This window comes from Streptomyces sp. NPDC058240 (genome assembly GCF_042882135.1).
Taxonomy (GTDB): domain Bacteria; phylum Actinomycetota; class Actinomycetes; order Streptomycetales; family Streptomycetaceae; genus Streptomyces.
Genome location: NZ_JBHVWT010000003.1, coordinates 220,830 through 276,048, shown reverse-complemented (window position 1 = coordinate 276,048; position 55,219 = coordinate 220,830). Strand labels below are relative to the sequence as shown.

General features: G+C 67.8%; 60 protein-coding genes and 1 tRNA gene (1 of these 61 running past the window's edge). 10 read left to right on the top strand and 51 right to left on the bottom strand.

Features of this window, described 5'->3' with window-relative positions; genetic code table 11:
- Positions 1 to 1,483, bottom strand: partial view of an ABC-F family ATP-binding cassette domain-containing protein gene (locus ACFVX4_RS09120; protein WP_389974005.1) — the 5' portion only. The gene continues 146 nt to the left of window position 1, outside the view; only the first 1,483 of its 1,629 coding nucleotides appear in the window; its start codon is at positions 1,481 to 1,483; its stop codon lies off the left edge, out of view.
- Between the two features lie 58 nt (positions 1,484 to 1,541).
- Here ACFVX4_RS09120 and ACFVX4_RS09115 point away from each other — a divergent pair, with 58 nt between their 5' ends.
- Both ACFVX4_RS09115 and ACFVX4_RS09110 read left to right on the top strand, forming a co-directional pair.
- Complete coding sequence (locus tag ACFVX4_RS09115) at positions 1,542 to 2,393, top strand: hypothetical protein (RefSeq protein ID WP_389973520.1); 852 nt, start codon at positions 1,542 to 1,544, stop codon at positions 2,391 to 2,393.
- A gap of 16 nt (positions 2,394 to 2,409) precedes the next feature.
- Positions 2,410 to 4,296 (top strand): hypothetical protein, encoded by a 1,887-nt coding sequence (locus tag ACFVX4_RS09110; RefSeq protein WP_389973517.1) that lies wholly within the window; start codon positions 2,410 to 2,412, stop codon positions 4,294 to 4,296.
- A gap of 5 nt (positions 4,297 to 4,301) precedes the next feature.
- Here ACFVX4_RS09110 and truA read toward each other — a convergent pair whose 3' ends face one another.
- The 32 genes from truA to rpsJ form a co-directional block, all read right to left on the bottom strand.
- Positions 4,302 to 5,156: a tRNA pseudouridine(38-40) synthase TruA gene (gene truA, locus ACFVX4_RS09105; RefSeq protein WP_389973514.1), complete on the bottom strand. Its 855-nt coding sequence runs from the start codon at positions 5,154 to 5,156 to the stop codon at positions 4,302 to 4,304.
- 97 nt (positions 5,157 to 5,253) lie between these two features.
- The gene (rplQ, locus tag ACFVX4_RS09100) at positions 5,254 to 5,754 is read right to left on the bottom strand and encodes a 50S ribosomal protein L17 (protein WP_124716932.1); all 501 of its coding nucleotides are present in this window, start codon (positions 5,752 to 5,754) and stop codon (positions 5,254 to 5,256) included.
- A 205-nt stretch (positions 5,755 to 5,959) separates the two neighbouring features.
- The gene (locus ACFVX4_RS09095; RefSeq protein WP_003966937.1) at positions 5,960 to 6,982 is read right to left on the bottom strand and encodes a DNA-directed RNA polymerase subunit alpha; all 1,023 of its coding nucleotides are present in this window, start codon (positions 6,980 to 6,982) and stop codon (positions 5,960 to 5,962) included.
- Between the two features lie 107 nt (positions 6,983 to 7,089).
- On the bottom strand, positions 7,090 to 7,716 hold the full coding sequence (gene rpsD / locus ACFVX4_RS09090; RefSeq protein WP_389973511.1) for a 30S ribosomal protein S4: 627 nt from the start codon (positions 7,714 to 7,716) through the stop codon (positions 7,090 to 7,092).
- A gap of 31 nt (positions 7,717 to 7,747) precedes the next feature.
- Positions 7,748 to 8,152 (bottom strand): 30S ribosomal protein S11, encoded by a 405-nt coding sequence (gene rpsK / locus ACFVX4_RS09085; RefSeq protein ID WP_003956432.1) that lies wholly within the window; start codon positions 8,150 to 8,152, stop codon positions 7,748 to 7,750.
- 105 nt (positions 8,153 to 8,257) lie between these two features.
- Positions 8,258 to 8,638: a 30S ribosomal protein S13 gene (gene rpsM / locus ACFVX4_RS09080; protein ID WP_014047799.1), complete on the bottom strand. Its 381-nt coding sequence runs from the start codon at positions 8,636 to 8,638 to the stop codon at positions 8,258 to 8,260.
- A gap of 194 nt (positions 8,639 to 8,832) precedes the next feature.
- Entirely contained in the window at positions 8,833 to 8,946 is a 114-nt protein-coding gene (gene rpmJ / locus ACFVX4_RS09075) for a 50S ribosomal protein L36 (protein ID WP_003956441.1), read from the bottom strand.
- A gap of 60 nt (positions 8,947 to 9,006) precedes the next feature.
- Positions 9,007 to 9,228 carry a translation initiation factor IF-1 gene (gene infA, locus ACFVX4_RS09070; RefSeq protein ID WP_003956442.1) on the bottom strand — a complete coding sequence of 74 codons (222 nt, stop codon included), beginning with the start codon at positions 9,226 to 9,228 and terminating at the stop codon, positions 9,007 to 9,009.
- Between the two features lie 196 nt (positions 9,229 to 9,424).
- A complete protein-coding gene (gene map, locus ACFVX4_RS09065) occupies positions 9,425 to 10,261 on the bottom strand; it encodes a type I methionyl aminopeptidase (RefSeq protein WP_389973508.1) in 837 nt (278 codons plus the stop codon).
- Between the two features lie 137 nt (positions 10,262 to 10,398).
- Positions 10,399 to 11,055, bottom strand: coding sequence for an adenylate kinase (locus ACFVX4_RS09060; protein WP_389973505.1), 657 nt, complete (start codon positions 11,053 to 11,055; stop codon positions 10,399 to 10,401).
- Positions 11,055 to 12,374 carry a preprotein translocase subunit SecY gene (secY, locus tag ACFVX4_RS09055; protein ID WP_093540755.1) on the bottom strand — a complete coding sequence of 440 codons (1,320 nt, stop codon included), beginning with the start codon at positions 12,372 to 12,374 and terminating at the stop codon, positions 11,055 to 11,057. Before secY ends, ACFVX4_RS09060 begins: the two co-directional genes overlap by 1 nt.
- Positions 12,375 to 12,588: 214 nt before the next feature.
- The gene (rplO, locus tag ACFVX4_RS09050; RefSeq protein WP_018550610.1) at positions 12,589 to 13,044 is read right to left on the bottom strand and encodes a 50S ribosomal protein L15; all 456 of its coding nucleotides are present in this window, start codon (positions 13,042 to 13,044) and stop codon (positions 12,589 to 12,591) included.
- A 1-nt stretch (position 13,045) separates the two neighbouring features.
- Complete coding sequence (gene rpmD, locus ACFVX4_RS09045; RefSeq protein WP_018550611.1) at positions 13,046 to 13,228, bottom strand: 50S ribosomal protein L30; 183 nt, start codon at positions 13,226 to 13,228, stop codon at positions 13,046 to 13,048.
- Positions 13,228 to 13,833 carry a 30S ribosomal protein S5 gene (gene rpsE, locus ACFVX4_RS09040; RefSeq protein ID WP_266913326.1) on the bottom strand — a complete coding sequence of 202 codons (606 nt, stop codon included), beginning with the start codon at positions 13,831 to 13,833 and terminating at the stop codon, positions 13,228 to 13,230. The genes rpmD and rpsE overlap by 1 nt, the downstream gene beginning before the upstream one ends.
- Positions 13,834 to 13,880: 47 nt before the next feature.
- Positions 13,881 to 14,264: a 50S ribosomal protein L18 gene (gene rplR / locus ACFVX4_RS09035; protein WP_093540756.1), complete on the bottom strand. Its 384-nt coding sequence runs from the start codon at positions 14,262 to 14,264 to the stop codon at positions 13,881 to 13,883.
- 2 nt (positions 14,265 to 14,266) lie between these two features.
- Complete coding sequence (gene rplF, locus ACFVX4_RS09030) at positions 14,267 to 14,806, bottom strand: 50S ribosomal protein L6 (protein ID WP_124716935.1); 540 nt, start codon at positions 14,804 to 14,806, stop codon at positions 14,267 to 14,269.
- Positions 14,807 to 14,827: 21 nt separating this feature from the next.
- Positions 14,828 to 15,226, bottom strand: a complete 399-nt coding sequence (rpsH, locus tag ACFVX4_RS09025) for a 30S ribosomal protein S8 (protein ID WP_124716936.1) — start codon at positions 15,224 to 15,226, stop codon at positions 14,828 to 14,830.
- Positions 15,227 to 15,450: 224 nt separating this feature from the next.
- The gene (locus ACFVX4_RS09020) at positions 15,451 to 15,636 is read right to left on the bottom strand and encodes a type Z 30S ribosomal protein S14 (protein ID WP_024491590.1); all 186 of its coding nucleotides are present in this window, start codon (positions 15,634 to 15,636) and stop codon (positions 15,451 to 15,453) included.
- 2 nt (positions 15,637 to 15,638) lie between these two features.
- Positions 15,639 to 16,196: a 50S ribosomal protein L5 gene (gene rplE, locus ACFVX4_RS09015; protein ID WP_093897251.1), complete on the bottom strand. Its 558-nt coding sequence runs from the start codon at positions 16,194 to 16,196 to the stop codon at positions 15,639 to 15,641.
- Complete coding sequence (gene rplX / locus ACFVX4_RS09010) at positions 16,196 to 16,519, bottom strand: 50S ribosomal protein L24 (protein ID WP_003966949.1); 324 nt, start codon at positions 16,517 to 16,519, stop codon at positions 16,196 to 16,198. The genes rplE and rplX overlap by 1 nt, the downstream gene beginning before the upstream one ends.
- A 2-nt stretch (positions 16,520 to 16,521) precedes the next feature.
- Positions 16,522 to 16,890 carry a 50S ribosomal protein L14 gene (rplN, locus tag ACFVX4_RS09005; RefSeq protein WP_003966950.1) on the bottom strand — a complete coding sequence of 123 codons (369 nt, stop codon included), beginning with the start codon at positions 16,888 to 16,890 and terminating at the stop codon, positions 16,522 to 16,524.
- 107 nt (positions 16,891 to 16,997) lie between these two features.
- The gene (gene rpsQ / locus ACFVX4_RS09000; protein WP_030977953.1) at positions 16,998 to 17,282 is read right to left on the bottom strand and encodes a 30S ribosomal protein S17; all 285 of its coding nucleotides are present in this window, start codon (positions 17,280 to 17,282) and stop codon (positions 16,998 to 17,000) included.
- Entirely contained in the window at positions 17,282 to 17,506 is a 225-nt protein-coding gene (gene rpmC / locus ACFVX4_RS08995) for a 50S ribosomal protein L29 (RefSeq protein WP_124716937.1), read from the bottom strand. Before rpmC ends, rpsQ begins: the two co-directional genes overlap by 1 nt.
- Positions 17,506 to 17,925, bottom strand: a complete 420-nt coding sequence (rplP, locus tag ACFVX4_RS08990) for a 50S ribosomal protein L16 (RefSeq protein ID WP_014047785.1) — start codon at positions 17,923 to 17,925, stop codon at positions 17,506 to 17,508. Before rplP ends, rpmC begins: the two co-directional genes overlap by 1 nt.
- A 5-nt stretch (positions 17,926 to 17,930) precedes the next feature.
- Positions 17,931 to 18,773 carry a 30S ribosomal protein S3 gene (rpsC, locus tag ACFVX4_RS08985; protein ID WP_275536626.1) on the bottom strand — a complete coding sequence of 281 codons (843 nt, stop codon included), beginning with the start codon at positions 18,771 to 18,773 and terminating at the stop codon, positions 17,931 to 17,933.
- Positions 18,773 to 19,120: a 50S ribosomal protein L22 gene (rplV, locus tag ACFVX4_RS08980; protein WP_073733141.1), complete on the bottom strand. Its 348-nt coding sequence runs from the start codon at positions 19,118 to 19,120 to the stop codon at positions 18,773 to 18,775. The genes rpsC and rplV overlap by 1 nt, the downstream gene beginning before the upstream one ends.
- 42 nt (positions 19,121 to 19,162) lie before the next feature.
- On the bottom strand, positions 19,163 to 19,444 hold the full coding sequence (rpsS, locus tag ACFVX4_RS08975; protein WP_023539342.1) for a 30S ribosomal protein S19: 282 nt from the start codon (positions 19,442 to 19,444) through the stop codon (positions 19,163 to 19,165).
- 12 nt (positions 19,445 to 19,456) lie between these two features.
- A complete protein-coding gene (gene rplB / locus ACFVX4_RS08970) occupies positions 19,457 to 20,293 on the bottom strand; it encodes a 50S ribosomal protein L2 (RefSeq protein WP_389973499.1) in 837 nt (278 codons plus the stop codon).
- Positions 20,294 to 20,332: 39 nt separating this feature from the next.
- The gene (gene rplW, locus ACFVX4_RS08965; RefSeq protein WP_014154589.1) at positions 20,333 to 20,656 is read right to left on the bottom strand and encodes a 50S ribosomal protein L23; all 324 of its coding nucleotides are present in this window, start codon (positions 20,654 to 20,656) and stop codon (positions 20,333 to 20,335) included.
- Entirely contained in the window at positions 20,656 to 21,306 is a 651-nt protein-coding gene (gene rplD / locus ACFVX4_RS08960; RefSeq protein WP_360539307.1) for a 50S ribosomal protein L4, read from the bottom strand. The genes rplW and rplD overlap by 1 nt, the downstream gene beginning before the upstream one ends.
- A gap of 4 nt (positions 21,307 to 21,310) precedes the next feature.
- Positions 21,311 to 21,955: a 50S ribosomal protein L3 gene (gene rplC, locus ACFVX4_RS08955; protein ID WP_072485542.1), complete on the bottom strand. Its 645-nt coding sequence runs from the start codon at positions 21,953 to 21,955 to the stop codon at positions 21,311 to 21,313.
- A gap of 13 nt (positions 21,956 to 21,968) precedes the next feature.
- The gene (rpsJ, locus tag ACFVX4_RS08950; protein ID WP_003948644.1) at positions 21,969 to 22,277 is read right to left on the bottom strand and encodes a 30S ribosomal protein S10; all 309 of its coding nucleotides are present in this window, start codon (positions 22,275 to 22,277) and stop codon (positions 21,969 to 21,971) included.
- Positions 22,278 to 22,786: 509 nt separating this feature from the next.
- Between rpsJ and ACFVX4_RS08945 the strand changes: the two genes are divergently transcribed.
- The gene (locus ACFVX4_RS08945) at positions 22,787 to 24,457 is read left to right on the top strand and encodes an RNA ligase family protein (protein WP_389973496.1); all 1,671 of its coding nucleotides are present in this window, start codon (positions 22,787 to 22,789) and stop codon (positions 24,455 to 24,457) included.
- A 200-nt stretch (positions 24,458 to 24,657) separates the two neighbouring features.
- Entirely contained in the window at positions 24,658 to 26,922 is a 2,265-nt protein-coding gene (locus tag ACFVX4_RS08940) for a poly(A) polymerase (RefSeq protein ID WP_389973493.1), read from the top strand.
- A gap of 136 nt (positions 26,923 to 27,058) precedes the next feature.
- On the opposite strand, the gene ACFVX4_RS08935 is transcribed toward ACFVX4_RS08940, so the two are convergent.
- Complete coding sequence (locus ACFVX4_RS08935; RefSeq protein WP_266415483.1) at positions 27,059 to 27,268, bottom strand: DUF397 domain-containing protein; 210 nt, start codon at positions 27,266 to 27,268, stop codon at positions 27,059 to 27,061.
- Positions 27,265 to 28,143 carry a helix-turn-helix domain-containing protein gene (locus ACFVX4_RS08930; protein ID WP_389973490.1) on the bottom strand — a complete coding sequence of 293 codons (879 nt, stop codon included), beginning with the start codon at positions 28,141 to 28,143 and terminating at the stop codon, positions 27,265 to 27,267. The genes ACFVX4_RS08935 and ACFVX4_RS08930 overlap by 4 nt, the downstream gene beginning before the upstream one ends.
- 153 nt (positions 28,144 to 28,296) lie before the next feature.
- Here ACFVX4_RS08930 and ACFVX4_RS08925 point away from each other — a divergent pair, with 153 nt between their 5' ends.
- The 3 genes from ACFVX4_RS08925 to ACFVX4_RS08915 all read left to right on the top strand — a co-directional run bounded on the left by ACFVX4_RS08925 (position 28,297) and on the right by ACFVX4_RS08915 (position 30,873).
- Entirely contained in the window at positions 28,297 to 28,800 is a 504-nt protein-coding gene (locus ACFVX4_RS08925; RefSeq protein ID WP_389973487.1) for an ATP-binding protein, read from the top strand.
- 215 nt (positions 28,801 to 29,015) lie between these two features.
- Positions 29,016 to 29,993: a helix-turn-helix domain-containing protein gene (locus tag ACFVX4_RS08920; protein WP_389973484.1), complete on the top strand. Its 978-nt coding sequence runs from the start codon at positions 29,016 to 29,018 to the stop codon at positions 29,991 to 29,993.
- Positions 29,994 to 30,489: 496 nt separating this feature from the next.
- Positions 30,490 to 30,873 (top strand): hypothetical protein, encoded by a 384-nt coding sequence (locus ACFVX4_RS08915; protein ID WP_266415490.1) that lies wholly within the window; start codon positions 30,490 to 30,492, stop codon positions 30,871 to 30,873.
- 222 nt (positions 30,874 to 31,095) lie between these two features.
- Here the strand turns inward: ACFVX4_RS08915 and ACFVX4_RS08910 are convergent, their stop codons facing one another.
- Positions 31,096 to 31,557, bottom strand: coding sequence for a Panacea domain-containing protein (locus ACFVX4_RS08910; RefSeq protein WP_266415492.1), 462 nt, complete (start codon positions 31,555 to 31,557; stop codon positions 31,096 to 31,098).
- A 144-nt stretch (positions 31,558 to 31,701) separates the two neighbouring features.
- A complete protein-coding gene (locus tag ACFVX4_RS08905) occupies positions 31,702 to 32,346 on the bottom strand; it encodes a hypothetical protein (RefSeq protein WP_389973481.1) in 645 nt (214 codons plus the stop codon).
- A 267-nt stretch (positions 32,347 to 32,613) separates the two neighbouring features.
- On the opposite strand from ACFVX4_RS08905, the gene ACFVX4_RS08900 reads away from it, so the two are divergent.
- Positions 32,614 to 33,072, top strand: coding sequence for a GNAT family N-acetyltransferase (locus tag ACFVX4_RS08900; protein ID WP_389973478.1), 459 nt, complete (start codon positions 32,614 to 32,616; stop codon positions 33,070 to 33,072).
- Between the two features lie 220 nt (positions 33,073 to 33,292).
- Positions 33,293 to 35,341: a PIG-L family deacetylase gene (locus ACFVX4_RS08895; protein ID WP_389974002.1), complete on the top strand. Its 2,049-nt coding sequence runs from the start codon at positions 33,293 to 33,295 to the stop codon at positions 35,339 to 35,341.
- Positions 35,342 to 35,488: 147 nt separating this feature from the next.
- Here the strand turns inward: ACFVX4_RS08895 and tuf are convergent, their stop codons facing one another.
- From tuf to ACFVX4_RS08825, 14 genes are all read right to left on the bottom strand, one after another.
- Positions 35,489 to 36,682 (bottom strand): elongation factor Tu, encoded by a 1,194-nt coding sequence (tuf, locus tag ACFVX4_RS08890; protein WP_266415496.1) that lies wholly within the window; start codon positions 36,680 to 36,682, stop codon positions 35,489 to 35,491.
- Between the two features lie 160 nt (positions 36,683 to 36,842).
- Complete coding sequence (gene fusA / locus ACFVX4_RS08885) at positions 36,843 to 38,972, bottom strand: elongation factor G (RefSeq protein WP_317860923.1); 2,130 nt, start codon at positions 38,970 to 38,972, stop codon at positions 36,843 to 36,845.
- A gap of 38 nt (positions 38,973 to 39,010) precedes the next feature.
- Entirely contained in the window at positions 39,011 to 39,481 is a 471-nt protein-coding gene (gene rpsG, locus ACFVX4_RS08880; protein ID WP_007445917.1) for a 30S ribosomal protein S7, read from the bottom strand.
- Between the two features lie 2 nt (positions 39,482 to 39,483).
- The gene (gene rpsL / locus ACFVX4_RS08875) at positions 39,484 to 39,855 is read right to left on the bottom strand and encodes a 30S ribosomal protein S12 (protein ID WP_003948652.1); all 372 of its coding nucleotides are present in this window, start codon (positions 39,853 to 39,855) and stop codon (positions 39,484 to 39,486) included.
- 456 nt (positions 39,856 to 40,311) lie between these two features.
- On the bottom strand, positions 40,312 to 44,211 hold the full coding sequence (locus ACFVX4_RS08870; protein WP_093540768.1) for a DNA-directed RNA polymerase subunit beta': 3,900 nt from the start codon (positions 44,209 to 44,211) through the stop codon (positions 40,312 to 40,314).
- Between the two features lie 129 nt (positions 44,212 to 44,340).
- On the bottom strand, positions 44,341 to 47,826 hold the full coding sequence (gene rpoB / locus ACFVX4_RS08865) for a DNA-directed RNA polymerase subunit beta (protein WP_389973475.1): 3,486 nt from the start codon (positions 47,824 to 47,826) through the stop codon (positions 44,341 to 44,343).
- Positions 47,827 to 48,446: 620 nt separating this feature from the next.
- Positions 48,447 to 48,830: a 50S ribosomal protein L7/L12 gene (rplL, locus tag ACFVX4_RS08860; RefSeq protein ID WP_072485559.1), complete on the bottom strand. Its 384-nt coding sequence runs from the start codon at positions 48,828 to 48,830 to the stop codon at positions 48,447 to 48,449.
- A 111-nt stretch (positions 48,831 to 48,941) separates the two neighbouring features.
- Complete coding sequence (rplJ, locus tag ACFVX4_RS08855; RefSeq protein WP_266415516.1) at positions 48,942 to 49,472, bottom strand: 50S ribosomal protein L10; 531 nt, start codon at positions 49,470 to 49,472, stop codon at positions 48,942 to 48,944.
- Between the two features lie 275 nt (positions 49,473 to 49,747).
- Positions 49,748 to 50,650, bottom strand: coding sequence for a hypothetical protein (locus tag ACFVX4_RS08850; RefSeq protein WP_389973473.1), 903 nt, complete (start codon positions 50,648 to 50,650; stop codon positions 49,748 to 49,750).
- Between the two features lie 162 nt (positions 50,651 to 50,812).
- The gene (gene rplA, locus ACFVX4_RS08845) at positions 50,813 to 51,535 is read right to left on the bottom strand and encodes a 50S ribosomal protein L1 (RefSeq protein WP_266415520.1); all 723 of its coding nucleotides are present in this window, start codon (positions 51,533 to 51,535) and stop codon (positions 50,813 to 50,815) included.
- 82 nt (positions 51,536 to 51,617) lie between these two features.
- On the bottom strand, positions 51,618 to 52,052 hold the full coding sequence (gene rplK / locus ACFVX4_RS08840; protein ID WP_006126872.1) for a 50S ribosomal protein L11: 435 nt from the start codon (positions 52,050 to 52,052) through the stop codon (positions 51,618 to 51,620).
- A 176-nt stretch (positions 52,053 to 52,228) separates the two neighbouring features.
- Positions 52,229 to 53,089, bottom strand: a complete 861-nt coding sequence (gene nusG / locus ACFVX4_RS08835; RefSeq protein ID WP_389973471.1) for a transcription termination/antitermination protein NusG — start codon at positions 53,087 to 53,089, stop codon at positions 52,229 to 52,231.
- A gap of 73 nt (positions 53,090 to 53,162) precedes the next feature.
- Positions 53,163 to 53,450, bottom strand: a complete 288-nt coding sequence (gene secE / locus ACFVX4_RS08830) for a preprotein translocase subunit SecE (RefSeq protein WP_093540775.1) — start codon at positions 53,448 to 53,450, stop codon at positions 53,163 to 53,165.
- A 106-nt stretch (positions 53,451 to 53,556) separates the two neighbouring features.
- A tRNA-Trp gene (locus ACFVX4_RS08825) sits at positions 53,557 to 53,629 on the bottom strand.
- A 225-nt stretch (positions 53,630 to 53,854) separates the two neighbouring features.
- Here ACFVX4_RS08825 and ACFVX4_RS08820 point away from each other — a divergent pair.
- Complete coding sequence (locus ACFVX4_RS08820) at positions 53,855 to 55,081, top strand: pyridoxal phosphate-dependent aminotransferase (RefSeq protein ID WP_389973469.1); 1,227 nt, start codon at positions 53,855 to 53,857, stop codon at positions 55,079 to 55,081.
- The last annotated feature ends 138 nt before the right edge of the window (positions 55,082 to 55,219 follow it).

Genomic DNA, 55,219 nt, shown 5'->3' with positions numbered 1-55,219 from the left:
CCTCCAGACCGTCCTGCAGCGCCTCCGCCGACTCCAGGTCCAGGTTGTCCGTCGGCTCGTCCAGCAGCAGCGCGGTCGTGCCGGCCAGCTCCAGGAGCAGGATCTGGAACCGCGCCTGCTGCCCGCCGGACAGCTTCTCGAAGGGCTGGTCGCCCTGCCGTTCCAGCTCGTAGCGGCGCAGTACGGACATGGCGCCGCCCCGGTCCTTGGCGTGCTCCGTCCACAGGATCTCGACCAGCGTCTTGCCCAGCAGCTCCGGATGGGCGTGGGTCTGCGCGAAGTGTCCGGGTGCGACGCGTGCACCGAGCTTCCACTCCCCCGTGTGCGCGACCTGCTCGCCCGCGAGGAGCCGCAGGAAGTGCGACTTCCCCGATCCGTTCGAGCCGAGGACGGCGACCCGTTCCCCGTAGAAGATCTCCAGGTCGAACGGCTTCATCAGCCCGGTCAGCTCAAGGTTCTTGCAGGTCACCGCCCGTACCCCGGTCCGGCCGCCGCGCAGCCGCATCTTGATGTCCTGCTCGCGCGGCGGCTCCGGCGGCGGGCCCGCGTCCTCGAACTTCTTGAAGCGGGTCTGCATCGCCCGGTAGCGGGACGCCATGTCGGGGCTGATCGCCGCCTGCTGCCGCAGCCGGTGGACCAGCGCCTTCAGCCGGGCGTGCTCCTCCTCCCAGCGCCGCAGCAGCTCCTCGAACCGGGCGAACCGGTCCTTGCGGGCCTGGTGGTACGTGTCGAAGCCGGCGCCGTGCACCCACACGTCGCTGCCGGCCGGGCTCGGCTCCACACTGACGATCTTCTCGGCGGCCCTGGACAGCAGCTCGCGGTCGTGGGAGACGAAGAGGACCGTCTTACGGGTCTCCTTGAGCTTCTCCTCCAGCCACCGCTTGCCGGGCACGTCGAGATAGTTGTCCGGCTCGTCGAGCAGCAGCACCTCGTCGGGACCGCGCAGCAGCGCCTCCAGCACCAGGCGCTTCTGCTCACCGCCGGACAGCGTGCGCACCTCGCGCCATTGCGCCTTCTCGTACGGGACGCCGAGCGCGGCCGTGGTGCACATGTCCCAGACGGTCTCGGCCTCGTACCCGCGGGCCTCCGCCCAGTCGCTCAGGGCCTGCGCGTACTTCATCTGCGCGGCCTCGTCGTCGACGGTGAGGATCAGCTCCTCGGCCCGGTCGACCGCCAGGGCCGCCTCCCGGATACGCGGCTGGGACACGGAGACGAGCAGGTCCCGGACCGTGCGCTCGTCGCGCACGGAGCCCACGAACTGCTGCATCACCCCGAGCCCGCCGCTCACCGAGACGGAACCGCCGTGCGGCTGGAGGTCCCCGGCGAGCAGCCTGAGCAGCGTCGTCTTTCCGGCGCCGTTGGCCCCCACGAGGGCGACCACGGCCCCGTCCGCCACCCGGAACGAAGCATCGCCGAGCAGCACCCGCCCGTCCGGTAGGTAGTACTCCAGGTGGCCCGCTTCAAGATGTCCCATGCACAGCATTGTCACGGCCCGCGAAGCCCTGGCCCAACCGGTTTACGTCTCCTCTAGGATTCGCCGCATGAGCTTTGGGCAAGGGGAGCCCTCCTGGGGGCCCGGGGGCACACAGACTCCGGACTGGGCAGCGCTGGCCGACGAGTCCGCCGCGCGCAACCGCCGCAAGAGGTGGCTGCTGATCGGCGGCGGCGTGCTCGCCACCGCGGCGATCGGCGCGATCGTGGCCACGGCGGTCATCTCGACCAACAAGAACAACAGCAACAACTCCGGCAAGAACGCGAGCGAGCTGCCCTCGCCGAGCGATCTGCCGAACGACACCGCCGAGCCCGAGCCGTCCTTCTCCTCGGTGGCCCCGCCGCCCCCGCCGGACCCGAAGGACTACATCTCCGACGCGAAGAAGGACCGGGCGCCGATCACCGTCGACGCGTTCTTCCCCGGCAAGAAGCTGACGATGGGCAACCGGGTCTACGTCAAGGGCGCGACCCAGCAGACGAAGAACTGCGCCGCGACCACGAAGGGCGCCCTCGGCTCGATCCTCGTGAACAACGGCTGCGACCAGGTCGTCCGGGCCACGTACAGCAAGGACGGCGTCGCCGTCACCGTCGGCCTCGCGGTCTTCCGGACGGAAGCACAGGCGAAGAAGGCGGCCCGGCAGGCGAGCGGCAGCATCGCCACGCTGAGCGGCGCGGGCGTGCTGGCCTTCTGCCCGCCCGGATCGGTCTGCCGCCGTACCGCCAACTCCTACGGCCGTTACGCCTACTTCGCCATCAGCGGGTACACCAACGGCAAGAACGTCACCACGGCCGACAAGAACGCCTACGCCACCGGTGACGACCTGACGAACTTCACGTTCCGTCAGATCCGCCACCGCGGCGAGCTCCAGGCCTCGGCCGCGGCCACCGCGCAGACCGGCTGACGGGTACCGGGGATCCGTGCGCCTTCCGTTCCTCCTCGCCCTTCCCCGCGTGCTGCGCCACAGCGCGGCCATCGGCGCCGATCTGCCGCCGGACGAAGCCGTGTCCGTCGACGCGCCGGACCCCGCGCTCCGGGCCGCCCTGGCCTCGGCCGCCGACGGCGACCACGGCCCCGCCCGGGAACTGCTCGCCGGGACCCGCGAGCACAGGCAGTGGGAGCTGAGGGACGGCTACGCGGCACGGCTCGCCGGGGCCGCCCTGCACAACCCCGGCTGGCTGGACGTCTGGCAGGCCGAACACCCCGAGGACCCGGACGCGGCCCTGGTCAGGGCGGATCTCGGCATCCACCAGGCGTGGGAAATGCGTTCCACGGAAAGCGCCGGGCAGGTCTCGCGCGACCGGTTCCGGGCCTTCTTCGCACTGCTGGATGACGCCGCACCGGTGATCGGCAGAGCGGCTGAACTCAACCCCGCCGACCCCGTGCCCTGGCGCATCGCCCTGACCCACGCGCTGGGCAGCCAGGCCCCCCGCGAAGTCTTCGACGGCTACTGGGCGCAGGCCCTGGCCCGCGACCCGCACCACTACGGATGCCACACCGCCGCCCTCACCTACCTCTGCGCGAAGTGGCACGGCTCGCACACGGAGATGTTCGACTTCGCCGAGCGCGCGGCCGACACGGCCCCGCCCGGCTCGAAGCTGCACGCGCTGCCCCTGTTCGCGGCGCTGGAGTACGTGGTTCGGTCCCCCGGCGCACCGCCCGGCCCCGACCCGTACGCGCCCCGCGTCGCAGCCGCGGTCACCCGCGCCCTGGACCTCTCGGAGGCGTACGGACCGGGCAGCCAGGAGGCGGCCGGCTTCCGCAACTGCCTGGCCCTGATGCTGCTGCGCACGGAGCGCTGGGACGAAGCGCTCGACGCCTTCCGCAGCATCGGCACCCACGCCACCGAATTCCCCTGGGCGTACTTCGGCGACGACCCGCGCCAGGAGTTCCTCGAAACCCGTTCCGGCACCCGTATCCAACTGGCGTCCCTGACACCCTTCTTCGGCCGCCCCCCGCAGCCCCGCACCGCGCCGGCCCCCGCCCCCGGCGCCCCCTGCGCGGTGGCGATAGCGGTGGCCCGCCCGGCGGAGGTGGCGCAGGCGGCGCTGATGTGCGGCGTCTCGCTCCGCACCGCCCCCGCGACCGACAGGCACACCTACGTCGAGGCCGTCGCCGGGGCACGCCCCGCCAAGCGCTCGATCCTGTCCACGGAGGACCCGCTGACCACGGCGGCCGACAACTTCACCACCGGCGAGAAGTGGCCCACGCTGGTCCTGCGCCGCACTCCCGAGCGCTGCGGGCTCACGCTGTTCCTCAAGGGCAGGCCGCTGGCCGCCCACGAGTGGAACGCCACGTCCCCGGCCCCCGACCACGCCGCGGTCACCGCCACGGCCGAGGCCCTGGCCCGCGCCTTCGCCCTCCCGGACCCCCGCCCGCTGACGCACATACTCCGCTCCACCGGCAACCCGCCCCGCCACCAGTCGGACCTCCTGGCGGCCCTGGCCCTGCCCCCGCTCCCACCGGGCTTCGGTGACCGCCCGGACGTCCTGGACACCCTGCCGGGCGCCCGGGTGCTCACCCGGCGGGGCCTGCTGGCCGGCATGCGTTCCACGATGACCACCCAGGACGGCGAGCACCCGGCGTCCCCGGACGCGTACGAGCCCCGCCGGCCGCGCTGGTGGCTGCTGCGCGTGCTGAGCCTGCTGCTGTTCACCGCGGCCGCCGTGCACGGCTGGGCGGCCCCCGACATCACTCCGTCCCTCGCGACGGCGCACACGCTCGCGGCCCTGTTCACGGCGGCCGGGCTGAGGCGCGCCTGGCGCCAACGGCGGGCACACACCGCCGCGGCGGCGGCCCGGGAGTAGACGCCTCAGCAGCAACCGCCCCCGGGGAGCGTGCGCACATTGCGCGCCTCCACGGCGCGGGCGGCCAGCAACTCGTCGGCCGGGTACGCCACTTCCTCCAGCGTCAGCCCGTGCGGACGCACCACGTGCACCCCGGGGTCCCGCACCCGGGCCGCCAGCACCTGGGCCGGCCACTCGGCCGGACGGCGCCCGTCCCCGACGAAGAGCGCCGCGCCGATCAGCGCGCGGACCATGTTGTGGCAGAACGCGTCCGCCTGCACGGTCGCCGTCAGGATCCCGGTCGCCCCGTCCCGTACCCAACTCAGCTTCTGCAGCGTACGGATGGTCGTCGCGCCCTCGCGCTTCTTGCAGTACGCGGCGAAGTCGTGCTCCCCGACCATCCGGGCCGCCGCCTCGTTCATGGCGGCCACGTCCAACGGCCGGTCGTGCCACAGCACATGACCGCGCAACAGCGGATCCACCCCGCCGGGACGATCGCAGACGCGGTAGGCGTACCGACGCCACAGCGCCGAGAACCGCGCGTTGAAACCGGCGGGCGCCGGCGCGATCCGCCAGATCCGTACATCGGGCGCCATCCGCCCGGCCATCCGCCGCAGCAGCTTGTCCGCGTGCTCGGCCCACACCTCGTCCGGCAGATCCACATGCGCGACCTGGCCCCGGGCGTGCACCCCGGCATCGGTCCGCCCGGCGACGGTCAGGTCGTACGTCCGCGAGGACCGCGTCACGGTCCGCAGCGCGTCCTCGATCTCCCCCTGGACGGTCCGCCTGGAGGTCTGCTTCGCCCAGCCCGAGAAGTCCTTGCCGTCGTACGCCAGGTCCAGCCGCACCCGTACGAAGCCGGGCTCCACTTCGTCACTCACCCAAGGGTCCTTTTCCGCAGCTACTCGCAGGTACATACGGAACGGGCCCGCACCGCCCCGAAGGGTGATGCGGGCCCGTCCAGTGGTCTCAGAACGCTCAGGCGTCCTTGGACTCGGCGTCGTCGGCCGGCTTGGCGTCCTCGACGGCCTCGGCCGGAGCCTCGTCCTTCTTGAGGGCGTCTTCCTTGACCGCACGCTTCGTGGCGGCCTCGGCCTCACCGGTGGCCTGCTGGGCCACGGTCAGCGCCTCGACCAGCTCGATGACCGCCATCGGGGCGTTGTCGCCACGACGGTTGCCGATCTTGGTGATGCGGGTGTAACCACCGGGGCGGTTCTCGTACCGCGGGGCGATCTCGGTGAAGAGCGTGTGCACGACGCCCTTGTCCGTGATCGACTGCAGCACCAGGCGACGGTTGTGGATGTCGCCCTTCTTCGCCTTGGTGATGAAACGCTCGGCGACCGGACGCAGGCGACGGGCCTTGGCCTCGGTCGTGGTGATGCGGCCGTGCTCGAACAGCGACTTCGCGAGGTTGTTGAGAAGAAGCTTCTCGTGCGCAGCGCTGCCGCCCAGACGGGCACCCTTGGCGGGCTGAGGCATGGTTTTTCTCCTTGTGTGCTGCACCGGCCGTATCAGGTACCGGTGTCAGTTCCCGCGCGGCGGACGCCACACGGAAGTCTCCGTCTGCCGCACGCACCCGACATCGGGCCTCAGCCCGAAAATCAAGCCCGTCCGGCGATCGAGGACAAAGCCTCACCCCGGTCCGGGGCGCCCAGGAAACCCGGGCACCCCGGCCGGAGGCGAATCAGTACTGCTCGGTCTCCACGAAACCGGCGTCCGCGTCGTCGTCGGCGCCAAAGGCGTCGGCGGCGGCGGTCGGGTCGAAGCCGGGAGGCGAGTCCTTCAGCGCGAGGCCCATACCGGCCAGCTTCGCCTTGACCTCGTCGATCGACTTCGCACCGAAGTTGCGGATGTCGAGCAGGTCGGCCTCGGAACGAGCCACGAGCTCACCCACGGAGTGGATGCCCTCGCGCTTGAGGCAGTTGTACGAACGGACCGTGAGCTCAAGCTCCTCGATCGGCAGTGCCAGATCGGCGGCGAGCGCGGCGTCCGTCGGGGACGGGCCCATGTCGATGCCCTCGGCGTCGATGTTGAGCTCGCGCGCCAGGCCGAACAGCTCGACCAGGGTCTTACCGGCCGAAGCCATGGCGTCACGGGGACGCATGGCCTGCTTGGTCTCGACGTCGACGATCAGCTTGTCGAAGTCGGTGCGCTGCTCGACACGGGTCGCCTCGACCTTGTACGTGACCTTGAGCACCGGCGAGTAGATGGAGTCGACCGGGATACGGCCGATCTCCTGGCCCACCTGCTTGTTCTGGACGGCGGAGACGTAGCCGCGACCGCGCTCGACGGTCAGCTCCATCTCCAGCTTGCCCTTGCCGTTGAGCGTGGCCAGGACCAGGTCCGGGTTGTGGACCTCGACACCGGCCGGCGGGGCGATGTCAGCAGCGGTGACCAGGCCGGGACCCTGCTTGCGCAGGTACATCACGACCGGCTCGTCGTGCTCCGAGGAGACGACCAGCTGCTTGATGTTGAGGATGAGGTCGGTGACGTCCTCCTTGACGCCCGGCACGGTGGTGAACTCGTGCAGGACACCGTCGATCCGGATGCTGGTGACAGCAGCGCCGGGGATCGAGGAGAGGAGCGTGCGGCGAAGAGAGTTGCCGAGGGTGTAGCCGAAGCCCGGCTCCAGCGGCTCGATGACGAACCGGGAGCGGAACTCGTCAACGACCTCTTCGGTCAGCGACGGACGCTGAGCGATAAGCATGTTGCGTTCCTTCAGTCGTGGGCGCCCACTATTTGACGCCCCCAGATACCGACAAGGGTACGGGCGGCACGACCCCGAAGAGCCGTACCGCCCGGACCCACGAGCTACTACTTGGAGTAGAGCTCGACGATCAACTGCTCCTGCACCTGGGTGTCGATCACCTGGCGCTCGGGCAGGGAGTGCACGAGGATCCGCATCGTCGACGGCACGGATTCGAGCCACGCCGGTACGGTGCGCTCGCCGGCCTCGGCCTGGGCCACCTGGAAGGGGGTCAGGGCCTTGGACTTCTGACGAACCTCGATGACGTCGTTCACGGCGACGCGGGCCGACGGAATGTCGGTCTTCGCGCCGTTCACGGCGATGTGTCCGTGACGCACCAGCTGACGGGCGTGGTCGCGGGACTTGGCGAAGCCTGCCCGGTAGACCACGTTGTCGAGGCGGGTCTCAAGGATGCGCAGAAGGTTCTCACCGGTCTTGCCGGTCTTCTGGTTCGCTTCCTTGTAGTAGTTCACGAACTGTCGTTCAAGAACACCGTAGATACGCGAGCACTTCTGCTTCTCACGAAGCTGAAGAAGGTACTCGCTCTCCTTGGTGCGCCCGCGTCCGTGCTCACCCGGGGGGTAAGGACGGATCTCGATCGGGCACTTCGCGCTCTCGCACTTGCTGCCCTTGAGGAACAGCTTCTGCTTCTCCCGACGGCAACGCTTGCAGTCGGCCCCGGTGTATCGCGCCATTTTCCAGTTGTCTCCGTTGCTTCAGACGGAATCAGACGCGGCGACGCTTGGGCGGCCGGCATCCGTTGTGCGGAGTGGGGGTGACGTCCTGGATCGAACCGACCTCCAGGCCGGTGGCCTGGAGCGAACGGATCGCGGTCTCGCGGCCGGAGCCCGGACCCTTGACGAAGACGTCAACCTTGCGCATGCCGTGCTCCTGCGCGCGGCGGGCGGCCGACTCGGCGGCCATCTGCGCGGCGAAGGGGGTGGACTTGCGCGAGCCCTTGAAGCCGACGTGGCCGGCGGAGGCCCAGGAGATCACGTTGCCCGAGGGGTCCGTGATCGAGACGATGGTGTTGTTGAACGTGCTCTTGATGTGCGCGTGGCCGTGAGCGACGTTCTTCTTTTCCTTGCGACGCACCTTCTTGGCTGCGCCCTGACGACCCTTGGGGGGCATGTCTTGACTCCAGATGGAGAGGGGAGGTGATCGGTCCTACAGCGAAGACCGCTGGTTGCTGCGGATGACCGGTGGCCCGGACGCCCGCAGTGCGTCCGCTGAGGACTACTTCTTGCCCGGCTTCTTCTTGCCGGCGATCGCGCGACGCGGGCCCTTGCGGGTACGAGCGTTCGTGCTGGTGCGCTGGCCGTGGACCGGCAGACCACGACGGTGGCGGATGCCCTGGTAGCAGCCGATCTCGATCTTGCGGCGGATGTCGCCCTGGATCTCGCGGCGAAGGTCACCCTCGGTGCGGAGGTTGGCGTCCACGTACTCGCGGATCTTGACCAGGTCCTCTTCGGCCAGGTCACGAACGCGGGTGTTCGGGTTCACGCCGGTGGTGGCGAGGATCTCCTTGGACCGGGTGCGCCCGATACCGAAGACGTAGGTGAGGGCAACCTCCACGCGCTTTTCGCGCGGGATGTCAACACCTGAAACGCGTGCCATTCAATGGCTCCAGTTGTTAATTCGGGGGTCTTCCGCAGTGCCGCTCCCGATCGCCGACCGCTCGTGACGAGAGGTGGTACGCCCGGGTCCCCGGCCCCCGCCGGAGGTGTCGTCAGCCGAAGCTTGGACGGACTCTGCGTATGTACGTTTTACGTGCGTCGCGCGAAGTACTGCGAGATGCAGGGGGTCGTGCGTCAGCCCTGGCGCTGCTTGTGGCGCAGGTTGTCGCAGATGACCATGACCCGACCGTGACGGCGGATCACCTTGCACTTGTCGCAGATCTTCTTGACGCTCGGCTTGACCTTCATGGGATGTCAGGTTCTCCGGGTCAGTGCCGTCACCACGCGGAAGCGGGGTGGAGGCAAGATCTACTTGTAGCGGTAGACGATCCGGCCACGCGTCAGGTCGTACGGGGAGAGCTCCACGACGACCCGGTCATCCGGAAGGATTCGGATGTAGTGCATCCGCATCTTGCCGCTGATGTGCGCGAGGACCTTGTGACCGTTCTGGAGTTCCACCTTGAACATGGCGTTCGGGAGGGACTCGATCACGGTGCCCTCAATTTCGATGGCACCTTGCTTCTTGGCCACGCTTCGCCTTTCGAATCGGCTACCTTGATCGACTTTCGGCATCGCATGCGGACACACTGATGCACGACAGCCGACGAGTCAGTCTACGTCAGCGGACCCCAAAAGACGAATCCGTCAAGTTTGCCCACCCGAGGAGATCCTTAGACCTCCACAAGCGGGCCAAATCCCCCATCGGGCTCCGCCCGGCGGTGCGCGCTCAGCCCAGCGGGTCGGGAGCCGCCTCGATGCCGTACTGCGCCAGCTTCTCCTTGCCGCAGTCGGGGGCGGTCAGGACCAGGGGGCCCTGCTCGGTGAGGGCGATCGAGTGCTCCCAGTGGGAGGACCAGGTGCCGTCCGTGGTGATGACGGTCCAGTCGTCCTGGAGCACCTCGGTCTGCGCCGTACCGAGCGAAACCATCGGCTCGATGGCCAGGCAGACGCCGGGGACGAGCTTGATGCCCTTGCCGCGCTTGCGGGCGACATAGTTCAGCAAGTGCGGGTCCATGTGCATCTCGGTGCCGATGCCGTGGCCGCCGTAGTCCTCGATGATCCCGTACTTACCGGTGGCGGGGCGGGGCTGGCGGCGGATGTAGGACTCGATCGCCTTCGAGATGTCGACCAGGCGGTTGTTCACCTTCATCGCGGCGATACCGGCCCACATGGACTCCTCGGTCACCCGGGAGAGCTCGACCAGCTCCGGAGCGTGACCGGTGCCGACGAAGGCCGTGTACGCGGCGTCGCCGTGCCAGCCGTCGACGATCGCGCCGGCGTCGATGGAGATGATGTCGCCGTCCTTGAGGACGGTCTTGTCGTCCGGGATGCCGTGGACGACGACCTCGTTGACCGAGGTGCAGATGGTCGCGGGGAACCCGCCGTACCCGAGGAAGTTCGACTTCGCACCGTGATCGGCGATCACCTTGCGGGCGACCTGGTCCAGGTCGAACGTGGTGGCGCCGGGCACCGCCGCCTCGCGGGTGGCCGCGTGAATGGCAGCGACCACCAGCCCCGCCTCACGCATCTTCGCGATCTGCTCGGGGGTCTTGATCTGCACCATTGCTCGGCGCCTCTCTGCATCGGACTGCATCGAACGGTGATGTCTGCGGCGTACTCACACAACGATACGGCGCAAGCAGTCGGCCGCGGCGCCCATGGACGCCGCGGCCGACTGCACAAGTACTGCGGGTGTTTCGCTCAGCCCTGGTCGGACTTGAGAGCCTCCATCGCCCGCTCGGTCACATCGTTGACCTTGCCGAGCGCGGAGATGGTGACCACCAGGTTCTGGGCCCGGTAGTAGTCGATGATCGGCTCGGTCTGCGTGTGGTAGACCTCCAGCCGCGTACGAACCGTGTCCTCGGTGTCGTCGTCGCGCTGGTACAGCTCGCCGCCGCAGACGTCGCAGACGCCCTCGGTCCTCGGCGGGTTGTACGTCACGTGGAAGACGTGCGAGCCGTCGTTCCGGCAGATCCGGCGGCCGGCGATGCGCTTGACCACCTCGTCCTCGGGGACTTCCAGGTCCAGGACCGCGTCGAGCTTGGTGCCCTCGTCCTTGAGCATGGCGTCAAGGGCCTCGGCCTGTCCCACGTTGCGCGGGAAGCCGTCCAGCAGGAAGCCGTTCTCGGCGTCCGGCTGGGACATGCGGTCCTTGGCCATCCCGATGGTGACCTCGTCCGGCACCAACTGACCCGCGTCCATGAAGGCGCGGGCCTGCTTGCCAAGGTCGGTGCCCTGGCTGATGTTGGCGCGGAAGAGATCGCCCGTGGAGATCTGCGGAATCGACAGGTTCTTGGCAAGGTACGCAGCCTGCGTTCCCTTGCCGGCACCGGGCGGCCCGACGAGGACGATTCGCATCAGCGGAGGAACCCTTCGTAATTGCGCTGCTGGAGCTGACTCTCGATCTGCTTCACGGTCTCCAGCCCCACACCCACGATAATCAGGATGCTCGTCCCGCCGAACGGGAAGTTGGCGTTCGCACCACCGAAGCCGGCCAACGCCATCGTCGGCACAAGAGCGATCAGACCCAAGTACAGCGAGCCCGGCCAAGTGATCCTGTTGAGCACGTAGCTCAGGTACTCGGCAGTAGGTCGACCAGCCCGGATACCCGGGATGAAGCCACCATACTTCTTCATGTTGTCGGCGACTTCCTCGGGGTTGAACGAAATCGCCACATAGAAGAAGGCGAAGAAGACGATCAACAGGAAGTACGCGGTGATGTAGTACGGGTGGTCGCCCTTGACGAAGTTGTCCTTGATCCAGGTCGCCCAGCCCGCGGTGGAGTTGGAGAACTGGACGATCAGGGCGGGGATGTAGAGCAGCGAAGAAGCGAAGATGACGGGAATCACACCCGCCTGATTGACCTTCAGCGGAATGTACGTCGACGTACCGCCGTACGACCTGCGGCCGATCATTCGCTTCGCGTACTGCACCGGAATGCGGCGCTGGGCCTGCTCGACGAAGACGACGAGGCCCACCATCACGAAGCCGATCAGGATGACGGTGCCGAATTCGATCCAGCCGTCGGCCAGCTTGCCGCTGGTCTTGATGGCCCACAGGGCGCCGGGGAAGCTGGCGGCGATCGAGATGAACATCAGGATCGACATGCCGTTGCCGATGCCGCGGTCGGTGATGAGCTCACCGAGCCACATGACGGCCGCGGTACCCGCGGTCATCGTGATGACCATCACGATGGTCGTGAAGATCGACTGGTTCGGAACGATCTGGTCGGCGACCGGGCAGCCGCTGAAGAGGGCGCCGCTGGTGGCGGTGGCCACCAGGCCGGTGCCCTGGAGGATGGCGAGCGCGACGGTCAGATAACGCGTGTACTGCGTGATCTTGGCCTGACCGGACTGCCCCTCCTTCTTGAGTGCCTCGAGTCGGGGGATGACCACGGTCAGCAGCTGAAGAATGATGCTGGCCGTGATGTACGGCATGATGCCGAGCGCGAAGATCGTGATCTGCAGCAGTGCACCACCGCTGAACATGTTCACCAGGCCGAAGAGGCTGTTGTTGCCCTTGCTGGCCTGATCAACACAGGTCTGGACGTTCTCGTAGCTCACTCCCGGTACCGGGATGTGTGCCCCGAGCCGGTAGAGCACGATGATGCCGAGCGTGAAGAGCAGCTTCTTGCGCAGGTCGGGCGTCTTGAACGCCCGGGCGAACGCGGTGAGCACGGTGCCTCCTGCGACCCCCGCGCAAAGCGTAGAGGTGACGGTCTTGAGGATCGACGAATACGTAAACAGTCAAAGTCCCCGGGCGGGCGCCCAGGGGTTACCACACAACGACGCACGCCACCTTACCGGCGACCATGCCCCCCTAGGAACGACCAACCGGGGATGCCCCATATGAGAGGCATCCCCGGTCGGATGTTCAGGCCATCGAGTTGTCTCAGACGAGCTCGGTGACGGTGCCGCCCGCGGCGGCAATCTTCTCCTTGGCGGAGCCGGAGACGGCGTCAACCGAAACCTGCAGTGCCACGGAGATCTCGCCCTGTCCGAGGACCTTGACGAGGTGGTTGTTGCGCACCGCACCCTTGGCGACCAGGTCGGCCACGGTGACCTCTCCACCCTCGGGGTAGAGCGTCGCGAGCTTGTCCAGGTTCACGACCTGGTACTCGGTGCGGAACGGGTTCTTGAAGCCCTTGAGCTTCGGGAGACGCATGTGGAGGGGCATCTGCCCACCCTCGAAGCGCTCCGGAACCTGGTAACGGGCCTTGGTGCCCTTGGTACCACGACCAGCGGTCTTACCCTTGGACGCCTCACCACGACCCACACGGGTCTTGGCGGTCTTGGCGCCCGGGGCGGGCCGGAGGTCATGGGCCTTCAGCGGCTTGTTCTCCGCCATGTCAGTCGACCTCCTCAACCGTCACGAGGTGGCGGACGGTGTGCACCATTCCGCGGAACTCGGGGCGGTCCTCCTTGACAACCACGTCGTGCAGGCGCTTGAGCCCGAGCGAACGAAGGGTGTCGCGGTGGTTCTGCTTGCTGCCGATGTACGACTTCGTCTGCGTGATCTTGAGGCGAGCCATTACGCACCCGCTCCCGCACGTGCACGAAGCAGAGCCGCGGGGGCGACGTCCTCGAGGGGCAGACCACGGCGAGCCGCGATCTCCTCGGGACGCTGCAGGCCCTTGAGGGCCGCCACAGTCGCGTGCACGATGTTGATCGCGTTGGACGAGCCAAGCGACTTCGACAGGATGTCGTGAACGCCGGCGCACTCCAGAACGGCGCGCACCGGGCCACCGGCGATAACACCGGTACCGGGGGAAGCCGGCTTCAGCAGCACGACACCCGCGGCCCGCTCGCCCGTGATCGGGTGAGGGATGGTGCCCTGGATGCGCGGAACCTTGAAGAAGCTCTTCTTGGCCTCTTCCACGCCCTTGGCGATGGCCGCGGGAACTTCCTTGGCCTTGCCGTAACCGACACCGACGGTGCCGTCACCATCGCCCACCACGACCAGCGCGGTGAAGCTGAAGCGACGACCACCCTTCACAACCTTGGCGACGCGGTTGATCGCGACAACGCGCTCAACGTACGCGGTCTTCTCGGCGGCAGCTGCGCCGCCGTCACGGCCCTTCCGGTCCCGCCGCTCGCCGCCACCGGCACCGCTTCCGCGGCGCTGGGGTCCAGCCATTGGATTTACCTCTCTCTGTTACGTCCGCTGTGCGTAGGAACCGGGGCTTAGAACTTCAGCCCGGCTTCACGGGCGGCGTCAGCCAGAGCGGCAATCCGCCCGGCGTACTGGTTACCACCGCGGTCAAACACGACGGCCTCGACGCCTGCGGCCTTGGCACGCTCAGCGACCAGGGCGCCGACCTGCTTGGCCTGGGTGCTCTTGTCGCCCTCGCCACCACGGATGGAGACGTCCAGGGTCGACGCCGACGCGAGCGTGTGGCCCGCGATGTCGTCGATGACCTGAGCCACCATGTGGCGGTTGGACCGCGTCACGACCAAGCGCGGACGCTCCGGCGAACCGGAGATGTGCTTGCGGACGCGGATGTGGCGACGCTTGAGGGCGGCACGCTTGTAGGCGTCGCCCTTGGCGATCTTCACGCCGTATGCCATGGCTACTTACCAGCCTTTCCGACCTTGCGGCGGATGACCTCGCCGGCGTACTTGACGCCCTTGGCCTTGTACGGGTCAGGCTTCCGCAGCTTGCGGATCTTGGCCGCGGTCTCGCCGACCTTCTGCTTGTCGATGCCCTCGACGGAGAACTTCGTGGGGGACTCCACCTTGAAGGTGATGCCCTCCGGGGCCTCGATCAGGATCGGGTGGCTGTAGCCCAGGGCGAACTCCAGGTTGGAGCCCTTCGCCTGGACGCGGTAACCGACACCACTGATCTCGAGCGCCTTGGTGTATCCCTGGGTCACACCGGTGATCATGTTCGCCACCAGCGTGCGGGACAGGCCGTGAAGGGCCTTGTTCTGACGCTCGTCGTTCGGGCGGGCGACGTTCAGAACGCCGTCCTCACCCTTGGTGACCTCGATCGGCGACGCGACGGTGTGCGAGAGGGTGCCCTTGGGCCCCTTCACCGCGACCGTGCGGCCATCGATGGTGACGTCCACACCGGCGGGAACCTGGATGGGGAGCTTGCCGATTCGCGACATGAGCTATTCCTCCGTTCCCGACTACCAGACGTAGGCGAGGACTTCCCCACCTACGCCCTTCTTGCTGGCCTGCTGGCCGGTCAGGAGACCGTGGGACGTGGAGATGATCGCCACGCCCAGGCCGCCGAGGACCTTCGGCAGGTTGGTGGACTTTGCGTATACACGCAGACCCGGCTTCGAGATTCGCTTGATGCCGGCGATCGAGCGCTCGCGGTTCGGGCCGAACTTCAGCTCGAGGATGAGGTTCTTACCAACCTCGGCGTCCTCGACCTTCCAGCCGGTGATGAAGCCCTCCTGCTGGAGGATCTCCGCGATGTGCGACTTGATCTTGCTGTGCGGCATCGCGACATCGTCGTGGTACGCCGAGTTCGCGTTACGCAGACGCGTGAGCATGTCTGCGATGGGATCAGTCATGGTCATGAGTTGGCCTTCGGCCTCTCTCGCCGGGGTTTCCTGTATGCGCCATCCCTCTCCCCACTCAGAGGCAGGACGGGTGCGGTGCGGGGACCTACGGCGTAGTAAGTCGGTCTTGGGCGACAGGCGCCCAACCCTTCAAGCCTACGGCATGAAAGGAGGGGCTCCTGCCGACCAGATGCTTACCGAGAGTCTCCGGGTAATCCCAACGCCCAAAGGGCGAAGGAGATTTACCAGGAGCTCTTGGTCACGCCCGGCAGCTCGCCACGGTGAGCCATCTCACGAAGGCACACGCGGCACAGGCCGAACTTGCGGTAGACGGAGTGGGGCCGGCCGCAGCGCTGGCAGCGGGTGTACCCGCGGACGCCGAACTTCGGCTTACGGGCGGCCTTAGCGATCAGGGACTTCTTCGCCACGGTCAGTTCTCCTTGAACGGGAAGCCGAGGTGACGAAGGAGGGCACGACCCTCGTCGTCATTGGTCGCCGTGGTGACCACGGTGATGTCCATGCCCCGGACCCGGTCGATCTTGTCCTGGTCGATCTCGTGGAACATGACCTGCTCCGTGAGACCGAAGGTGTAGTTGCCACGGCCGTCGAACTGCTTCGGCGACAGACCACGGAAGTCACGGATACGCGGCAGCGCGAGCGACAGCGTACGGTCCAGGAACTCCCACATCCGGTCACCACGGAGGGTGACGTGGCAGCCGATCGGCTGGCCCTCGCGCAGCTTGAACTGCGCGATGGACTTGCGGGCCTTGGTGACGGCCGGCTTCTGACCGGTGATCGTGGTGAGGTCGCGCACGGCGCCATCGATCAGCTTGGAGTCGCGGGCGGCGTCGCCCACACCCATGTTGACCACGATCTTGACCAGACCGGGGATCTGCATGACGTTCTCGAACGAGAACTCCTCACGCAGCTTGCCGGCGATTTCCTCGCGGTACTTCGTCTTCAGACGCGGAGTGGTGGTGGTAGCCATCAGATGTCCTCACCCGTCCGCTTGGCAACGCGGATCTTGTTGCCTTCGTCGTCGAAGCGGTAACCGACGCGCGTGACGACCTTGTTGCCGTCCTTCTCCACGACGAGCTGAACGTTGCTCACGTGGATGGGGGCCTCGGTCGTGACGATGCCACCGGTCTGCGAACCGCGAGCGGTCTGACCGGCCTTGGTGTGCTTCTTGACCCGGTTGACACCCTCGACGAGGACGCGGTCCTGAGCGGGGTAGGCCACGATGACCTTGCCCTGCTTGCCCTTGTCCTTACCGGTGATGACCTGAACCAGGTCGCCCTTCTTGATCTTCATGCTTACAGCACCTCCGGCGCGAGCGAGATGATCTTCATGAACTTCTTCTCGCGCAGTTCCCGGCCCACCGGGCCGAAGATGCGGGTGCCGCGGGGGTCACCGTCGTTCTTCAGAATGACGGCGGCGTTCTCGTCGAAGCGGATGTACGAGCCATCCTGACGGCGACGCTCCTTGACGGTGCGAACGATGACGGCCTTGACGACGTCACCCTTCTTCACGTTGCCACCGGGGATCGCGTCCTTGACGGTGGCGACGATGACGTCACCGATGCCCGCGTAGCGGCGACCCGAACCACCGAGAACACGGATGGTGAGGATTTCCTTCGCACCCGTGTTGTCGGCGACGCGAAGTCGCGACTCCTGCTGGATCACGTCTATCTCCTGATCGTCTGCCGGTTCCCGGCGGGGGCCACTCCGTCACCGGAGCGGGCCCCCACCGAGCCTGGCGGAACTTGCCTGAGGGGAATGCCCCTCAGGAATTACTTGGCCTTCTCGAGGATCTCGACGACGCGCCACCGCTTCGTGGCGGACAGCGGCCGGGTCTCCATCAGGAGGACGCGGTCGCCGACGCCGGCGGCGTTCTGCTCGTCGTGCGCCTTGAGCTTGTTCGTACGGCGGATGACCTTGCCGTACAGCGCGTGCTTGACACGGTCCTCGACAGCGACGACGACGGTCTTGTCCATCTTGTCGCTGACGACCAGACCCTCACGGGTCTTGCGGAAACCGCGGTCGGTGTTCGTCTCAGTCACAGTCTTCTCGCTCATCAGGCGCTCTCCACCGTCTCGATGCCCAGCTCGCGCTCGCGCATCAGGGTGTAGATCCGGGCGATGTCCTTACGGACGGACTTGAGCCGACCGTGGTTCTCGAGCTGCCCGGTCGCCGCCTGGAAGCGGAGGTTGAACAGCTCTTCCTTGGCCTCGCGGAGCTTGTTGAGGAGCTCCTCGCCGCCCAGTTCGCGCAGCTCGGACGCCTTGGTACCGGCCGACATCACGACTCACCTGCCTCGCGCCGAACGATCCGGCACTTCATCGGAAGCTTGTGAGCAGCGCGGGTAAGCGCCTCACGAGCAATCTTCTCGTTCGGGTAGGACAGCTCGAACATCACCCGACCCGGCTTGACGTTCGCGATCCACCACTCGGGAGAACCCTTACCGGAACCCATGCGGGTCTCGGCCGGCTTCTTCGTCAGGGGACGGTCCGGGTAGATGTTGATCCAGACCTTGCCGCCACGCTTGATGTGGCGGGTCATCGCGATACGAGCTGCCTCGATCTGGCGGTTCGTCACGTACGCCGGGGTCAGCGCCTGGATGCCGTACTCGCCGAACGCAACCTGCGTACCACCCTTGGACATACCGCTGCGCTTCGGGTGGTGCTGCTTGCGGTGCTTGACCCTACGGGGGATCAGCATTTCGGTCAGGCCTCCGTTCCGGTGCTCTCGGCAGCCGGAGCGGCAGCGGCGGGAGCCTCGGCCTTGGGGGCCTCGGCAGCCGGGGCCGACTGCTGCTGCGGCTTGCGACCGCGACCGCCACGCTCGCCACCGCGGCCACCACGGCCGGCCGGGCGGTCGGTGCCGCCACGGGCCGGGCGGTTGCCGGCGCGGGCAGCGGCGTTCTCGGCGCGGACCTCGGCGATGTTCTTGACGTCGCCCTTGTAGATCCAGACCTTCACGCCAATGCGGCCGAAGGTCGTCTTGGCCTCGAAGAAGCCGTAGTCGACGTTCGCGCGGAGCGTGTGCAGGGGCACGCGGCCCTCGCGGTAGAACTCCGAGCGGGACATCTCGGCGCCGCCGAGGCGGCCACCGCACTGGATCTTGATGCCCTTGGCGCCGGCCTTCATCGTGCTCTGCATGCTCTTGCGCATGGCACGACGGAAGGAGACGCGGGAGGAGAGCTGCTCGGCGACGGCCTGGGCCACCAGCTGAGCGTCCACCTCGGGGTTCTTGACCTCGAGGATGTTCAGCTGGACCTGCTTGCCGGTCAGCTTCTCCAGCTCGCCACGGATGCGGTCGGCCTCGGCGCCACGGCGGCCGATGACGATGCCCGGGCGGGCGGTGTGGATGTCAACGCGGACGCGGTCGCGGGTGCGCTCGATCTCGACCTTCGAGATGCCGGCCCGCTCCATGCCCTTCGTCATCATGCGACGAATGGCGACGTCTTCCTTGACGTAGTCCTTGTACAGCTTGTCGGCGTACCAACGGGACTTGAAGTCCGTGGTAATGCCGAGCCGGAACCCATGCGGGTTAACCTTCTGGCCCATTACCGGGTTCCTTCCTTGCTGCTGACGACCACGGTGATGTGGCTGGTCCGCTTACGGATCCGGTAGGCACGGCCCTGAGCACGCGGACGGAACCGCTTCAGGGTCGGACCCTCGTCCACAAACGCCTCGCTGATGACCAGCGAAGAGGCGTCGGGGTGGTCGTAGTTGTGTGCAGCGTTGGCAATGGCGCTGTCCAGCACCTTGCCAACCGGCACGCTCGCGGCCTGCGGGGCGAAACGCAGGACCGCCTGAGCCTCCGTGGCATCCATGCCACGGATGAGGTCCACCACTCGGCGGGCCTTCATGGGCGTGACGCGGATGTACCGCGCCTGGGCCCTGGCTTCCATGGTTGTCCCTTCGGTGTGAGTCATAGTCGTTTCCACCCCGCGCTAGCGGCGCTTCGACTTCCGGTCGTCCTTGACGTGGCCGCGGAAGGTGCGAGTCGGCGAGAACTCGCCGAGCTTGTGGCCGACCATCGACTCGGTGACGAACACCGGGACGTGGATCTTGCCGTTGTGCACCGCGATGGTGTGACCCAGCATGGCCGGGATGATCATCGAGCGACGGGACCAGGTCTTGATGACGTTCTTGGTGCCTGCCTCGTTCTGTACGTCCACCTTCTTGATGAGGTGGCCGTCGACGAAGGGCCCCTTCTTGAGACTGCGCGGCATCTAAACCCGCTCCTAGCGCTTCTTGTTCGTCTTGCGGCGGCGGACGATGTACTTGCTCGATGCCTTCTTCGGCGAGCGAGTACGACCCTCCTTCTGACCCCACGGCGAGACCGGGTGGCGACCACCGGAGGTCTTGCCTTCACCACCACCGTGCGGGTGGTCAACCGGGTTCATCGCGACACCGCGGACGGTCGGGCGAACGCCCTTCCAGCGCATGCGGCCGGCCTTGCCCCAGTTGATGTTCGACTGCTCGGCGTTGCCGACCTCACCGATGGTGGCGCGGCAGCGGGCGTCGACCAGGCGGATCTCACCCGACGGCATACGAAGGTGGGCCATGGTGCCCTCCTTCGCCAGCAGCTGCACGGAGGCACCCGCGGAACGGGCGAACTTCGCGCCGCCGCCGGGCCGCAGCTCGATGGCGTGGATGGTCGTACCGACCGGGATGTTGCGCAGCGCCAGGTTGTTGCCGGGCTTGATGTCGGCGGCCGGGCCGTTCTCGACACGGTCGCCCTGCGTCAGGCCACGCGGCGCGATGATGTAGCGCTTCTCGCCGTCCGCGTAGTGCAGGAGTGCGATGCGCGCGGTGCGGTTGGGGTCGTACTCGATGTGCGCGACCTTGGCCGGCACGCCGTCCTTGTCGTGACGACGGAAGTCGATCACTCGGTAGGCGCGCTTGTGTCCACCACCCTGGTGGCGAACGGTGATCCGACCGGCGTTGTTACGGCCGCCCTTGCTGTGCAGGGGGCGAACCAGCGACTTCTCCGGCGTGGACCGCGTGATCTCGACAAAGTCGGCGACGCTGGAGCCACGACGGCCCGGGGTCGTCGGCTTGTACTTGCGGATACCCATTTCTCAGTCCTCGTCCGATTCCGGACGACTCGACCTCCGTCAGGAGGTCGGGCCGCCGAAGATGTCGATACGGTCGCCCTCGGCGAGGGTCACGATGGCGCGCTTGGTGTCAGCGCGCTTGCCGAAACCGGTCTTGGTGCGCTTGCGCTTACCCTGCCGGTTGATCGTGTTGACCCCGGTGACCTTGACCGAGAAGACCGCTTCCACGGCCTGCTTGATCTGGGTCTTGTTGGAGCCGGGCGCGACGATGAACGTGTACTTGTTCTCGTCGAGCAGCGCGTAGCTCTTCTCGGAAACGACCGGCTTGACGAGAACGTCGCGCGGGTCCGAGTAGGTCTTGCTGGTAACGGTCGCCTCGCTCATCAGGCGTCGCTCCCTTCGGTCTCAGCGGTCTGGGGGCCAGACACGAAGGACTCGAGGGCGGCCTGGGTGAAGACCACGTCGTCAGAGACGATCACGTCGTACGTGTTCAGCTGGCCCGGCTCCAGGATGTGCACCTGGGGCAGGTTGCGGGCGGACAGCCACGCGGCCTCGTCGGCACGGTCGACGACCAGGAGCAGGTTCTTGCGCTCCGAGATCTTGCCGAACAGCGTCTTGGCGGCCTTCGTGGAGACTGCACCGTCGACCACGCCGGTGACGACGTGGATGCGGGAGTGGCGTGCCCGGTCGGAGAGGGCACCACGCAGGGCGGCGGCCTTCATCTTCTTCGGGGTCCGCTGCGAGTAGTCACGCGGCTGCGGGCCGTGGACGACGCCACCGCCGACGAACTGCGGCGCACGGGTCGAACCCTGGCGCGCGCGGCCGGTGCCCTTCTGGCGGTACGGCTTGCGGCCACCACCACGGACTTCGCCGCGGGTCTTGGTCTTGTGCGTGCCCTGACGGGCAGCTGCCAGCTGTGCGACAACGACCTGGTGGATCAGCGGAACGCTGGTCTTCGCGTCGAAGATCTCCGCGGGGAGCTCGACGGTACCGGCCTTGTCGCCTGCCGGCGAAAGGATGTCAATGGTGCTCATTACCTCAAGCCCCCTTGGCCGCGGTACGGACCAGGACGAGGCCGCCGTTCGGACCGGGGACTGCGCCCTTGATGAGGAGCAGACCCTTCTCCGCGTCAACCGCGTGGATGGTCAGGTTCTGGGTGGTGACACGCTCGTTGCCCATGCGACCCGCCATGCGCATGCCCTTGAAGACACGGCCGGGGGTGGCACAGCCACCGATGGAGCCAGGCATACGGTGCACACGGTGGGCACCGTGGGACGCCTTGCCACCCTTGAAGTTGTGACGCTTCATCACACCGGCGAAGCCCTTGCCCTTGCTCTTGCCCGTGACGTCGACCTTGACGCCGGACTCGAACACCTCGGCAGTGACTTCCTGGCCCAGCGTGTACTCGCTGGCGTCAGGGGTGCGGAGCTCCACCAGGTGGCGGCGCGGGGTCACGTCGGCCTTGGCGAAGTGGCCCTTGAGGGGCTTGTTCACCTTGCGGGGGTCGATCTCGCCGAAGGCGATCTGGACTGCCTCGTAGCCGTCGTTGTCGTTCGTGCGGACCTGGGTGACGACGCAGGGCCCGGCCTTGACGACGGTCACCGGGACGACCCGGTTGTTCTCGTCCCAGACCTGGGTCATGCCGAGCTTCTCGCCCAGGACGCCCTTAATGTTCTTAGCCATCTCGCGCGTCACCTCAGAGCTTGATCTCGATGTCGACGCCGGCCGGCAGGTCGAGACGCATCAGCGAGTCAACCGTCTTCGGCGTGGGGTCGAGGATGTCGATGAGGCGCTTGTGCGTGCGCATCTCGAAGTGCTCGCGCGAGTCCTTGTACTTGTGCGGCGACTTGATGACGCAGTACACGTTCTTCTCAGTGGGCAGCGGCACCGGGCCTGCGACCGACGCACCAGTGCGGGTCACCGTCTCGACGATCTTCTTCGCCGAGGAGTCGATGACCTCGTGGTCGTAGGCCTTGAGCCGGATGCGGATCTTCTGTCCCGCCATGGCTACTAGTAGTCCTGTCTCTCGTAACGCTCTGGAACCCGGGGGCTCTCATGACTCCACCTCCGACCCACGCGGTCGGGCGTGTCGCATCCCCTCTACGCAGATCTCCCGAAGGATTTCCCAACCAAGGGGGTGCGGGCCCGAGGACCGCAGGACCGGGGGCGAAACACCCACCGGGCGCCTGGCCGGTGCCACACTGACGCTTCCCGGAAGATTCCCGTACGTCCGACCCGCGAGGGATCGACGAGTACTGTGGGACTCGCTTCCGGTCCTCCCGGCGGGAGGCGCGCAGCATTGGCACTCAACCGAGCAACCTGGTCAGTGTGCCATACGGGGTGTGAGCCTGGCCAATCGGGCGGAGAATCTTACCCCCCGTGCTCGCTCGGTCAAACGCGGGCGCGCAGCGGGAGCCGTGCCGGGCGCCGCTCATCGTAATCGGGTCGAACGGTCTGTACCCCCGCGCCTAAGGTGATCGGCCGGGCAAACCGTCGTCACCGGGGGCATCGATCATGCGTACGCACTATCCGCGCACCGCGCATCTGCCCTGGTCCCCCGGAGCCGCCTCGGACGACGTACGGATCGCGGACCTCTCCGCGTTGACCGGCCGCGAGGTCGTCGTCACCGAGAAGCTGGACGGCGAGAACACCACGCTCTACGCCGACGGGCTCCACGCCCGCTCCCTCGACTCCGCGCACCACCCGTCGCGGGGCTGGGTGAAGGCGCTCCAGGGGCGGGTCGGGGCGCGTATCCCCGACGGGTGGCGGGTCTGCGGCGAGAACATGTTCGCGCGCCACTCGATCCCGTACGACGGCCTGGAGAGCTTCTTCTACGGCTTCTCCGTCTGGGACGGGGAGCGCTGCCTGGACTGGGACCGGACCGTGGCGTTCCTGCGGGAACTGGGGATACCGGTGCCGCCCGTGCTGTGGCGCGGGGTCCTCGACGCCCGCGCCGAGAAGGCGCTGCGGGCGCTGAAGCCGGACACCGGGCGGCAGGAGGGGTACGTCGTACGGCCCGTGGACGGCTTCGGCGCACCGGACTTCGGGCGCCTGGTGGCCAAGTGGGTGCGGCCCGGCCACGTACAGACCGATACGCACTGGATGCACGCCGCCGTCGTGGAGAACGGGCTCGGCCCGGCCGCCGCCCTGTGGGCCGTACGGTCCGGAGCACCGGTCGACGCGGCGGCCCTGGCCACCGCCACGGGCACGGACGCGGGGGACGCCGGGGCCGCCCGCGCGATGGGCGACGCCCTCGACGCACTGGGCCGGACGGGCGAGGACCGGCTGACCGGGGTGCTCGCCGCGCTGCTGCACCGTTCCCGCCGCACCGGACTCGTGCCCGCGCTGGTACCGGCGCTGGGGATGCCGCTCGCCCGCCGCGTCGCGGACCTCGTCGGACTGCACCCCGCGCTGCACCGCCCGTACCCGGACGAGGAGCGCCGCACCGGGCTGGTCCGGATGTCGTTCGCCGCCGATCTGCCACTGCTGCACGCGCTGTCCGCCACGGTGGCGGACACCACCGGGGCGCGCGAGCAGGTGGAGTGGTCGGCGCTGCACGCGGAGGGCCTGGCGGAACCGGCCGGGCTGCGGGAGGCCTTCGCGGGGCTGGACCCGGAGAGCGCCGACCGCTGCTGGGCGCAGGCCCGTGAGGCGTATGCCCTGGGCCGGGTCACCACCGCCGAGGAGGCGGTCGCCGCGACCTGGCGCTGGCGGGCCGGGGACTTCCCGCGCCTGGTCCATCTGGTCGGCCCGTCCGGCAGCGGCAAGAGCACCTTCGGGCGTGCGCTGCCCGGCGTCGACACCTACCTCTCGCTCGACGATCTGCGCCTGGCCCGGGGTTCGCGCGCCGATCAGAAGGCCAACGGGGACGTGCTGCGCGAGGGGCTCGACCGGCTGGACGCGGCGCTCACGGCGGGCTCCACGGTCGTCTGGGACGCCACCTCGCTCAACGCGCACCAGCGCTCCCTGGTGCACGCGGTCGCCCGGCGCAGGGACGCGCTGCTCACCCACGCCGTGGCCCTGGTCGGCGAGGCGGAGCTGATCCGCCGCAACGGACGTCGCAGCCACCCCGTGCCGGCCGAGGTACTGACCTCGCAGCTGCACAGATTCGTGCCCCCGTACCCCGGCCAGGCGCACCGCACCTGGTACATCGGCGCGAGCGGAACCGTGGAGGACAGGGCGTAGGGCCTTCCGTCTGGATCAGGCCGGATCAGGGAGCGGGATCCGGTGCCGTGAATCGCAAGGCGGAGGAGGGAGTCGATGGGGTCTCCCCTGCTCGAGCGGAGTCGAGAGCTTGGGGAAGGAGCCATGGCGAGTGACGACAACGCCGCGAGGCGCGGCACCGGGGCACGCGAGCCCGGCATGATCCAGACGGAAGGCCCTGAATGCGTACCAGCGAGGAGATCTACCACCGGGTCCGCTGGGACGCCCGGTTCGATCCGGCGCGCTTCGTACTGGGCGTGGCGCAGCGCGGGACCGTGCCCAAGCGGGTGCCGCTGCCCCGCTTCACGCCCGGCGGGGACATCCCCTGGCACCGGGTGCTGTTCTTCGAGGCGGACGGTGAGCTGGTGTGGGACCGGTCCTCGGGCGTGGACCGGATCGACGCGACGGACGCCGGGCGGGTGCGCGCCCCGCGCCGGCTGCCGTCCCCGTACTTCGTCTCCCGCACGCCGCACGCGTTCTCGGTGCCCGATGCCGCCTGGACGCCCGTGCCCGAGGACGCACCGGCTCCCGCCCCGGCCTCCGGCCCCCTGACACTGCTGACCTGGAACACCCTCTGGGACCGCTACGACAGCGACCGCATCGACACCGCCCGGCGCCGGCCGCTCCTGCTCGACGCCCTGCGCGCCGCGAACGCCGATGTCATCGCGCTCCAGGAGGCCGAACCCGCCCTGCTCGCCCTGCTGTTGGCGGCGCCCTGGGTCCGCGGGGGCTACACGCTCTGGGCCGACCCGGCCGGCCGGGATGTCGTCGACTGCGGTCTGCTGCTGCTCAGCAGGGTCCCGGTGCGCGAGGCGGGTCTGCACGCTCTCGGCCCTCATAAGGCGGTCGCGGCCGTCGTCGTGGAGACCGCGGAAGGACCGGTCACGGTCGCCGTCACCCATCTCAGCAGCGACCACTCGGCGAACGGCGCCGGTCGGCGCGATGCCGAACTGGCCGATCTGGCAACGGGGTTGTCGGCGATCGAGGGCGATGTGACGCTGCTCGGCGACTTCAACGACGGCGGGGACACCCCTCAGGACCGGCTGGGGATGACGGACGCCTGGAGCCGGGTGCACGGCGCGGACGACCGCACGCCCACCTTCGACCCGTCGGTCAACCCGCTGGCCGCCGTCTCCTCCCTGACCGGGCGGGTGTCCCGGCTGGACCGGGTGCTGGTCCGCTCGGAGCGGCTTCGGCCCGCCTCGGCGGTGCTGCTGGGCGACGTGCCGACGCCGGACGGGCTGTACGTCTCGGACCACTTCGGGGTGCGGGTGGAGCTGGCCGCCGACGCTGCGGAGGTGGGGGCGGCGCAGGAGGCGGAGCAGGACGCGGCGGAGGAGGCGTTCGCGGCCGATGCCGTGCGCCGGGTGGCCGCCGCGCTGCCCGGAGGGCGTGTCCATCCGGCCGGCTCGCGGCGGATGGGCTGTGCGCTGCCCGGCGCGGACGTGGACCTGGTCGCGGCGCTGCCCGGTGCCGTGGATCCGCCGGGGGTACGGGTGCGGCTGGCCGCGGCCCTGCCGGACGCCGTCGGCCTGCGCGAGGTGACCGGTGCCCGCGTACCGGGGCTGCGCTTCTCGCTCGGCGGGCTCGGGGTGGACCTGGTGACCGTGGCGACGGGCGCCCTCCCCCCGGCCGAGGCGGTGGCCCGGCGCGCCGAGCTGGGCGAGGCGGCGGCCACGGCGCTCAGCGCGGTGAGCGACGCGGATGCCGTGCTCGCGGCGGCGGACCCGCACCGGGCGGCGTTCACCCGGCTCGCCCGCACGGTGAAGGCATGGGCGCGGGCCCGCGGCCTGGACTCCGCCCCGTGCGGCGGGCTGCCCGGCCTCGCCTGGTCCGTGCTCGCGGCCCGTACCGCCCACGAGTCGGGCGACCTGCCACCGCTCCCCGTGCTCAGGCAGTTCTTCGCGACCTGGGCCACCTGGGACTGGGACCGCCCGGTCGGCCCCGGCGGGACCAGTGGACTCCCCCTCACCGTGCTGACCCCGACCGACCCGGTCCGCTCCTGCACCACGCAGGTCTCCCCCGCCGGCCGCGCACTCGTCGCCGAGGAGCTCTTCCGCGCCTGGGAGATCCTGGAATCCGCCGACGACTCCGGCCCCGTACCGCACGCCCTGCTCTGCGCCCCGCCGCCGCTGCACGCGCAGCACACGGCCTGGGCCCTCGCCTCCGTACGGCCCGGCCCCGACGAGGGGCGGCTGCGCGGCCGCCTGCTCGCCCTGGCCGCCGCCCTCGCGGAGGCGGGCGCCCCGGACTCCCGTATCTGGCCGCGCCCGCTCACTGCCGACGATCTGGCGGGATACGCGATCGGCCTGGGCGCTACGCCACCCGACGGGCACCGGCTGGCGGAGATCGGGGCGGAGATCCTGCGCGGCATCCCGGACGCCTCGCTGGCCCGGGTGGAACCGTCCGCTCTCCGGTCGGCCGGAGACCCGGCATTCGCCCTCTGACGGATTGGTCGGCGTCCCTTCCCGTACCGACCCCTCCGCCCCAGGGCGGAGGACGGCATCCAGGACAGGATCTTCCGACAGCAGCGCGCCCCCGGTCCGGCATCAACCGGGCTCGGAGGCGCGAGTGCGTGTGGGATCAGTGCCCGGCGGCGTACGAGACGAAGCCCGCCCACGCACCTGAGGCGAAAGCGAGCCGGGCCCCCTGCGCGTTCTTGGAGTCGCGCACGAGCACCGCGCCCGGGGTGGACGCGACCTCGACGCAGTCACCTTCGTTGCCGTTGCTGCTGTAGCTGCTCTTGAACCAAGCCAGCTCAGAAACGTCCTGCGTGGAAGTCCTGCGGATCATGTCTCTCCCAGCACTTGCTCGATGAGGGCCAGAGTCTCCCGGGGCGTGAGAGCCTCGGCCCGGATGATGCCATACCGCAGTTCAAGGATACGGAGTTGCTTCGCGTCGGTCACCCGGCGCCCATTGAACGCCCCGTGCGAACGCCCCACCGCCGAACCGTCCTTGAACTTCAGCACTTCGATGTCCCCGTCCATGCCGGGATGCGCCTCGCGGCACGTAGGCATCACCTGGAGGGTGACATTGCGCAACTGTCCGATCTCCAGCAGACGTTCGAGTTGTCGCCGCCACTCCATTGTGCCTCCGATGGGCCGCCTGAGTGCCGACTCTTCTTGGACGAAACTGAGAGCAGGTCCGGGCGACCGCTCGAAGATCGACTGCCGCGCCATGCGCGCGGCTACCATCCGTTCCACCTCGTCCTGCGAGTACGAGGGCTGCCGAGCCTCGAACAGCGCCCGCGCGTGGCCCGGAGTCTGCAACAGCCCATGCAGGCCGTGCGCCACGTAGGCCGCAATCTCGACCGACTTCGCTTCCATGCCCGCCAGATCCCGTACCTTCTTCGGGTACCGGACCTCCGCCACGTCCTGCTTCATCGCCGCGAGCTTCCCGCCCGCCCCGAGCACCCGGTCCGCCCTGTCCAGGAACTCCGGCCGGGGGATTCGACGGCCGCCCTCCACCTTGTAGACCAGGTCCTCCCCGTACCCGATCGCGGACCCGAACTCGCCGGCCCGCAGCCCCGCCGCCTCCCGCCACGCCTTGATCTGGCGGCCCACCGCCGCGACCACCGCCACCCCCGACTCGTCATCGGGATCGACGTCCCAGCCCGGCTCGTCCGCCCCGGCGTCGCCGCGCTCCGTACCGGTCTCATCCACGCTCATCCGTGCCCCACTTCCGACGCGCTTGCCGTTCTTGGCCCAACCCCTGGTGTCCCCAGCACGTCACCCCGGACAGCCGGGACAGCACGGGACAATCGCCGTACGTAAGGGGCTCGTTACTGTTCACGGTACGCAGGCACGGCCACGCTGAGTGACGTGAACCAACACATCACCCGAACCGAACATTCCGCTCCCGTCCGGCAGTTCACCGTGTTGCTCTCCCCCACCCGCCGAGGCGCGCGGCTCGCCCGTCTCCTCGCCACGGCGCATCTGGGCAACTGGGGGATCGTCTGCGAACCGGCCGCGCACATCGTCGCCGAGCTGGCCACCAACGCCGCCGCCCACGGCCGCGTACCCGGACGGGACTTCCAACTCGGCCTCACCGCCCACCGCGACGAGCTCCTGCGGATCGAGGTGACCGACACCCGGGGCGAGCAGCTGCCTCCCACGCCCGGTACCACGTCCGCCCCCGCCGACGACTCGGAATCCGGGCGCGGTCTGCTGATCGTCGAGGCACTCGCCGACCGCTGGGGCATCATCATCGGGCCCGTCCCGCGCAAGACGATCTGGGCCGAACTCGACCTCGTACCGCGACCGCTCCACCGGGTCGCGGAAACCCACGACCCGGTGAGCCACGTCCCCGCGTTCCACGACGCATAAAGCTTTAAAGAACCTGGGGAAATTACCCTCCCCACCCAAACCCGACCCCACCCCGCTCCCGTCACTCACTCGGGTGACATGGGACAACTGGGCTGGATTTCATACAGGTTGCCTGGCATATGCTCGCCGCGACAACTCCAGACATGCGACGGCCCCCGACCGAGATTCGCACTCTCAACCGGGGGCCTGACCACCGAGGAAGAAGAAGCTTCCCGATGGATACCCCGCAGATTACCGCGCCCCCGTGCGCCCCGTCCCCCGTACCCGGAGACGCCACGCCGTCATCCGGTGTCATCCACATCAACTTCCGGCATGCCGCAGGCTTCACCGTCATCGGCAACCACCTCGCCCAGCACCGCGGGCTCTCCCTCGCGGCGATCGGGCTGGCCGCCCACATCCAGTCGCTGCCCGCCGGAGCCAGGATCGGCATCAAGCGCCTCGCCGAACGCTTCCCCGAGAGCGAGACCCGCATCGCCGCCGCCCTGCGCGAGCTGGAAGCCCACGGCTACCTCCACCGCAGCCGCGTACGCCTCGCGGACGGCCGCATCATCACCCGCACCATCTCGTACAACCAGCCCGGCACCGACGCATCCACCGCCGCAGCGCCGCAGCCACGGACCAGGCGCAGCAAACCGGCAGCCCCGCTGCCCACACCACAGCCACCACCACGCGAGACCGCCCCCGAACCGCGCCCCACCCCGGCCCTCACACCGCAACCACTGCCACTGCCCCTGCCAGCCCCCGTCCTCGTCCCGGCCCCCACCGCGCGCACAACGCCGCCTCCGCCGCTCCCCCAGCCGCTGGAGCTCACGCCGGAGCTCCAGCGCGTGGCCACCACACTCCTCGCCGACCTGCGCCGCCACGCACCTCAACTCATCCTCTCCGAGCACGACATCCACGCCCTCGCCCCCGGCGTCGCCACCTGGCTCGAACGCGACGCCCACCCCGACACCATCCGCCACGCCCTCACCACCGACCTCCCAAACCCCCTGAAACACCCCGCCAAACTCCTGCGCCACCGGATCACCACGCTTCTGCCACCACCGCTACCGGGAGCCCAGGACGTCGCACGCGCACGCCCCGGCGTCATCGTCGTCCCACTCCAGAACTGCGACGGCTGCGACCGCGCCTTCCGCTCCGGCCACCCCGGCCACTGCCGCGACTGCCGGACAGACCTCCACACAGCCGCCTGACAACCACCAGCCGCTCCACCCGCAACTTCCGGACCCGCCCCCGACAACATCGCCGCAGCCATCGCCAAACGCACCGCACAGGGCTTGGGCAACCATCCGGCCACACAGCGGCGGAAAGGCCCGGTGGTCGAATCCCGGACTCCCCAAGGAATAAGCCATTCCGTGGTCACAACCAGACTATGAGCGGCCACTACAGGCACTGACTCTCAGGTGGCAGGTATGAAGGAAGCTGACCAGTCACGTCCGGATCAGGGGGACTTCTGTGCGAACCGCCTACAAGAGATGGATAGTCGTCACAATCACCATCGCGGCTGCGAGTGGAACATTAGGAATAGCCCCGCCCTCACCCCAGGGCAGTTCTCAGAAAACTCAGCTGTCCACGAGTGAGGTTGACGAGCTGTCGCAGCTTGCAGGGGGATATCTGCAAACGCGCGCAGGCATGGTCACCACCACTCCTCCCCAGGCAAGATTCTCGGGAATCCCAGCCACCCCGGCCATGGCGAATCGCACCTCGGATGAATTCGCCCAGCTCGCGGCAAAGGGCAAGCGGTACGAGCAGGTGGACGGCGGCTACACAAAGGCCGTCGTGGACGTCACCGTCACGGACTCGTCGCTGGCGGGAACCACCGCCACCATCCAACTCACCGAAGACACCCGGCTCTACATGCCGTTCACAGCCGCAGAAGTCGCCGAAGGGGCGCCCGAGTACGAAGAGTTCTCCCTTCCGCACACGGTGACGTTCACCCGATCCGCCGACGGTACGTGGCTGCTCGCCTCGGACAAGGCCGATTCCCGACGACTCCCGGGCTCGCCGGGAAGCCGGTCGGATCCTCGCCGACAAGAGTGGTCGAGGACTCTCGATCATGGAGATTCAGATTGACCTCGACATGGGGCCGGATGCCAGATCGGCAAAGCTGACAGCGAATGGGACCGGCGTCGGATTGAATTCGGGCACCTGCGGCTCCCTCTCGGACAGACGGACCGGTCAGGTGTGCTTGAGCTTCGACGGATACACCTCGTGGAGGGGATCCCACCACAACACGTGGAAGATGTTGTCGGTCAAAAATCCGCACAACCGCTGGGTGCCGGTGAACCGCAGACGTCAGCCGTTGTGATCCTCGTGCTCGGCCAGTGCCCCGAAGAAGTCGGCGATGTCCTCATCGAGCAACGGCTCGTTGCTCCGCTCCAGATCCGGCGCCTGAGCTCGGGCCCGGGCCTCGACCCACGGGCCGGTCCGATGAGTCATCTCGGACAGCTCATGTGCGGAGTACACGCGCATGTTCTCCAGCACGATGTCGACCGATTCCCGCTCCTGGTCGTCCAGCTCGGCCGGGTCACCCTCGATGTCCCCGCCCTTCAGCTCGAAGCGGCCGCGGTGCTTGCTGTACAGCTCCGGCGCGACCGGCCCGTTGGCCCACGCCTCGAAGCGCTCGGCAAACAGTGGGCGGTCCTCCCAGGCCAGGTGATAGCCGTAGGAGAAATAGCAGAGCTTCTGCAGCTTCATGGCCGACATCGGTGCGGCCTTCACCAGGATGTACGCGGCTACGTCGTGCACGGTTGCCATGGTCGGTCCCCTCCGGTCCTCGCCGCCACCCTAGAGCCGTACGCCCCCATCGACATCCTCGGAGCTCCCGGGCGGGGAGGGTCCCCCCTGTCGGTCCAGCGTACGGGCGAGGTCGGACAACGGGAACGGAACGGGCCGGCTGTCTCATTCGGACACATGGCGCACCGTGAACGAAACGATGTTCTCCATCCCTGCGACCCCGCTCCGGGCCGTGACGTCACCCCGCACTATGACCTCGTCGCCCCGGCGGTGGGCCTCGGCCGCCTTGCCGTAGTCGCGCTCGTCCAGGGACATCCTGACCCTGCGCGCCCTGCGGCCGTCCCGGTCGTCGAAGTACTCGGCGATGGTGACCGCGCCCGGCCGCTGGGGCTCCGGCGCCGCCACCGCGGCCGCGGCCGATGTCATCAGATCCCTCAGGCCGGCCAGGGCGGGGACCAACTCCACCAACGGAGCGGTTCCGGACGGTCCCGGCGGGGTGAGCCGGAGGAACTGCCAGTCGGCGGAAGGGAGCGCCATCTCACGCAGTACGTCGGCGGGCAGCCGGGCTTCCACCACGGACAGGGTCTCCACCAGATCGGCGACGCGGTCCGCGTAGTCACGGGGGCCGCGGTCCAGCGGCACCATCACCTCGTACGGTTCGCCGGACTCCCCCGGGGCGTCCAGCACCCAGAGCTGCCCACGGCCGTAGTCCCTGAAGGGTGACCAGCCATGGCCTCGCAGATAGCGCAGCAGAGAGGACGTGGCCAGGTCGTTCACCTGGCTGAACTCCGCATCGGAGATCGCGATCATGACACCCCCAGCTTCTCTCGGAACTCAGGGCCGAAGAGACCGTGCAAGGTCTCCGTGGTGAGCAGGCAGATTGGCCTTCGGCACCGACACCGTCAAGCTGCTCCCCTTGGGCCGATCCGCGATTTCGTGGTCGTGGAAGCACGCCCAGTAGGCGGCATGCCTCAGCAACAACCCCTCGTGGGTCGCCTCCACCCACTCGCCGGAATCCTCCGGCACGGTCAGTGCCCCGACTCGGCCCCAGCGTTCAGCCTCTGACAGACTCCGGCCATGCCCGCACATACCACCGCGACCTGGGCCCTGCGCCCCGCCCGGCCCGAGGACGTCGAGGCGATTGCCGAGCTCAGGGCCGCCGTGATGCGCCCCGACCTGGAGCGGCTCGGGCGCTACGACGAGCACCGCGTACGACAGCGGCTGCGGGACAACTACGCGCCGGAGCACACCTCGGTCGTCGTCGCGGACGGGGAGTTCGCGGGCTGCGTCACCCTGCGCCCGGTCGAGGGCGGGCTGTGGCTGGAGAACTTCTATCTCTCCACCGCCCTCCAGGGGCGCGGCATCGGCACCGCGGTACTCCGCTCGCTGCTCGCGCGGGCCGACGAGGAGGGCGCGACCGTACGGCTGGACGTGCTGCAGGGCAGCTCCGCCCGCGCGCTCTACGAACGGCACGGGTTCACCGAGGAGCGGCAGGACCCGGTCGACGTGTTCATGGTGCGTACACCCGCGAGTTGAGCTGTTCGGGTCACACCCGTGGATACCCAGGCAACCCGCCCCCTGGAATCTCCGTCTCTCCCCCCGCAGCAGCGGCTCACCCCCCGCCGCGACCTGCACGGATTCGGCACGCAGCACAGGGCCGCACAGCCGCCCGCTGCGGGGGAAGTGGACGGAGCACGGTGTGACGGATCGACCCGCGTTGCGCGCATCCCGGTCGGGAGTGCCGCGGCGCACTGTGATGGCGGCGGCCGGCGCGACCGGCCTGGCGGCTCTCGCCGCCTGCACGGCGCCCTCGCCGCCCCGCCGCCGCGATCCCGCCGCGGACCCGATGCCCGGACTGCCGATCAGTACCTCGCACCCGGCCCAGATGATGCAGATCCTCGCCCACCCGGACGACGACCTGTACTTCATGAACCCGGACACCCAGCAGGCCCTCGACGCCGGAACCCCGCTGGTCTGCGTCTATCTGACCGGCGGCGAGGCCACGGGCATCAATCGCCCGCCGGGCCGCCCGCTGCCCGCGCCGGACAAGGCCGCGTACTCCTCCGCGCGTCACCAGGGGCTCCGCCAGGCGTACGCGACCCTGCTCGGCCTCGGCAGGTTCAACCCGTGGCACAAGTCCGTCATCGAGCTGCACGGCGGCCACCGCGCCGAGATCAACACCCTCCGGTACCGGGGCCGCAGGGTCGAGCTGATCTTCATCAACACCGCCATGCACACCTCGTACGGGCGTCTCGGACTGCCCAGCCTCTGGCAGGACCGGCGCCTGGTCCTGCCGACCGTCGTCGCCGACGGCTCCCCGCTGACGAAGGCGGGTTCGTACACCTACGACGGGCTGATCGACGTCCTGGTCGGGCTGTTCGACCGGTACCGGCCGAGCATCCTGCACACCATGGACCCGGACCCCGACATCCAGCACAGCAGCGAGGCGGTCCGCCGCCGGGACAGCGAGCAGCGCGGCTACTCCGACCATCCCGACCACACCGCCACCGCGCTGTTCACCTGGGCGTCGCTGATCCGGTGGGTGGCAGGGACCACCAAGAACGGCGGCGAGGTGCCGAGCTTCGCCACCACCGCGTTCCGGGGCTACTACAACCGGCACTGGCCGAAGAACCTGCCGCCCGCCGTGCTGGCCGAGAAGGCCTCGCACCTGGTGCCGTACGGCGGCTCGGCCGACTGGCGGTGCGGCAACCCGGCGGGCTGCGGGGACTACGGCGTGGGCGGCAACCGGCCGCTGACCAACCGGAAGGGCTGGGTACGGTCCACCCACTACCGCTACCCGGGCCCCCGGCCCGCCGTCGCCGCCGAACCGGACGGCCGGCTCGTCACGTACGGGGTGCTGGGCCTGCGGGCGGTGCGCCGGCGCGAGAGCGCACCGGGCAGCGGGGAGTGGGACGCGCCGGACGACCTCGGCGGCGGCCCGCTCGCCCCGGTCCTGGGCAGCGCGACGCTGCCGGACGGGCGCCATCTGCTCTTCGGGCTGCGGTTCTCGGCGCTCAGCGGGCACGGCGCGGACAACGAACGCGAGATCGTCGCGCTGGAGCAGCGCTCCCCCGGCGGCGCCTTCCGCGCCTGGCAGGGGCTGGGGAACCCGGTGCGCGACCACGACGGCGGGCGCCGGATCGGTGTCCCGGTCGCGGTCGCCGCGCCCGACGGGCGGGTGCATCTCTTCGTGCGGAACGCGGAGAAGGGTCTCAGTACCCGGGTACGGGACACGGCCGGCCGGTGGAGCGGGTGGCTGGACATGGGCGGCGGCGAGATCCAGGACGGGCTGAGTGCCGTGGTGGACGCCGAGGGCTGTGTCCATGTCTTCGCGGCGGGCCATTTCGCGGTGCATCACTGGACGCAGGACGCGCCCGGCGACGCGCTGACCGCGCGCACCCAGATCACCGGGGTGCCGGTGCCCGGGGACGGTCCGGCGGCGCTGCCGGGGGCGGACGGGAGCATCGAGCTGTTCTACCGCGCGGCGGCGAAGGCCGCCCTGACGACCGTACGGACCGGGGAGACTGCGGACGAGACCGGCATCGACGGGTACGGGCGCGTGATCCGGGACCGGGCGGGCTTCGACGGGTACGGCCCGGTGGCCGCCGCCGGGACGCCGGGCGCCCCGGTGCTGCTCGGCCGCACCGCCAAGGGCCTCCTCCAGCTCCGTACGCCGCGCGGGCTCTTCGTGCGACGGCGCGGTCCGGTGGCGCTGGACGGGCCGGTCCTGCATGTCGGGAAGGACGGCCGGGCGACGGTGGTGGCCCTGGGGCCCGACGCCCTGCCCTGGCTCTGGCGCCCCTGAGGGAGGGCCGGTGCGGCGGATCAGGGCCGCACAGGCCCTGCGCCTCGCCCGTACACATGACGAAGGGCCCCGGTCCACCGCTTGCGCGGCGGGCCGGGGCCCTTCTCGGTGCTCTGTGCGGAGCAACCAGGTCAGACAGTCAGGTAATTACTTGACGATCTTGGTGACCTGGCCGGCGCCCACGGTCCGGCCACCCTCACGGATGGCGAACTTCAGGCCCTCTTCCATGGCGACGGGCTGGATCAGCGAGACGTTCATGACGGTGTTGTCGCCCGGCATGACCATCTCGGTGCCCTCGGGAAGGGTCACAACGCCCGTCACGTCCGTGGTACGGAAGTAGAACTGCGGGCGGTAGTTGTTGAAGAAGGGGGTGTGACGGCCACCCTCGTCCTTCGACAGGATGTAGGCCTGGGCCTCGAACTCGGTGTGCGGCGTGACCGAACCGGGCTTGATGATGACCTGGCCGCGCTCGACGTCCTCGCGCTTGATGCCACGGAGGAGCAGACCGACGTTCTCACCGGCCTGGCCCTCGTCGAGCAGCTTGCGGAACATCTCGATGCCGGTGACCGTGGTGGTGGTCTTCTCGGTCTTGATACCGACGATGTCGACGGTCTCGTTGACCTTGAGGATGCCACGCTCGATACGACCGGTGACGACGGTGCCACGACCGGTGATCGTGAAGACGTCCTCGATCGGCATCAGGAACGGCTTGTCGACGTCACGCTCGGGCTGCGGGATGTTCTCGTCGACGGCCTTCATCAGGTCGAGGACGGTCTGGCCCCACTCCTTGTCGCCCTCGAGCGCCTTGAGCGCCGAGACCTTGACGACCGGCAGGTCGTCGCCCGGGAACTCGTACTCGGAGAGGAGCTCACGGACCTCGAGCTCGACGAGCTCCAGGATCTCCTCGTCGTCCACCATGTCGGCCTTGTTCAGGGCGACGACGATGTACGGAACGCCGACCTGGCGGGCCAGGAGCACGTGCTCCTTGGTCTGCGGCATCGGGCCGTCGGTGGCGGCGACCACGAGGATGGCGCCGTCCATCTGCGCGGCACCCGTGATCATGTTCTTGATGTAGTCCGCGTGACCCGGGCAGTCGACGTGCGCGTAGTGACGCGACTCCGTCTGGTACTCGACGTGCGCGATCGAGATCGTGATACCGCGCTGGCGCTCCTCGGGAGCCTTGTCGATCTGGTCGAAGGCCGAGGCCTCGTTCAGGTCCGGGTACGCGTCGTGCAGCACCTTGGTAATGGCGGCCGTGAGGGTCGTCTTACCGTGGTCAATGTGACCGATGGTGCCGATGTTGACGTGCGGCTTAGTCCGCTCGAACTTCGCCTTCGCCACTGGGTCCTCCTGTGGAGTGGTTCTGTACGCCTTGCTTCATCGGCGCCAGGTGATCTTTGCTGGGATGCCGGGGCCGGGGGCATTCACCGCATTGCTTGCGCTCTGCGACGAATGCCCCACCAGGCTCCGGTGACAAGCCTAAAGCGTGAGCTCGGGAGAGTTACTCGCCCTTGGCCTTCGCGATGATCTCCTCGGCGACGTTCCGCGGAACCTCGGCGTAGGAGTCGAACTGCATCGAGTAGCTTGCGCGACCCGAGGTCTTGCTGCGGAGGTCTCCGACGTAGCCGAACATCTCCGAGAGGGGCACGAGGCCCTTCACGACGCGAGCGCCGCTGCGCTCCTCCATGGCCTGGATCTGGCCACGGCGGGAGTTGAGGTCGCCGATGACATCGCCCATGTAGTCCTCGGGCGTGGTGACCTCGACGGCCATCATCGGCTCCAGGAGCACGGGGGACGCCTTGCGGGCACCCTCCTTGAACGCCTGCGAACCGGCGATCTTGAAGGCGAGCTCGGAGGAGTCGACCTCGTGGTAACCACCGTCGAGAAGGGTGACGCGGACGCCCACCATCTCGTAGCCGGCCAGGATGCCGAACTGCATGGCTTCCTGGGCACCCGCGTCCACCGAGGGGATGTACTCACGGGGGATGCGGCCACCGGTGACCTTGTTGACGAACTCGTAGGACGCGTCGCCACCCTCGATGGGCTCAAGGGCGATCTGCACCTTCGCGAACTGGCCGGTACCACCAGTCTGCTTCTTGTGCGTGTAGTCGATGCGCTCGACGGCCTTGCGGATCGTCTCGCGGTACGCGACCTGCGGCTTGCCGACGTTCGCCTCGACGCGGAACTCGCGCTTCATGCGGTCGACGAGCACCTCGAGGTGAAGCTCGCCCATACCACCGATGATGGTCTGGCCGGTCTCCTCGTCGGAGTGCACCTGGAAGGACGGGTCCTCCTCGGAGAGGCGCTGGATGGCGACACCCAGCTTCTCCTGGTCACCCTTGGACTTGGGCTCGATGGCGACCTGAATGACCGGCGCCGGGAAGTCCATGGACTCCAGGATGACCGGGTTCTTGTCGTCACACAGCGTCTCACCGGTGGTGGTCTGCTTCAGGCCCATGACGGCGATGATGTCGCCGGCGCCCACCGACGCGATCTCCTCACGCTTGTTCGCGTGCATGCGGTAGATCTTGCCGATGCGCTCCTTCTTGCCCTTGACCGAGTTCAGCACCGCGGTGCCGGCCTCGAGGCGACCGGAGTAGATCCGGACGAAGGTGAGCTTGCCGAGGTGCGGGTCGCTCGCGATCTTGAACGCCAGGCCGGAGAACGGCTCGTCGTCCGAGGGCTTGCGCTTGACGACAACCTCGGGGTCCTTGACGTCGTGGCCCTCGATGGCCTCGACGTCCAGGGGGGAAGGCAGGTAGCGGACGACCGCGTCGAGCAGGGGCTGGACGCCCTTGTTCTTGAACGCGGTGCCACAGAACACCGGGGTGACGGTGATGGAGTCGGCACTGCCCTTGGACGCCAGGGTGATCCGACGGATCGCCTCGTGCAGCTGCTCCTGGGTGGGCTCCTCGCCCTCCAGGTACAGCTCCATCATCTGGTCGTCGTGCTCGGCAACGGCCTCAAGGAGCTTGCCGCGCCACTCCTGAGCCGCCTCGACGTGGGTGTCCGGGATGTCGACCGTGTCGTACATCTCACCCTTGGCTGCCTCTTCCGGCCACACGAAGGCCTTCATCGACACGAGGTCGACGACGCCACGGAAGCCGGCCTCGGCGCCGATGGGGAGCTGCATGACCAGCGGAACCGCACCGAGGCGGTCGACGATCATGTCGACGCAGCGGTGGAACTCGGCACCGGTGCGGTCGAGCTTGTTGACGAAGCAGATACGCGGCACGCCGTAGCGGTCCGCCTGACGCCAGACGGTCTCGGACTGCGGCTCGACGCCGGCGACACCGTCGAACACGGTGACGGCACCGTCGAGGACGCGGAGCGAACGCTCCACCTCGACGGTGAAGTCGACGTGACCCGGGGTGTCGATGATGTTGATGGTGTGGTCAACATCATTGAGCGGCCAGTGACAGGTCGTCGCGGCGGACGTGATCGTGATGCCGCGCTCCTGCTCCTGCTCCATCCAGTCCATCGTGGCAGCGCCGTCGTGGACTTCACCGATCTTGTACGAGACGCCGGTGTAGAACAGGATCCGCTCAGTGGTGGTCGTCTTGCCCGCGTCGATGTGGGCCATGATCCCGATGTTGCGGACCTTGGCCAGGTCAAGCGAAGTGGTGGCCATAAGGCTCAATCTTCTCTCGGTCTCGATGTGGGTAGCGACTACCAGCGGTAGTGCGCGAAGGCCTTGTTGGACTCGGCCATCTTGTGGGTGTCCTCGCGCTTCTTGACGGCAGCGCCAAGACCGTTGGAGGCGTCGAGCAGCTCGTTCATGAGGCGCTCGGTCATGGTCTTCTCGCGGCGGGCGCGGGAGTAGCCCACGAGCCAGCGCAGGGCGAGGGTGGAGGCGCGACCGGGCTTGACCTCGATCGGCACCTGGTAGGTGGCGCCACCGACACGGCGGGACTTGACCTCGAGCGAGGGCTTGACGTTCTCAAGCGCGCGCTTCAGCGTGATGACCGGGTCGTTGCCGGTCTTCTCGCGGAGGCCTTCCATGGCGCCGTACACGATCCGCTCGGCGGTGGAACGCTTGCCGTCCAGCAGGATCTTGTTGATCAGCGAGGTGACAAGAGGAGAGCTGTAGACCGGGTCGATGATGACCGGGCGCTTCGGGGCGGGGCCCTTACGAGGCATTCTTACTTCTCCTTCTTGGCGCCGTAGCGGCTGCGGGCCTGCTTGCGGTTCTTGACACCCTGGGTGTCGAGCGAGCCGCGGATGATCTTGTAACGAACACCCGGCAGGTCCTTCACACGGCCACCACGCACGAGCACGATCGAGTGCTCCTGCAGGTTGTGTCCCTCACCCGGGATGTAGGCCGTGACCTCGATACCGGAGGTCAGACGCACACGCGCGACCTTACGGAGTGCCGAGTTCGGCTTCTTCGGGGTGGTCGTGAACACACGCGTGCAGACGCCGCGGCGCTGGGGCGAACCCTCGAGCGCGGGCGTCTTGTTCTTCTCGACCTTGTCCTGCCGGCCCTTCCGGACCAGCTGCTGGATCGTAGGCACTACTTCTCCGGTTTCTGTGTGCCGTTCGTGAAACTAACCTGGAACGTCACCGACCCACGCGGTCGGGTGTGTCGAATACTGCAGGCTTCTGCCGCAAGGCAGAAGGAGCGCAGATTGCGGTAGCCACTGACGGACTCGCCATGCGGTTGAGGACACGCACACGAGCCCAGGCACACCCCAGGCACAAGGTCTGAGCGTACCTACCTCGTCGACTCCGGTCAAAACAAATGCTGTCCACCGGGACACGCCTGGACGAGTGCCCGGCTTGTCCCGACCCGTACGCATGGCCACCGCACCCCGCACGGCCCTCCACAGCCCCGTACAGGGGCCTCCGGGGCCCGTTGCCGGGCCGCTCGGAGGCTCCGTCCGACGCACGACAGTGACGTATCACACGCCGGAGGGCGGCCACCCCGTACGAAACGGGGTGACCGCCCTCCGGTCGGTCAAGCGACTCGCTTACTGGTTGTACGGACCGTAGTCGTAGTCCTCCAGCGGAACGGCCTGGCCGGAGCCCGTGCCGAACGGCGAGTAGTCGATGTCGTCGTAGCCGACGGCCGAGTACATCGCGGCCTTGGCCTCCTCGGTCGGCTCGACCCGAATGTTGCGGTAGCGGGACAGACCCGTACCGGCCGGGATGAGCTTACCGATGATGACGTTCTCCTTGAGACCGATCAGGGAGTCGGACTTGGCGTTGATCGCCGCGTCCGTCAGGACCCTGGTCGTCTCCTGGAAGGAAGCCGCGGACAGCCACGACTCCGTCGCCAGCGAGGCCTTGGTGATACCCATCAGCTGCGGACGGCCGGAGGCGGGGTGACCGCCCTCGGTGACCACACGACGGTTCTCGGTCTCGAACTTCGAGCGCTCGACGAGTTCGCCCGGCAGCAGCTCCGCGTCGCCGGACTCGATGATCGTCACGCGGCGCAGCATCTGCCGGATGATGATCTCGATGTGCTTGTCGTGGATCGACACACCCTGCGAGTTGTAGACCTTCTGGACCTCGCCGACCAGGTGGACCTGGACCGCGCGCTGACCGAGGATCCGCAGCACGTCGTGCGGGTTGGTGGCACCCACGGTGAGCTTCTGGCCCACCTCGACGTGGTCGCCCTCGCCCACGAGCAGACGGGCGCGCTTCGAGATCGGGAAGGGGATCTCGTCGCTGCCGTCGTCCGGCGTGACCACGAGCTTCTTGGTCTTCTCGGTCTCCTCGATCCGGACCCGGCCCGCGGACTCCGAGATCGGGGCGACACCCTTGGGCGTACGGGCTTCGAAGAGCTCGACGACTCGGGGCAGACCCTGGGTGATGTCGTCACCGGCCACACCACCGGTGTGGAAGGTACGCATCGTCAGCTGGGTACCGGGCTCACCGATGGACTGGGCGGCGATGATGCCGACCGCCTCACCGATGTCGACCAGCTTGCCGGTGGCGAGCGAGCGTCCGTAGCAGAAGGCACAGGTGCCGACCGCGGACTCACAGGTCAGGACCGAACGGGTCTTGACCTCCTCGACGCCGGCGCCCACCAGGGCGTCGATCAGGACGTCACCGAGGTCGACGTTGGCAGGCGCGATGACCTTGCCGTCGACGACGACGTCCTCGGCGAGCATGCGGGCGTAGACCGAGGTCTCGACGTCCTCCGTCTTGCGGAGCACACCGTCCGCACCCTTGACGGCGATCTTCAGCTTGAGGCCGCGGTCGGTGCCGCAGTCCTCCTCGCGAATGATCACGTCCTGCGAGACGTCCACCAGACGACGGGTCAGGTAACCCGAGTCGGCGGTACGCAGGGCGGTGTCCGCCAGACCCTTACGGGCACCGTGCGTGGAGATGAAGTACTCCAGAACGGTGAGGCCCTCACGGAAGGACGCCTTGATGGGACGCGGGATCGTCTCGTTCTTGGCGTTGGACACCAGACCACGCATACCGGCGATCTGACGCATCTGCATCATGTTTCCTCGGGCACCCGAGTCAACCATCATGAAGATGGGGTTCGTCTTGGGGAAGTTCGCGTTCATCGCCTCGGCAACCTCGTTGGTCGCCTTGGTCCAGATCGCGATGAGCTCCTGCGTGCGCTCGTCCTTGGTGATCAGACCGCGCTCGTACTGCTTCTGGACCTTCTCGTCCTGCGCCTCGTAGCCGGCGACGATCGCCTTCTTGGCCTCGGGGACCACGACGTCGGAGATGGCCACGGTGACACCGGAACGGGTCGCCCAGTGGAAGCCCGCCGCCTTCAGGTTGTCGAGCGTCGCCGCCACGATGACCTTGGGGTAGCGCTCGGCGAGGTCGTTGACGATCTCGGAGAGCTGCTTCTTGCCGACCGAGTAGTCGACGAACGGGTAGTCCTCGGGCAGCAGCTCGTTGAAGAGCGCGCGGCCCAGGGACGTACGCAGCCGGAACGTGTCGCCCTGCTGGTACTCCTGCTCGCCTTCCTCGGCGACCGGCGGCACCCAGCCGCGCGGCGGGATGGTGCCCACCGGGAAGCGGATGTCGACCTTGGCCTGGAGCGACAGCTCGCGGGCGTCGAAGGCCATGATCGCCTCGGCCGTGGAACCGAAGGAACGGCCCTGGCCGATGACCTTGCGCTCCTCCTCGTCCGTGGTGAGGAAGAACAGGCCCAGCACCATGTCCTGGGTCGGCATGGTGACGGGACGACCGTCGGCCGGCTTCAGGATGTTGTTCGAGGACAGCATCAGGATGCGGGCCTCGGCCTGCGCCTCCGCGGAGAGCGGCAGGTGCACGGCCATCTGGTCACCGTCGAAGTCCGCGTTGAACGCGGTGCAGACCAGCGGGTGGATCTGGATGGCCTTGCCCTCGACCAGCTGCGGCTCGAAGGCCTGGATGCCGAGGCGGTGCAGCGTCGGCGCACGGTTCAGGAGAACCGGGTGCTCGGCGATGACCTCTTCCAGGACGTCGTACACGACCGTGCGGCCGCGCTCGACCATGCGCTTGGCCGACTTGATGTTCTGCGCGTGGTTCAGGTCGACCAGGCGCTTCATCACGAACGGCTTGAAGAGCTCCAGCGCCATGGCCTTCGGCAGACCGCACTGGTGCAGCTTGAGCTGCGGGCCGACGACGATCACGGAACGCGCGGAGTAGTCCACACGCTTACCGAGAAGGTTCTGACGGAATCGACCCTGCTTGCCCTTCAGCATGTCGCTGAGGGACTTGAGCGGGCGGTTGCCGGGACCGGTGACCGGGCGACCGCGGCGGCCGTTGTCGAACAGCGCGTCGACGGCCTCCTGCAGCATCCGCTTCTCGTTGTTCACGATGATCTCGGGGGCACCGAGGTCAAGGAGACGCTTGAGGCGGTTGTTGCGGTTGATCACGCGGCGGTACAGGTCGTTCAGGTCGGAGGTCGCGAAGCGGCCACCGTCCAGCTGCACCATCGGACGCAGGTCCGGCGGGATGACCGGCACGCAGTCGAGCACCATGCCCTTGGGCTTGTTGCTGGTCTGCAGGAACGCGGAGACGACCTTGAGGCGCTTGAGCGCACGGGTCTTCTTCTGGCCCTTGCCGGTACGGATGATCTCGCGGAGGCGCTCGGCCTCCTCGTCGAGGTCGAAGGACTCCAGGCGCTTCTGCAGGGCGGCGGCACCCATGCAGCCGTCGAAGTACGTGCCGAAGCGGTCACGCAGCTCGCGGTAGAGCAGCTCGTCGCCCTCCAGGTCCTGGACCTTGAGGTTCTTGAAGCGGCTCCACACCTCGTCGAGGCGGTCGATCTCGCGCTGCGCACGGTCGCGCAGCTGCTTCATCTCACGCTCGGCACCTTCGCGCACCTTGCGGCGCACGTCGGCCTTGGCGCCCTCGGCCTCCAGCTCGGCCAGATCGGTCTCGAGCTTCTTGGCGCGGGCTTCGAGGTCGGCGTCGCGGCGGTTCTCGATCTGCTGACGCTCGACGGAGACGTGCGCCTCCAGCGACGGCAGGTCGCGCGTACGGCGCTCCTCGTCCACGAACGTGATCATGTACGCGGCGAAGTAGATGACCTTCTCGAGGTCCTTCGGCGCGAGGTCGAGGAGGTAGCCCAGGCGCGACGGGACGCCCTTGAAGTACCAGATGTGGGTGACGGGAGCGGCAAGCTCGATGTGACCCATACGCTCACGACGCACCTTGGCGCGCGTGACCTCGACGCCACAGCGCTCACAGATGATGCCCTTGAAGCGGACACGCTTGTACTTGCCGCAGTAGCACTCCCAGTCCCGGGTCGGACCGAAGATCTTCTCGCAGAAGAGTCCGTCCTTTTCGGGCTTGAGCGTGCGGTAGTTGATGGTCTCCGGCTTCTTCACTTCGCCGTGGGACCAGGTCCGGATGTCGTCCGCGGTGGCAAGGCCGATCCGCAGCTCGTCGAAGAAGTTGACGTCGAGCACTTGTCGTCAATCCCTCTTTCGGGGGTTCGAGCCCCCTCGCGTCAGGCGAGAAATCGGGGCACTTCAGCAATGGTCTGAACGGGTCCGGGGAGAGCCGGCCGGATCACTGGGATCCGGCCGGCCAACCCGTCAGACCTCTTCGACGCTGCTCGGCTCGCGCCGGGACAGGTCGATACCGAGCTCCTCCGCCGCGCGGAAGACGTCCTCGTCCGTGTCGCGCATCTCGATGGACATGCCGTCCGAGGACAGCACCTCCACGTTGAGGCAGAGCGACTGCATTTCCTTGATGAGCACCTTGAAGGACTCAGGGATGCCCGGCTCAGGGATGTTCTCGCCCTTGACGATGGCCTCGTAGACCTTCACGCGGCCGGTCACGTCGTCGGACTTGATCGTCAGGAGCTCCTGGAGGGCGTATGCGGCGCCGTAAGCCTCAAGGGCCCACACCTCCATCTCACCGAATCGCTGTCCACCGAACTGAGCCTTACCACCCAGCGGCTGCTGGGTGATCATGGAGTACGGGCCCGTCGAACGAGCGTGCAGCTTGTCGTCGACGAGGTGGTGCAGCTTCAGGATGTACATGTAGCCGACCGAGACCGGCTCCGGGAACGGCTCGCCGGAGCGGCCGTCGTACAGGTTGGCCTTGCCGGAGGGCTGTACCAGGCGGTCGCCGTCGCGGTTCGGGATCGTGGCCTCGAAGAGACCGGAGATCTCGTCCTCGCGCGCACCGTCGAAGACGGGGGTGGCGACGTTGGTGCCGGGGGCGACCTGGTCGGCGCCGATGGCCTGCAGGCGCTTGGCCCACTCGTCACCGAGGCCGGAGACGTCCCAGCCGCGGCTGGCGAGCCAGCCGAGGTGGATCTCCAGGACCTGTCCCGGGTTCATTCGGGACGGGACACCCAGCGGGTTGAGGATGATGTCGACCGGGGTGCCGTCCTCCAGGAACGGCATGTCCTCGATCGGCAGGATCTTTGAGATGACGCCCTTGTTGCCGTGACGGCCGGCGAGCTTGTCACCGTCGGTGATCTTGCGCTTCTGTGCGACGTAGACGCGGACCAGCTGGTTCACGCCCGGCGGCAGCTCGTCGCCCTCTTCGCGGTCGAAGACGCGAACGCCGATGACCTTGCCGATCTCACCGTGCGGCACCTTCAGCGAGGTGTCGCGCACCTCGCGCGCCTTCTCACCGAAGATCGCGCGGAGCAGGCGCTCCTCGGGGGTCAGCTCGGTCTCACCCTTGGGCGTGACCTTGCCGACGAGGATGTCACCGGCGACGACCTCGGCACCGATACGGATGATGCCGCGCTCGTCGAGGTCGGCGAGGACCTCTTCGGAGACGTTCGGGATGTCCCGGGTGATCTCCTCCGGGCCGAGCTTGGTGTCACGGGCGTCGACCTCGTGCTCCTCGATGTGGATCGAGGAGAGGACGTCGTCCTGCACGAGGCGCTGCGACAGGATGATCGCGTCCTCGTAGTTGTGACCCTCCCACGGCATGAACGCCACGAGCAGGTTCTTGCCGAGGGCCATCTCACCGAACTCGGTGGCCGGACCGTCGGCGAGGACCTGGTCGGCGACGACCCGGTCGCCCTCGGAGACGACAACCTTCTGGTTGACCGAGGTGCCCTGGTTGGAGCGCATGAACTTGGCGATGCGGTACGTGGTGTACGTGCCGTCGTCGTTGGTGACGGTGATGTAGTCCGCGGAGACCTCCTGGACCACACCGTCCTTCTCGGCCTTGAGCACGTCGCCGGCGTCGGTGGCGCAGCGGTACTCCATGCCGGTGCCGACGAGCGGGGCCTCCGACTTGATCAGCGGCACCGCCTGCCGCATCATGTTCGCGCCCATGAGGGCACGGTTGGCGTCGTCGTGCTCCAGGAACGGGATCATCGCGGTCGCGACGGACACCATCTGGCGCGGCGAGACGTCCATGTAGTCGACGTCCGTGCCGGGCACGTAGTCGACCTCGCCGCCACGGCGGCGGACCAGCACGCGGGACTCGGCGAACCGGAGCTCGTCGGTCAGCGGCGCGTTGGCCTGCGCGATGACGAAGCGGTCCTCCTCGTCGGCGGTCAGGTAGTCGACCTCGTCGGTGACCTGGCCCTCGACGACCTTGCGGTACGGCGTCTCGATGAAGCCGAACGCGTTGATCCGGCCGTAGGAGGCCAGCGAGCCGATCAGACCGATGTTCGGTCCTTCCGGCGTCTCGATCGGGCACATGCGGCCGTAGTGCGACGGGTGCACGTCACGGACTTCGAAGCCGGCCCGCTCACGGGAGAGACCACCCGGGCCGAGGGCGTTGAGACGACGCTTGTGCGTCAGGCCCGACAGCGGGTTGTTCTGGTCCATGAACTGGGACAGCTGGCTGGTGCCGAAGAACTCCTTGATGGAGGCGACGACCGGCCGGATGTTGATCAGGGTCTGCGGCGTGATCGCCTCGACGTCCTGAGTGGTCATGCGCTCGCGCACGACGCGCTCCATACGGGCGAGACCCGTACGGACCTGGTTCTGGATCAGCTCGCCGACGTTGCGGATACGACGGTTGCCGAAGTGGTCGATGTCGTCGGTCTCGACCATGATCGAGCGACCGGACTCGCCGACCGTCTCGGTCTCACCGGCGTGCAGCTTGACCAGGTACTTGATCGTCGCGATGACGTCGTCGCTGGTGAGCACACCGGCGTCCAGCGGCTCGTCGGCGCCGAGCTTCTTGTTCACCTTGTAGCGGCCGACCTTCGCGAGGTCGTAGCGCTTCGGGTTGAAGTAGAGGTTCTCGAGCAGCGTCTGAGCGGCCTCACGGGTGGGCGGCTCGCCCGGACGCAGCTTGCGGTAGATGTCGAGCAGCGCGTCGTCCTGGCCCTGGGTGTGGTCCTTCTCCAGGGTGGCGCGCATCGACTCGTACTCGCCGAACTCCTCCAGGATCTGCTCGGTCGTCCAACCGAGAGCCTTCAGGAGAACGGTGACGGACTGCTTGCGCTTGCGGTCGATGCGGACACCGACCATGTCGCGCTTGTCGATCTCCATCTCCAGCCAGGCACCCCGGGACGGGATGATCTTGGCGGAGAAGATGTCCTTGTCGGACGTCTTGTCGATGGAGGAGTCGAAGTAGACACCCGGCGAGCGGACCAGCTGCGACACGACGACACGCTCGGTGCCGTTGATGACGAAGGTGCCCTTGTTGGTCATGAGCGGGAAGTCGCCCATGAAGACCGTCTGGGACTTGATCTCGCCGGTCTCGTTGTTGGTGAACTCGGCGGTGACGAAGAGCGGGGCGGCGAACGTGAAGTCGCGCTCCTTGCACTCGTCGATCGAGTTCTTCGGGGGCTCGAAGCGGTGGTCGCGGAAAGTCAGCGACATCGACCCGGAGAAGTCCTCGATCGGCGAGATCTCCTCGAAGATCTCTTCCAGGCCGGACTTGGTCGGGACGTTCTGTCCACTGTCCAGAGCAGCCTCGACGCGAGCCTTCCATGCGGCATTGCCGAGGAGCCAGTCAAAGCTCTCGGTCTGCAGCGCGAGGAGGTTCGGAACCTCGAGGGGCTCCTTGATCTTTGCAAAGGAGATGCGCAGCGGGGCGGTGCTGGCACCGTTGTTCGTATTCGCGGTCGAGGCGTTGCGCGAGGCGGCCAAGAGGGGGTCCTTCCGAGGGCTCGGACTCACTACGCGCGTACCGGTCCCAAGCCGGACACGATGACAGTCGGTTCCTGATTCGACCGAAGAAGGCCAGGTCAGAGACGATCCGTCGTCGGTGCTCAAGCGAGGGCATGCCCCTGGTGACGGGCAGGAGGCAGCTAACAGGCAGCGCAAAGGGTCAGTGTAGCCAAACGGCACACTGATGTCCAGTCGGGGTTCTCAGAGACCCACGTTGCTCTCAACAGCTTGTTCTCAACACCTATGGCTAGCCCTTGCGCGTGGTGCGCTCTTCTTTACTGCCCGCTTCGCCCACGATCCATGCCTCGGATTCGGATCGATGTGACGACGCGTCCTGAGAATTGCGCGCCGCGTGCGGTTCGTCAAGGCCCCCCTGCGGGGACAAGGCCCCGAGGTCCTCACCCGACCGCCTCCCGGCGCCGGTCGGCCGCCCACGAGAGGCAACGGCGAAGATCACCATACTCGTCGGCGCGGGAAGAGCAAGGCAGCCGCCTCGGGTACGCCGAAGGGCGACCACCCGGATGGGTGATCGCCCTTCGTCAGATGACGTCCGTGCCGTGCGGCACGGGGCGCCGGAAGGAGTCAGCAGACTCCCTGAGTCACTTGACCTCGACGGAAGCGCCGGCGGCCTTGAGGGACTCGGCAGCCTTCTCGGCGGCCTCCTTGGCGACCTTCTCGAGGACCGGCTTCGGGGTGCCGTCGACGAGGTCCTTGGCCTCCTTCAGACCCAGCGAGGTCAGCTCACGCACGACCTTGATGACCTGGATCTTCTTCTCGCCGGCGCCGGTGAGGATGACGTCGAACTCGTCCTGCTCCTCGACGGCCTCGGCAACGGCACCCGGGCCGGCCGGACCGGCGACGGCGACGGCCGCGGCGGCGGTGACGTCGAACTTCTCCTCGAAGGCCTTCACGAACTCGGAGAGCTCGATGAGGGTCATCTCTTCGAACTGCGCGAGCAGGTCGTCCTGGGACAGCTTCGCCATGATGGCGTCCTTCCACTAATTCGGCAGGTGCCGGAGTTACATGTAGGCGGGCGTACATTCGGCCCGCTGCGACCGTCTCCCTAGTGGGCGACGATCATTGCGCGAGCCGAATTACTCGGCACCGCCCTGCTCGGCCTGCTTGGCACGAAGCGCCTCCGCGGTGCGGACGAACTTCGACGGGAGCGCCTGGAAGACCTGAGCAGCCTGAGTCTGCTTGCCCTTCATGGCGCCCGCCAGCTTGGCGAGCAGAACCTCGCGGGACTCGAGGTCCGCGAGCTTCTTGATCTCATCCGCGGTCAGCGCCTTACCGTCAAGGACACCGCCCTTGATGATGAGGTTGGGGTTTTCCTTGGCGAAGTCACGAAGACCCTTCGCCGACTCCACCGGGTCACCGGTGATGAAGGCAACCGCCGTCGGACCAGTGAACTGGTCGTCCAGCGAAGTGATCCCGGCCTCGTTGGCCGCAATCTTGGTCAGCGTGTTCTTCACCACGGCGTACTGGGCGTTCTCACCGAGCGAACGACGCAGCGTCTTGAGCTGCGCCACGGTGAGACCCCGGTACTCGGTCAGCACGGCGGCGTTCGAGCTGCGGAACTGGTCCGTCAGCTCGGCTACCGCGGCAGCCTTGTCGGGCCTTGCCATGAGCGTCGGCCTCCTTCCGGGTGATGAGGACCGCTCAGAAGGGGCCGGGAAAGACGAAACGCCCCGGCGCAGGCGCCAGGGCGTAGCTCGACCGAACGAAGTCCGGGAGCTTTCCACAGTCACCTGCGCAGGTCGCCCGTACTCAACGGATCCTTCGGTCACTGTTCCCTCTTGCGAGGGCGCAGCAACGACCAGCGGTCTTTGGCTTCTGTAGGAGAGTACGCGACCGAAGTCGCGCCGAGCAAATCCGTCCCGCTCGGGGCGGCCCGGGAGGTTCAGGACGCGCCCGAACCGGCTCCCTGCTGCTGCTTCAGCAGCTCGGCGAAGTCGACCGTGTCGGCGGCCGGGGGCTGCTCGACCGAGACCTTCGTCCCGTAGTCGCTGTAGTACACCGTCGAGTTGAGCTCGCCGGTCTTCATCTGGCCGCGCTCGGTCTTCTTGACCAGCAGATCGTTGTCATCGACCCAGATGTCGACCTTCTCCGTGGTGATGCCGGCGTCGCTCAGCTGCTTCTTCAGCTGCTCCAGCTGGTCGGCGTCGAGCTCGGAGTTCTTCGCGGTCAGAGCGGCGACGTCGACGGTGCCGGAGTAGTGCGTGGCGGAGACGCCCCGTACATCCTCCTTGCCGACCTTCTTCACGTCGCCGGAGGCCAGCAGTGACTTCACGCCCTGGTCGGGGGTGGTGTTCTGCATCTGCTGCTTCATGGCCTCGCCGGAGGCGCCCGCTATCTTGGCGAGGTCGGCGTAGCCGTAGCTGATCCAGTGCTTGCCGCCGGTCTGCTTCGCGAAGCCGTCGCCCATGTTGACGACGTAGCCGTCCTTGAAGTAGCGGGCCTGCATCGTGCCGGTGCCGCCGGTCTGCTTCATGGCGTCCGCCATGCTGCCGCCGGTGTAGGTAATCTCCATGGCGCCGGTGAGACCGTCGGTCCAGTCGATGGTGCCGCTCTGGTTCATGGACATGGTGGTGCCCATCTGGGTGGTGCCCTCGACCTTCGCCGAGCTCTCCCCACCGGTCTTCTTCTGTACGTCGAGCAGCGCGGCGATCGGGTCGGCCTTCACGACGCCGCCGCCGTTGTTGTCGCTCTTGCCGCTGTCCGATCCGCTGCAGGCCGCGACCGACGTCAGCGCCGCTGCCGCCGCCACCGACAGACACACGCGTCGCACGGTATTGGTCCTCATGTCAGCTTCCACCCCTCGTTCGGCTCTGTCGGGGCCTCACGCTAACGCACGGCTCCGACACAGCCCCCGGCAATACGGATACGAGGACGGGCCCCGCACCTCGAAAGGTTGCGGGGCCCGTCAATGTCACACGTGACGCGGCTTGCTGCCGAGCGCGAGGGCTCAGACGGCGGCCGGGTCCTCCTCGACGAGGAGGTTACGGGTGCGGTTGGCGTCCAGCGGGATGCCGGGGCCCATCGTGGTGGCCAGGGTGGCCTTCTTGATGTAGCGGCCCTTGGCGGCGGACGGCTTCAGACGGAGGATCTCCTCCAGCGCCGCTGCGTAGTTCTCCACCAGCTTGGTCTCGTCGAACGAGGTCTTGCCGATGATGAAGTGCAGGTTCGAGTGCTTGTCGACGCGGAACTCGATCTTGCCGCCCTTGATGTCGTTGACAGCCTTCACGACATCGGGGGTGACGGTGCCGGTCTTCGGGTTCGGCATCAGACCACGCGGACCGAGCACCCGGCCGAGGCGGCCGACCTTGCCCATGAGGTCCGGGGTCGCGACGACGGCGTCGAAGTCCAGACGGCCCTTCGCCACCTCGTCGATGAGCTCGTCGGCGCCGACGATGTCGGCGCCCGCGGCTTCCGCGGCCGCAGCACGGTCACCGGTCGCGAAGACCAGGACCCGGGCGGTCTTGCCGGTGCCGTGCGGGAGGTTCACGGTGCCACGGACCATCTGGTCGGCCTTGCGCGGGTCGACACCCAGGCAGAACGCGACCTCGACGGTGCCGTCGAACTTGGTGGAGGCGGTGTCCTTGGCGAGACGGACGGCCTCGAGCGGCGCGTAGTTGCGCGACCGGTCGACCTTGGCGTCCGCAGCGCGGAGGTTCTTGCTGCGCTTCACTTCTACTCCTGTTGGTTTCAGGGTGTGGAGTCGTGGTGCGGGCCAGCGCTTGGCCCTACCACTGAGGATCTGAGGGGCTGAATCAGCCTTCGACCGTGATGCCCATGGAACGGGCGGTGCCAGCGATGATCTTCGACGCGGCGTCGAGGTCGTTGGCGTTCAGGTCGGGGAGCTTCGTCGTGGCGATCTCACGGACCTGGGCAGCCGTCAGCTTGGCGACCTTGGTCTTGTGCGGCTCGCCGGAGCCCTTCTCCACGCCCGCGGCCTTGAGGATCAGCTTCGCGGCCGGCGGAGTCTTGGTGACGAAGGTGAAGGAACGGTCTTCGTAGACCGTGATCTCCACCGGCACGACCATGCCACGCTGCGACTCGGTCGCGGCGTTGTAGGCCTTGCAGAATTCCATGATGTTGACGCCGTGCTGGCCGAGCGCGGGGCCGACCGGCGGGGCCGGGTTGGCCGCACCAGCGTTGATCTGGAGCTTGATAAGCCCCGTGACCTTCTTCTTCTTGGGAGGCATTGCTCTCTCCGGGTCCTAGTGAGAGTGTTTCGCCGCCGTCCGATCATCCGGATGGAGGCATACCGCACAACGATAACGGGTATAGCTGCGCGACCAAAAACCGAGCAGGTCAGACGGGCTTCACAGCCGGTCTGACCTGCTCGGTAGGCATGTGTCCAGAAACTGGCGGGAAGCCGCTAGTTCTTCTGGATCTGGTCGAAGCTGAGCTCGACCGGGGTCTCGCGGCCGAAGATCTCGACGAGACCCTTGACCTTCTTCGAGTCGGCGTTGATCTCGTTGATCGTCGCCTGCAGCGTCGCGAACGGGCCGTCGGTGACGGTGACCGAGTCGCCCACCTCGAAGTCGAGCACCTGGACCTCGACCTTGCGGGCCGGAGCCGGCTTGCCCTCGGCCTCGGCGGCCTCGCGGGCGGCCTTCTCCTCGGCCTCCGGGGCGAGCATCTTGACGATCTCGTCCAGGGTCAGCGGGTACGGGTCGTAGGCGTTGCCCACGAAGCCGGTGACGCCGGGGGTGTTGCGGACGACGCCCCAGGACTCGTTCGTCAGGTCCATGCGCACCAGGACGTAGCCCGGGAGCTTGTTCTGGCGGACGTTCTTGCGCTCGCCGTTCTTGATCTGGACGATCTCTTCCTCGGGCACTTCGGCCTGGTAGATGAAGTCCTCGACGTTGAGCGAGACGGCGCGCTGCTCCAGGTTGGCCTTCACGCGCTTCTCGTAACCGGCGTACGTGTGGATGACGTACCACTCGCCGGGAAGGCCGCGCAGCTCGTCGCGCAGGGCCGTGACGGCGTCGACGGGGGCGGCCGGCTCGGCCTCTTCCTCGTCGCTCTCGGAGTCGGCCTCGGCCTCCGCGGCCTCTTCCTCGTCCTCGACGTGCAGGGCGGCCTGCTCGGCGGGCTCACCCGCGGCGGCGTCGGCAGCTTCGGCCTGGTCCGGCTCCTCGGCGTCCGCCGCCTCGACGATGTCGAGCTCGTCCTCGGCGGACTCGAAGGCGCCCGCCGTCGGCTCGACGGCGTCGTTCAGGTTCGGGTCAGACACGGTGGCTGCTTCTTCCTGGATACAAATGGGTGGAACATGCGAAAGGGGCGCCCATGAGGCGCCCTCCGCGGGATCAGCCGAAGACGTACTTGATGACCCGCTGGAATCCGAAGTCAATCACGGTAACCAGACCGATCATGACGACGACGAAGACAATCACCACTGTGGTGTAAGTCGTCAGCTGACTGCGAGTCGGCCAGACGACCTTGCGCAACTCGGCGACGATCTGGCGGTAGAACAGCGCGAGACGGCCCAGAGGGCCCTTCTTTCCGCGCTTGCCGCCCTTCCGGGTCTTCTTCTTCGACTCGGGTACTTCATCCTCGGCATCAGGCATGTCGATGGAGCCCACGGCGTCCGTCACGCTTCTCACCTGATTCCGGGTCATGGCCGTGCCGCGCCCGGTGGAGCCGCACGGCGATGCATTGAAGTACGTACATGCGCACACATCCTGGCGAAGGAGTGTGTAGCAGGGCCGGAGGGACTTGAACCCCCAACCGCTGGTTTTGGAGACCAGTGCTCTACCAATTGAGCTACGACCCTTTGTGGTTTCCACCAACCTACCGCATCTCCCCGGATGGTTCCGATGCGGAAACGGTGCGGCTGGTGAAGGCCAACGACAGGTGAGTGTACGTGTTCAGCGGCCCGGCGTCGAACAGATAGCTCCCGACCGCTCCTGGTCGCATCTTGTCCGCATGCTGTCCGAGTCGTGTCCGGTCCCTGAAACCCCTGTGCCGACAGGGATCACGGTCTGGGACCATGGGGGCCATGAGCGCTGCAACTTCCCCCTCCGAGCGCCGGGTCTCCGCCCGCATCGGTGCGATCTCCGAATCCGCCACCCTCGCCGTCGACGCCAAGGCCAAGGCCCTCAAGGCCGCCGGCCGTCCGGTGATCGGCTTCGGTGCCGGTGAGCCCGACTTCCCGACCCCCGGCTACATCGTCGACGCCGCGGTCGAGGCCTGCCGCAACCCGAAGTACCACCGCTACACCCCGACAGGAGGGCTCCCGGAGCTCAAGGCCGCCATCGCCGAGAAGACGCTGCGCGACTCCGGCTACGAGGTCGACGCCTCGCAGATCCTGGTGACCAACGGTGGCAAGCAGGCCATCTACGAGGCGTTCGCCGCGATCCTCGACCCGGGCGACGAGGTCATCGTCCCCGCTCCGTACTGGACCACCTACCCCGAGTCGATCCGGCTGGCCGGCGGCGTCCCGGTGGAGGTCGTGGCCGACGAGACCACCGGCTACCGGGTCTCCGTCGAGCAGCTGGAGGCGGCGCGCACCGAGCGCACGAAGGTCGTCCTGTTCGTCTCGCCGTCGAACCCCACCGGCGCCGTGTACAGCGAGGCCGACGCCGAGGCGATCGGCCGCTGGGCCGTCGAGCACGGCCTGTGGGTGCTGACCGACGAGATCTACGAGCACCTGGTCTACGGCGACGCGAAGTTCACCTCGCTGCCCGCGATCGTGCCCGAGCTGCGCGACAAGTGCATCGTGGTCAACGGTGTCGCCAAGACGTACGCGATGACCGGCTGGCGGGTGGGCTGGATCGTCGGCCCGAAGGATGTCGTCAAGGCCGCGACCAACCTCCAGTCGCACGCCACGTCCAACGTCTCCAACGTGGCCCAGGTCGCCGCGCTGGCCGCCGTCTCCGGGAACCTGGACGCGGTCGCCGAGATGCGTACCGCCTTCGACCGGCGCCGGCAGACCATCGTCCGGATGCTCAACGAGATCGACGGGGTGCTGTGCCCGGAGCCCGAGGGCGCGTTCTACGCGTACCCCTCGGTGAAGGAGCTGCTCGGCAAGGAGATCCGCGGAAAGCGTCCGGCCACCTCGGTGGAGCTGGCGGCGCTGATCCTGGACGAGGCCGAGGTCGCGGTCGTACCGGGCGAGGCCTTCGGTACGCCGGGCTACCTGCGGCTCTCGTACGCCCTGGGCGACGACGACCTCGTCGAGGGCGTCTCGCGGCTCCAGAAGCTGCTGGGCGAGGCCAAGGCGTAGCGCGTCCCGCACATTCGGTGGCGAACCCCCACCCCCGCCCGGGGGCGCTTCTCCCTTTCGGCGTTCACCCCCCGGGGGAAGAAGACCCCCCCCCCCCCCCCCCCTTCCTCCAGAGTCTTTTGTGGGAGGGGGTTTTCC

Excerpts from the sequence above, each read along its gene's own strand:
- rplW (WP_014154589.1), bottom strand. The coding sequence starts at position 20,656 with ATGAGCGAGGCGACCGTTACCAGCAAGACCTACTCGGACCCGCGCGAC.
- rplE (WP_093897251.1), bottom strand. The coding sequence starts at position 16,196 with ATGGCTACCACCACCACTCCGCGTCTGAAGACGAAGTACCGCGAGGAA.
- rpmJ (WP_003956441.1), bottom strand. The coding sequence starts at position 8,946 with ATGAAGGTCAAGCCGAGCGTCAAGAAGATCTGCGACAAGTGCAAGGTG.
- ACFVX4_RS08905 (WP_389973481.1), bottom strand. The coding sequence starts at position 32,346 with ATGATCGCGATCTCCGATGCGGAGTTCAGCCAGGTGAACGACCTGGCC.
- ACFVX4_RS08820 (WP_389973469.1), top strand. The coding sequence starts at position 53,855 with ATGAGCGCTGCAACTTCCCCCTCCGAGCGCCGGGTCTCCGCCCGCATC.
- ACFVX4_RS08930 (WP_389973490.1), bottom strand. The coding sequence starts at position 28,143 with ATGAGCGTGGATGAGACCGGTACGGAGCGCGGCGACGCCGGGGCGGAC.
- rplX (WP_003966949.1), bottom strand. The coding sequence starts at position 16,519 with ATGAAGATCAAGAAGGGCGACCTGGTTCAGGTCATCACCGGTAAGGAC.
- ACFVX4_RS08900 (WP_389973478.1), top strand. The coding sequence starts at position 32,614 with ATGCCCGCACATACCACCGCGACCTGGGCCCTGCGCCCCGCCCGGCCC.
- rplJ (WP_266415516.1), bottom strand. The coding sequence starts at position 49,472 with ATGGCAAGGCCCGACAAGGCTGCCGCGGTAGCCGAGCTGACGGACCAG.
- rpsC (WP_275536626.1), bottom strand. The coding sequence starts at position 18,773 with ATGGGCCAGAAGGTTAACCCGCATGGGTTCCGGCTCGGCATTACCACG.
- rpsK (WP_003956432.1), bottom strand. The coding sequence starts at position 8,152 with ATGCCCCCCAAGGGTCGTCAGGGCGCAGCCAAGAAGGTGCGTCGCAAG.
- rplQ (WP_124716932.1), bottom strand. The coding sequence starts at position 5,754 with ATGCCTCAGCCCGCCAAGGGTGCCCGTCTGGGCGGCAGCGCTGCGCAC.
- rpsS (WP_023539342.1), bottom strand. The coding sequence starts at position 19,444 with ATGCCGCGCAGTCTCAAGAAGGGGCCCTTCGTCGACGGCCACCTCATC.
- ACFVX4_RS08940 (WP_389973493.1), top strand. The coding sequence starts at position 24,658 with ATGCGTACCAGCGAGGAGATCTACCACCGGGTCCGCTGGGACGCCCGG.
- ACFVX4_RS08895 (WP_389974002.1), top strand. The coding sequence starts at position 33,293 with ATGGCGGCGGCCGGCGCGACCGGCCTGGCGGCTCTCGCCGCCTGCACG.
- ACFVX4_RS08915 (WP_266415490.1), top strand. The coding sequence starts at position 30,490 with ATGGCGAATCGCACCTCGGATGAATTCGCCCAGCTCGCGGCAAAGGGC.
- rplV (WP_073733141.1), bottom strand. The coding sequence starts at position 19,120 with ATGGAAGCCAGGGCCCAGGCGCGGTACATCCGCGTCACGCCCATGAAG.
- rplB (WP_389973499.1), bottom strand. The coding sequence starts at position 20,293 with ATGGGTATCCGCAAGTACAAGCCGACGACCCCGGGCCGTCGTGGCTCC.
- rpsE (WP_266913326.1), bottom strand. The coding sequence starts at position 13,833 with ATGGCTGGACCCCAGCGCCGCGGAAGCGGTGCCGGTGGCGGCGAGCGG.
- rpsG (WP_007445917.1), bottom strand. The coding sequence starts at position 39,481 with ATGCCTCGTAAGGGCCCCGCCCCGAAGCGCCCGGTCATCATCGACCCG.
- rplP (WP_014047785.1), bottom strand. The coding sequence starts at position 17,925 with ATGCTGATCCCCCGTAGGGTCAAGCACCGCAAGCAGCACCACCCGAAG.
- ACFVX4_RS09060 (WP_389973505.1), bottom strand. The coding sequence starts at position 11,055 with ATGCGAATCGTCCTCGTCGGGCCGCCCGGTGCCGGCAAGGGAACGCAG.
- rpsM (WP_014047799.1), bottom strand. The coding sequence starts at position 8,638 with ATGGCACGCGTTTCAGGTGTTGACATCCCGCGCGAAAAGCGCGTGGAG.
- rpmD (WP_018550611.1), bottom strand. The coding sequence starts at position 13,228 with ATGGCTCGCCTCAAGATCACGCAGACGAAGTCGTACATCGGCAGCAAG.
- rplF (WP_124716935.1), bottom strand. The coding sequence starts at position 14,806 with ATGTCGCGAATCGGCAAGCTCCCCATCCAGGTTCCCGCCGGTGTGGAC.
- rplO (WP_018550610.1), bottom strand. The coding sequence starts at position 13,044 with ATGGCGGAGAACAAGCCGCTGAAGGCCCATGACCTCCGGCCCGCCCCG.
- ACFVX4_RS08945 (WP_389973496.1), top strand. The coding sequence starts at position 22,787 with ATGCGTACGCACTATCCGCGCACCGCGCATCTGCCCTGGTCCCCCGGA.
- rpsQ (WP_030977953.1), bottom strand. The coding sequence starts at position 17,282 with ATGAGCGAGAAGACTGTGACTGAGACGAACACCGACCGCGGTTTCCGC.
- map (WP_389973508.1), bottom strand. The coding sequence starts at position 10,261 with ATGGTGCAGATCAAGACCCCCGAGCAGATCGCGAAGATGCGTGAGGCG.
- rpsD (WP_389973511.1), bottom strand. The coding sequence starts at position 7,716 with ATGGCGCGATACACCGGGGCCGACTGCAAGCGTTGCCGTCGGGAGAAG.
- rplL (WP_072485559.1), bottom strand. The coding sequence starts at position 48,830 with ATGGCGAAGCTGTCCCAGGACGACCTGCTCGCGCAGTTCGAAGAGATG.
- ACFVX4_RS08910 (WP_266415492.1), bottom strand. The coding sequence starts at position 31,557 with ATGGCAACCGTGCACGACGTAGCCGCGTACATCCTGGTGAAGGCCGCA.
- ACFVX4_RS09115 (WP_389973520.1), top strand. The coding sequence starts at position 1,542 with ATGAGCTTTGGGCAAGGGGAGCCCTCCTGGGGGCCCGGGGGCACACAG.
- ACFVX4_RS08850 (WP_389973473.1), bottom strand. The coding sequence starts at position 50,650 with ATGAGGACCAATACCGTGCGACGCGTGTGTCTGTCGGTGGCGGCGGCA.
- rpsJ (WP_003948644.1), bottom strand. The coding sequence starts at position 22,277 with ATGGCGGGACAGAAGATCCGCATCCGGCTCAAGGCCTACGACCACGAG.
- ACFVX4_RS08935 (WP_266415483.1), bottom strand. The coding sequence starts at position 27,268 with ATGATCCGCAGGACTTCCACGCAGGACGTTTCTGAGCTGGCTTGGTTC.
- rplR (WP_093540756.1), bottom strand. The coding sequence starts at position 14,264 with ATGGCATACGGCGTGAAGATCGCCAAGGGCGACGCCTACAAGCGTGCC.
- fusA (WP_317860923.1), bottom strand. The coding sequence starts at position 38,972 with ATGGCCACCACTTCGCTTGACCTGGCCAAGGTCCGCAACATCGGGATC.
- ACFVX4_RS09095 (WP_003966937.1), bottom strand. The coding sequence starts at position 6,982 with ATGCTTATCGCTCAGCGTCCGTCGCTGACCGAAGAGGTCGTTGACGAG.
- ACFVX4_RS08920 (WP_389973484.1), top strand. The coding sequence starts at position 29,016 with ATGGATACCCCGCAGATTACCGCGCCCCCGTGCGCCCCGTCCCCCGTA.
- rplD (WP_360539307.1), bottom strand. The coding sequence starts at position 21,306 with ATGAGCACCATTGACATCCTTTCGCCGGCAGGCGACAAGGCCGGTACC.
- rpsH (WP_124716936.1), bottom strand. The coding sequence starts at position 15,226 with ATGACCATGACTGATCCCATCGCAGACATGCTCACGCGTCTGCGTAAC.
- rplC (WP_072485542.1), bottom strand. The coding sequence starts at position 21,955 with ATGGCTAAGAACATTAAGGGCGTCCTGGGCGAGAAGCTCGGCATGACC.
- rplK (WP_006126872.1), bottom strand. The coding sequence starts at position 52,052 with ATGCCTCCCAAGAAGAAGAAGGTCACGGGGCTTATCAAGCTCCAGATC.
- rpmC (WP_124716937.1), bottom strand. The coding sequence starts at position 17,506 with ATGTCGGCCGGTACCAAGGCGTCCGAGCTGCGCGAACTGGGCGGCGAG.